We start from the raw sequence: 57,671 nt of genomic DNA on the forward strand, positions 1-57,671 counted from the left end.
TAACTCGTTCCTGGCGTTGAATACAATGAGCTTTGGTAAGACGGTATTGTTCTTTTAATGGATATTAAGCAGCTTAAATTTCTTGTGGCCCTCGACGAGGCCCGCCATTTCGGACAGGCGGCTTCGCTCTGTCATATCACTCAGCCTACGCTTTCCATGAGGCTGCGCAGCCTAGAACAGGAGCTGGGGTTGTCCCTAGTGGACCGAGGACAGCGCTTCGAGGGTTTTACTCCCGAGGGCAAACGTATCCTTGCGTGGGCCCGCACGCTTCTCGCAGCGCACGATGGATTACAGGCGGAGGCCTCCGCCTGCCGTGGGCAATTGGTAGGCACCTTGCGTCTAGGGGTCGTACCGTTGTGCGGGTTCGATCCGATGCGGTTAATCTCAATCTTTACTGCAAAATACCCGCATCTCCGTTTCCAGCTTTTCGCGTTGAGTAGCGAACAGATTCTTGAACGTCTCAGCAGCAACCAGCTAGAGCTGGGTCTGTCGTACCTCACCTCACTTGACCGGACCCATTTCACCAGTCTAGAGCTGGCTGAAACGCGTATGGGATTGCTCTATGACGACCGTTATTTCACTTTCGAAACGACTGAGCTCGGCTGGGAAGCGCTCGTCCGGTTACCGTTGGGGCTGCTATCGGGCGGCATGCATTTTCGCCAATCGATTGATCACGGCTTTCGTAGCCGCGGTCTTGCGGTCAGTCCACTACTGGAAACCGACGCTGTGCACATCCTCCTACAGTCTGTTCAGGCTGGCTTATTCTGCGCAGTGATACCGCTGAACAGCGGCTTGGAAGGTCATCATCAGCATCTTCGCCTGGTTACCATTGAAGATGCTCAGACTTTGGCCCCGCTAGGCCTTATTCTCCGGCGAACCGCACCTCGCTCGGCGCTTGGCGACGCTTGTTTCGCTGAAGCCCAGGCGCTGCTAGGCAGGAGTCAGATCCCATGACCCGTAACCCATGGTTTGGCTGCTGATCTTAATAGATATGCTCGATCAAGGGATCAAGCGTAACGATTAGACGCCGTTCAAGCAGCCGCATAGGCTAGGGGTTCGGTCGCCAGCAGCTAATCGGTATGGTTTATCGATTTGGAGCGAATACTTCGAAAGGCAGCCTGGGCCCCGCGATCGTGTTTCCTATCGATCACGTTCGATGGGCCGTTGGACTTTGCGTCGCTTTTGTTGGCCTCATTGGAATCCCCGGCGCGGCAGGGCGTACTTTGATAATCCGACAGACAAACCCTGGTTACGACGGAGTGCGCCATGAGCCTACAACCTGAAGGACCTCGTTATCGACCGTATGCTGGCGCAGCCGCTGGTTGGGGGGCGTTGCGCAGCGTCGGTCGCGCCTGGCTCGAAAGCAAACAACCGTTCAAGAATCTCCGTGCGTTGCTCAAGACAAACCAGCATGGCGGTTTCGACTGTCCTGGCTGCGCCTGGGGTGATTCGCCTGAAGACGGCCGCATAAAGTTCTGCGAGAACGGCGCCAAAGCGGTGAACTGGGAAGCCACCAAGCGTCGTGTCGATGCGGGTTTCTTTGCCCGCTATAGCGTCAGCCAGTTACGCGCGCAGAGCGATTACTGGCTCGAATACCAGGGCCGCCTGACCGAACCGATGCGCTACGACCGGGCCAGCGACCACTACGTGCCGGTGAGCTGGGACGCCGCGTTCAACCTGATCGGCGAACAGCTGAAGCGTCTCGACAGTCCGCAACAGGCGGAGTTTTATACGTCAGGCCGGGCCAGCAACGAGGCGGCGTTTCTCTACCAGCTGTTCGTTCGCGCCTACGGCAGCAATAATTTTCCCGATTGCTCGAATATGTGCCACGAAGCCAGCGGCGTCGCCCTTGGCCAGAGCGTGGGCGTCGGTAAAGGCACCGTAACCTTTGCCGATTTCGAACACGCCGACGCCATTTTCGTGCTCGGTCAGAACCCCGGCACCAACCATCCGCGAATGCTCGAACCGCTACGCGAAGCGGTTAAACGCGGCGCGCAGGTGGCCTGCTTCAACCCGCTCAAGGAACGTGGTCTGGAGCGCTTCCAGCATCCACAGCACGCGCTGGAAATGCTCAGCAACGGCTCCGCACCGCTCAATACCGCATTTTTCCGACCGGCCCTGGGCGGCGACATGGCCGCCTTGCGCGGGATCGCGAAATTTCTCCTGCAATGGGAGCGTGAGGCGCAGGACCAGGGAGAGCCAGCGGTCTTCGATCATGCGTTCATCAACGAACATACCGATGGCCTCGACGCCTATCTGGCGGTGCTGGACGCAACACCTTGGGCGCAGCTCGAAGCACAGTCGGGACTGAGCCTGGCTGACATCCAACAGGCTGCACAACTGTATCGGCAGGCCGAGCGGGTGATCATCTGCTGGGCCATGGGCATCACCCAGCATCATCACTCCGTGGCGACCATCCAGGAGATCGCCAACCTGCAGCTGCTACGTGGCAACCTCGGTCGCCGAGGCGCTGGGCTCTGTCCGGTGCGCGGGCACAGCAACGTGCAAGGCGACCGCACCATGGGCATCAACGAACGGCCGCCGGCCGCGCTGCTGGACGCACTGGAGAAACGCTTTGCTTTCAAGGTGCCCCGCGAGAACGGCCACAACACCGTCGAGGCGATCCAGGCCATGCTCGAAAGTCGCGCCAAGGTCTTCATTGGCCTGGGCGGCAATTTCGCCCAGGCCACGCCCGACAGCCGACGCACCCACCTGGCGTTGCAGAATTGCGATCTGACCGTCCAGATCAGCACCAAGCTCAACCGCAGCCACCTGACCATCGGGCGCGATGCGCTGATCCTGCCGTGCCTTGGCCGTACCGATATTGATTGGCAGGCCAACGGCCCACAGAGCGTCACCGTGGAAGATTCCTTCAGCATGATCCACGCCTCCTTCGGCCAGCTGCAGCCGCTGTCGGCGTTGATGCGCTCGGAGCCAGCGATCGTCGCCGGCATCGCCAAGGCGACAATCGGTAATCATCCGGTGGACTGGGAGGCGCTGATCACCGATTACGACCGCATCCGCGACCTGATCGCCGATACCATTCCCGGCTTTGCCGACTTCAGCCAGCGCCTCCAACATCCGGGCGGCTTCTATCTGGGCAACATGGCCGGCGCACGACGCTGGAATACTCCGACCGGCAAGGCGCGTTTCAAAGCCAATCCGATCCCGACGGATCTGCTACCGGAGCAGGTTCGCCTGAGCGGTCAGCAGCCCGATCTGATCCTGCAGACGCTGCGTTCGCATGACCAGTACAACACCACCATTTATGGTCTCGATGATCGTTACCGCGGCGTCAAAGGCCAGCGCCGCGTCATCTTCGCCAACGAGGCCGACATACTTCGCCTGGGCTACACATCAGGGCAAAAAGTCGACTTGCTGTCCCTCTGGAGCGACGGTGTTGAACGGCGTGTGAACGACTTCGCTCTGCTCGCCTTCGACATCCCGGCAGGGCAGGCAGCCGCTTACTACCCCGAAACCAACCCATTGGTACCTCTTGAGAGCATTGGTATCGGCAGTCACACCCCTACATCGAAGTTCATAGCCATCAAACTTATGCCTAGTACGGCTTCGAATCATAACCGGCGTATCGAAGCCATTGCTCAAGGATGATGCATGAACGCATTGACTGCTTCATCTCGGTTCGATTTCAGTACGGTCACGGTGCTTGTACTTGCGGCTGGTAAAGGAGAGAGATTCAGGGCCTCTGGGGGCACTTGCCACAAACTCGAAGCGCTTATAGCTGCTAAGCCAATGCTGTGGCATGTAATGAAGGCTGTGGATGAGTCCGGGTTACGAGCACTACTGGTACGTCCTCATGGTGGGACTGGCGGTATGGGCGAAAGCATAGCGCTAGGTGTCCGGTCGACACCTGATGCGGCTGGCTGGTTGATACTCCCAGCAGATCTGCCGCTAATTCAGGCCGGCACGTTACACCTCGTCGCGAATAGTCTGAGCCAGAACTTAATTGTTGCCCCTCACTGCGATGGGCGACGTGGTCATCCTGTGGCGTTTAGGCGTGAGCTTTACCACGATCTTGCAGCGCTCTCAGCTGATTATGGCGCCAGTTCTATCGTGCGTGCCAATCAGTCGCTTGGTCATGTCCTCGACTTGGCGGTCGAGGACATAGGCATTGCTGAAGACGTAGACACAATCACAGACCTTGTTCGCGTTGAGAAGATTCTTCGTCTCCGCGAGCATGCCGAACAAACACAATGAGGCGCTATGGAAAGTATTGACGTCATGGTGCTTCGCACCGCGCGGGACTGGCTGGCAGAAGGGCACAGAGTGCTGCTAGCCACGGTAGTTAGAACATGGGGATCATCTCCTCGTCCCGTTGGCTCCATGATGATCCTACGCGATGATGGTCGTGCAGTCGGAAGCGTATCCGGCGGTTGCATTGAGGATGACCTAATTCACTGCTACACGAAGGCATTCGGCGGACGAGGCATTCCGAATTCGATCCCTCAGGTAGTTCGATACGGTGTCAGTGCTGACGAGGCGCACAGATTTGGATTGCCGTGCGGAGGAACTCTCGAACTAGTTTTGGAGTTCATACCACCGCTCAGCTCGTTAGGCGACTCGTTAGACGAGTTGGTCAGCAGACTGGAAACTGGTCAGTTGGTGAAGCGAATTGTCCAGCTCACTGATGGCTCCGTTAGGCTTGTGAATACGGCGGAGCCTGAGTCTCTGAAATTCAATGATGCCCAGCTAATAAATACATTAGGCCCAGGTTATCGAATGCTTATTATCGGAGCTGGTGCCTTGGCGGAGTACCTCTCCACAATGGCTCTGTTCAATGGATTCAAAATAACTATTTGCGATCCACGAAGCGAGTACATCGATACTTGGTCAGTCGCGGGCGTGGAGATTAGCACCGCTATGCCTGACGATGCTGTTTATGCGTTTCGACCAGATATTAGGACTTGCATTGTGGCGCTGAGCCATGATCCGAAGCTAGATGACTTGGCACTGCTACAAGCACTTCAGAGCCCAGCATTTTACATTGGCGCAATCGGCTCTAGGCGCAACAACCGAAGCCGTCGTGACCGGCTCATAACCCATTTTGGCGAGACGGAGCATTCGCTGAAGCGGCTTCGAGGTCCCGTGGGTATCTACATTGGTAGCAAAACCCCTGCAGAAATTGCGGTCAGCGTCATGGCTGAAATAATAGCAGTCAAAAATGGCGTTGCGCTGCCCGTAGAAATGTCAATTCATCAGGCCAAGCTTGCCCAAGAGGCCGCCGCAACTGAGTAAAAATTAATGACATTTGTATATCGGCATCGACGGGTGCGGCGGGCGATAACTTTGTTTGAATCTGGGCCGCACGCTACGTGCTTTAAGATCATTGCTTCGCCCACTTTCACATACTTAGCATAGTTACCGCGTCCTGCTTCGCCACTTTCCACATGCGCGTAACTATGTTTAGGCCGTTAATTTTTGTACCCGCTCAGGCGGCTCAGCAGAAGACAAGCCCACATTGATACGGCGAGCAAAGCTGTGGCGATTGCACCCGGCGCGGTAGGCTAAATGCCAACAAAAAAGCAGTTGATAGCTGTGGCGTAAGAAACACCGATAAAGACTCAGCCGAGACAGCAGCGCGAGCGGGACCTTCATGTCCCGCCAAAGGCGCGCGGCCTACCACAAGCATATGTAAAGCTGTGCCGATACTAATTTACGCTTGGCTGTTCAGCCAGATTTAGCTCAGGCGTAACTGAGGTCGACACCTCAACTCTTCTTTGCCGGTTCTTCGGCCTTCTGCCCTTCCACGTTATAGGTAAAGCTCTGCTTTTCCACGCTTGGCTTATCCTCACTCGCTCCCATTGAATTGCGAAATCCTTTTATCGCCTCCCCCATGTCTGAGCCTAGCCCTTTCAAACGTTTACTGCCAAAAAGCATAACCACGATGAGCAATACGATGAGAAGCTGCCAGACGCTAATTCCACCAAGACCCATGCTGTGTTTCTCCGAAATGCGATGTCATAAACTTGGGCAGGCGACTCGGACGCTGACCCTAAGCTTCGCTGTTTTCGACTATGAGGTGTTACGCACTGCTAGCGGTAGTCGAACCCTTACGGTACAGGCTCGCTACAGTGAATGCCATCCGCAGCAGCCTTTTTTTTCACTTATTTCGGCCGGATGGCGAAGTCTCGTTGCCGCGGGCTTAACGGGCCGTCACACTGATCAATACAGGCGGGGTTGTTCAGTGGTCCGGTGTTTCTAAACGCAACTTTTTTGTTATGTCTATGCAGTATTAAACGCCAGCACGAACGTGGTTCTGTATATCGAGTTACTAAACTTGCTAAACCAAAAAATTAAATGAGCAAATTGTGGCTATGCGCAATTTAACTAGTGCGTATGGAGTAACTTGTTGAAATTTGAATTTTTAATTGCAATCTCTGTTGGTTTATTAACCCGGCCTCTGCTCGGGTCGTAGTGGTTGCTGGAAGAAAAATATTCAGTTTTTCATTTGTCGGAGGTATAATGAACGATTAAAGGTTAAGTGTTCAGCTAGGGTGCAGTATGTCCGGATTGAAGGCGGGTGCAGAAAAAAAACAGGTTAGCCGGCTCGGTAGGAGAAGGTTCTCAGAGCTCGGTGAAGTCGAAAATAAAGAGCTTATTCTAAACGAGGCCGAAAAGCTTTTTGCTATGCAAGGGTACTTGGGGACTAGCCTCAAACAAATAGCTCAGCAAGCTAACGTAACTCAAGCGCTTATCACATATTATTATGGAACGAAGCAGAATCTTTTTTTAGAAATTTATAGGAGGGGCCTGGCGGATATCGCTAGAAATCGTCAGCAATACCTCGATGATTTGAAAGCGGGGGGATCCGATTATGAGATTTCGGATATAATTAGAACTTACCTTAAGCCGCAATTCGAACACAGAGATGGGGGGGAGGCATGGAAGTACTTTGCGCGGTTGCAGTCCCGTTTAGTAAGTGAGCCTGACGAGGTTACTGTGCCGTTAAGGAAGGAGTTATATGATGAAGCCATTAAGGCTTATATAAAAGAGATGATGGCTTGCGAAGGTAAGGAGCATCGCGTCGCTATTAGCTGGGGGGCTGTGTTCATGATCTCAATGATTCTTTATATGCTAAGAGGTGTCGATCGTATCGGTGAGCTTACGGACGGAAGCGTCCACGCAGAATCAGAAGATGACATGATTGAAAAAATGACGTTGTTTATAGCCGGTGGAATCAACGCGCTCAAGTAAAGCGCGCCTGAGGTACCGATATGGTGGAGAATTCCCGTGATCGATGGTGTCAGGCAATTCTCTGAAGAAGCTACTTTTATAATCTGTAGCGGCGACTACATGCAATGCACTTTTTTGGCTCGCCGACCGGGTCGGCGATGAACGCTGTCACCCGGTTTTCGGTGTCGCTCGGCCGCCGTTGGACCTGTAAAAGCGCCGCGTTAGTGTTAAGCCATATTGAATTTGTAGGTGCGCTGCAAAAAAGCATCTAAACGGCGCATGGCGGAGCGATTGACTAGTTGCAGCGGCTTTTGGGCTTGCGGTTTTGTTAGGCCTGGATCAGCCGTTGACTGATTGTTGCGGGTGTGTAAGGCAGCGGCGCACAAACTCAAAGATCAGCTCGACTTTGAAAGACAGATGTTTCCGGGGGTTCTACCCCGTTAGCACGGACACTTTCAAGTAAGCTCACACCGAGCTGAAGGAGTGTTCATGAAGCGCAAGAAATACAGTCCCGAGTTCAAGCGGGAAGCCATCGAGCTGGTTCGTCGTTCAGGGGCCAGCTGCCGACAGGTGGCCCTAGAGATTGGTGTGGCTCCCAACCTGCTCACCCGCTGGGTTCGGGAGGCGCAACCAGGCACTGAGAAAGTCTTCCCTGGAACGGGAAGTCCGCTGGATGAGGAGCTTGCCCGTCTCAAGCGCGAGTTGGCCCGAGTAACCAAGGAACGTGATTTTTTAAGAGACGCGGCAGCGTACTTTGCCAAGGAGTCATCGAGCGGTACACGGTGATCCAGCGCTGCCGCAACGAGTACCCGGTACGATTGATGTGCCGTTGCCTGAAGGTTTCTGCCAGCGGCTATTACGCCTGGCAGGATCGTGAACCAAGTGCGCGAGCTCAGGAGAATGCGCGCTTGGTGAAGCGCATTCGGGAGATTCACGAGGACAGCCGGGGCGTGATTGGAGCGCCACGAATGCACGAGGATTTGCTCGACGAGGGCGAAGTCGTCAGCCTGAACCGAGTTGCTCGCCTGATGGCGGCTGAGCGAATTCAAGGCTGGCCACGCCGGAAACGACATGGCTTTGGAAGAGCCGTCAGTGGCCGCCCAGCAGGCGTGAAAAACCTCCTGGAGCGCGATTTCACTGCACAGGAACCGGAGCGCAAGTGGGTCACGGACATCACGGAAATAGCCACACTGGAAGGCAAACTCTTCCTGTGCGTAGTGCTCGACCTGTACAGCAAGCTGGTGATCGGTTGGTCGATGCATCACCGCCAGGATCGGCAGATGGTGATTCGAGCAGTGGAGATGGCGATTTGGCAGCGCCAGGGTGACTGGTCAGTAATCCTGCATTCGGATCGCGGTAGCCAATTCACCAGCACCGACTACCAGCGCTTTCTGAATCGCAACACGCTGGTCTGCAGCATGAGTGCCGTCGGGCATTGCGGCGACAACGCAGCCTGTGAAGGCTTCTTCGGTCAGCTCAAACGGGAGCGCGTTGTCCATCAGTCGTATCGAACTCGTGATGAAGCACGGGCGGATTTATTCGACTACATCGAGCGGTTTCATAACCCACGAATGCGTCGTAGAGTCGCCAGGCAAGATCTGAAGTTTTCAGCCCTTTTCAAACCGTCCGTGGAAATGGGGTAGAACCCCTTCATGTCCAAACGGTAGACTGAGACACAACACAGCAGCGTCGTTCTCAGAAGGGTACTCATGTCCAAACTCGCCGAATTCAAAGCTCTAGAAGCCCAGCTCGCAGCCCAGCTCAAGCAGCTTGATGCTCTTAGGAATGACGACAAACTCAAGCGCGAAATAGAGTTCGAGGAAAAACTCCGCAATTTGATGGGGAAATATGACGTAGGCCTGCGCGAAATTATTTCAATACTGGATCCGCAGTCCAGCCGCACCAGCACCACGCTGGTGTCTCAAGCACCTCGCCGGCAGCGTCAACTCAAGGTTTACAAGAACCCAGAAACTGGAGAAGTCGTAGAAACGAAAGGTGGCAACCATAAGATTTTGAAAGCCTGGAAAGAAAAGCACGGCGCCGACAAGGTGGAGGGTTGGCTTCAGTAAGCTATCCCGTCCAACACAAGAGGCAATGCCTGGCTTTTATCTATCCGCTTTCAGCGCCAAGCAAATCGCACTACAACCGACACTTGGAAATTCACCGGCCGTCGCATCCACTCGGCTAGTTGCAACGCACCACCCATAACTGATCCAGCCTGGTTGTGAAACTTTGGCTCATCATCTCCCGTCGCATGCCCCAGTCCGGCGCGGTGGTTACACGGCCTGGCCGGAGGGTGTTGCGGCCCCACTTGGCGTTGATTGCATCGAGCACCCCCATAACGCGCTCCGAGGCAGCAGGTTGAGTTTGGGAGAATAGATCACCGGTGTACTCGCCACGCTGGCACAGGTCCATTAGCAGGACCTCGGCCTTGCTGAACGAAAATCCCTCGCGATAGATGTGCTCCAAACCGGCGATCGCCGCTCGGACGATGTATCGGGTGTCGTCGGTGGGATACGGCAGCTCACACACCACGCCTTTCGCAAACTTAGGCTCGTCGGGATTGAACATGCCGGTCCGGATGCTGATTCGGACACGCTTGCACAGTGACTGCTGGCCCCTCAGCTTCTCGCTGGCCCTAGCAGCGTATGCCGCCACTGCCTCCTTGATTGGCTCCAGCTCGCGCAAGCGCTTGCCGAACATCCGCGAGCAGCAGATTTCCTGTTTGGATGGCGCGAAGTCCTCCAGATCGAGGCACGGCGTCCCGCGCAGTTCGCGTGCGGTTTTCTCGATGACCACGCTGAATTTTTTGCGCAGGGTCCAGGCATCCGCGCTGGCTAGATCCCAAGCAGTACGTATGCCCAACCTGTTCAGGTGCTCGGTCATCCGGCGACCGACACCCCATACATCGCCGACGTCAGTCACGCGCAGCACCTTGTCGCGCCGCACCGGGTCGAGAAGGTCCACTACCCCACCCGTCTGCTTCTGCCAGCGCTTCGCTGAATGGTTCGCCAACTTGGCGAGCGTCTTGGTCCCCCCAATGCCCACCCCGACCGGGATACCCGTGCTGCGCAGTACCTCAGCGCGGATCCGCCTGCCGAGCACTTCGACGTCTGGCACACCGGTAAGGTCGGCAAACGACTCGTCGATTGAGTACACCTCAACCGCAGGCACCAGGCTCTCGATGACCGTCATGACGCGCTCGCTCATATCGCCGTACAGTGCGTAGTTGCTGGAAAACACCACAACGCCCAAACGCTCCAGGTCGCGCCGGATCTGAAAATACGGCACGCCCATCTTGATACCGAGCTGCTTTGCCTCGGTTGAGCGCGCGATTACGCAGCCGTCATTGTTCGAAAGCACGACGATAGGCGTACGGCGCAAGTCTGGTCGGAAGACACGCTCGCAGCTGGCGTAGAACGAGTTGCAATCGATGAGGGCGATTGCCCGCTCAGTACTTGCCATGGATTCGGATGCTGTATGACACCACGCCCCATACGTAGAGTTCTTCGCTTTCGAGGAGGTACCGCGGCGGGAACTTCGGATTGGCCGAGCGCAGAATGACCTGGCTGCCGGCTCGGTCGAAAATCTTGACCAGAGGCTCGTTATTCAGCGCCGCGATGATCACCTCCCCTTTCTCGGCCTCTCGTCCCCGGTCGATGATCAGAATGTCTCGGTCGAAAATGCCGACCTGGATCATGCTCTCCCCGTCTGCACGCGCCAGGTAGGTATGCGGAGCTCGGATGTTCATCAGCTCGTCGAGCGAGATGCTCCCCTCCATGTGGTCCTGCGCTGGGCTCGGGAATCCCGCGGGCACGCAGAAACTGAAAAACGGCAGTGCAATTGTGGTGGGAGCAGCAGGTCCCAATATGTGGACGGGCATGGTACAGACCTCATAACTGTATGCGCATACAGTATTCTGAGGCTAGAGCCCGGTCAATTGAACCAGATGTGCGGGGGCACCCATGTGTGGACGTTTCGCTCAGTACCGAATCGCTTATGAATATCTGGACAAGATCGCGGTGCAGCTACCTTTGCCCTTGCGTGGCGGCGTGAATCCTGAGCCGATCGGACGCTACAACGTGTGTCCGCAATCAATGGTTCAGCTCCTGCACCAGGACGATGATGGGCTGCGCATGGAGCCAGTCAAGTGGGGTTATGCCCCGTCGTGGGCACAGGGGAAACGACCATCAGCGATAAATGCCAGGGTGGAAACGGCCGCAACTAGCAGGTTTTTTCGCGACATCTGGCAAACCGGTCGCGCAATAGTGCCCGCTGATGGTTGGTACGAGTGGAAGAAGGACGCGGCCAACCCGAAGATCAAGCAGCCCTACTACATCACGCTGCGTAGCGGCGAGCCGATGTTCTTCGCAGCGCTTGGGCGGTTTCAACGAGGCGGCTCGCTGGTACCGCGAGACGGCGACGGCTTTGTTGTCATTACGTCATTCAGCGGTGCCGGCATGCTCGACATTCACGATCGGCGTCCTTTGGTTTTATCGCCGCAGTACGCCGCGCGATGGATAGACCCGCATTTGCCGCCGCGCGAAGCAGAAAAGCTCGCGCTAGAGCATGGTTTGTGCGCGGAGGAGTTCGAGTGGCATCCGGTGGGCAAGGCCGTCGGGAACGTGCTGAATGAGGGGCCCGAACTTATCGATAGGATCGACCAGCCACTGGTATAAATTAGCCAGGACGCTTTTCGGCGAGATGAAAGGCGTTTCGCTCCGATGGCCGTTAGTGACGACCAAATCAAATGCCAGCTTTTTTCTAGCTCGCCACTGCATGGGCTAAAGCTACGGTGAGGCGCCATAGCTTAGAAAAGTGAGCTAGGGAATTCGCTAAATTCCGAACAGCGAACTTGAACCCACCGCTCTAGGGGCAGATAGCCCAGCTTCCGCTTACGGCCAAAAGCGGACATTTTTAACTTCTTAGTAGCGCCCAACTGAAAGGCCACTCCAATCTGAGCATTTTTTGTATGGCGTATCCGGTTAGGCTGCCCAATTCGCAGTTTGCTCGCCACAAAAACCTCAGAGTGAATGATAATACTGAGGTGTTTCTTGGCTATCAGCTTTGCAAGTGCGAGGCTACCTGTCAAAAGGAGGTGATATGAGTCTTGCTGGCATACGATCTAACCGTGGCGACGGCTATCAAACCTTGGTTGCGTTTGATTGGGCATTGACCGTCCTATCCGACGAAAACTATCAGTGGCTCGAAATTGATTCGATAACTTATCTAGTCGACGATATTGTCATTGGAAAAGCTGATGGCACTGTTATCGCATGCCAATGCAAAAAAATCAAATCGACTTCAAAGAGTGGTCTACTATTGATCTCGCGGGCGAGCTTGATAAAGCTGCAAGACTGATTAGTCAGAATGAAAATTCTAAAGTTTATTTTTATTCGAGAAACAACTTCGGAAAGCTAGGAAAACTAAAAGAACATAGCGAGACTCAGCAAGATGCGAACGGCTATGAAAGTAGCTTAAGCAACGAAAACCACAAGACAGACACCACCCTGTCAACATTGCTCAACTCCTGCGCTCCAAGTCTATCAACCTATGAGTTTCTTCGTTGTACAGAGTTTGAAACTAGCGGCACTCTAGAGCGTATGCAAGACCAGTTACGAGAGCGATTACGTAATATGGTCAGTAACCTGGATGCAGCATTTAATGCACTCTGGGTTCATCTAGATCACTTGGGCGCCCGAATGAGTAGTGAGGGATCGCTCTCAGTCGCTCAGCATCGGTTCACCAAATCCAATCTTGAAGCTATTCTTAACAAGGCAGGAGCGCTATTAGTTCCTCCCGTAAATATTGCGGAAGTTCGTGCATCATTTTCCAGTGTTTCAGCTATCGGAAGATCATGGCGACGCGATGTAGCAGGCCAGAGAATACCCAGCCCCGTGGTGGATGATCTGCTGGATGCAATCAACTCGGGGCAACGCGCTATCTTGCTTACCGGTTTACCTGGTTCGGGGAAAACCTGCGTGATGCTGGATGTACAGGAAACCTTGGAGCGAAACGCACAGCATTGCACGAGTATCGTGCCGCTCTTCATCCAGTCTCGCGAATTTGCTGACTTGGCTACCTTTCAAGATCGACATGCTTTTGGACTTTCTGATCAGTGGGTGAATCAAGCTGCACGTATTGCAGAAAGTGCGCATGTTGTTGTGATAATCGACTCCCTGGATGTGCTGTCTATCGCACGAGACCATCGTGTGCTTACCTATTTTCTATCTCAGATAGATCGTCTCCTATTTATTCCAAATGTGAGCGTAGTGACCTCTTGTCGAGACTTCGACAGGCATTACGATCGCAGAATTGCGGAAAGAAAATGGGATTGCGAATTAAAATGTTTACCCTTGAATTGGGATGCTCAGATAGCACCATTACTGGACGCATTGGGGATTATTTCCGTTGACATTGATGCTGTTACGCGAGAACTAATTCGAAACCCTCGGGAGCTTGCATTATTCGTCGATTTAGCACTGCGGGAAGGAGGCTTTAACGTCATCACCAGCCAGGCGTTGGCACAGCGTTATCTTGATGGGATTGTGCGAGCCGATGCCTCGCTTGGTGATACTGCGATACGAGCAATTGAAAGCATTGCCGCAGAAATGCTCGAATCACGCAGTTTAGTTGTACCATATCAGCGCTTTCCTGCATCGCCGGAAATTCTACGATCATTGTGTAGCTTAAATGTTTTGCAAGAAACTCAGGATGGCAAGCTAACCTTCGGGCATCAGACACTACTAGACGTTCTAGTCATCAGTGGAGCCCAGAGAGCCGGTGTTACGCTGAACCAATTCATTCAGAGTTTGCCCCCGGTACCCTTTGTTCGCCCCAGTATTCGTAGCTTTGTTGCGCAGTTGGCTCTTGGGGAACGGCGTGAATTCAGAAAACAGATACGAGCAGTATTAACAGGTAAAGCAGCCTTTCATATCCGGCGCTTGGTTGCTGAGTCTTTCGCAGAACAGCTGCCCGTCGACGAGGACTGGCCCTTAATACGCGAGTTACGAGGAAATCACCGCGATGTTTTTCAGGTGATATACACCTCCGCCAATGCTGTCGAGTGGCATCGATTTTGGCTTAAATATCTGGTGCCCATACTTAAGGCAGGGCGAGATATGGAAGGCTACGTGGGGCATGTGCATCAGATATCTCGCTGGAAGAATGAAGATCCAGCATCAGTTGTTTCATTCTGGCATGAAGCACTATCTCTAGATTGGGTCGATCATAATCAATTAGTTCAGCAGTTGCCACTGTACTTATCTGAAATTTCAGCAAAAAACGTAATCCTAGTTGTTCCGTTGCTTAAGTCGCTTCTGGATACGCCCTCAACCGACCACTACTTCTTAGGGCGCTTGGTCGCTTGCTGCGTAAATGCTGGGGTTATAGGAGATGATCTGCTTTGGCGTTATGTGGCTGGTGGCATTGAGGAAAAAGATCTTCTGGAGTACCGGTTCGATAAAAATTTGCGCTGCCAATCCCATGAGTTCGGCGATCGTCAGGATAATTTTGTCCAACAACGTATGCAGCAATCTACGAGATTGCTTGATCTGGCTCTGGCGTCGATTGAGCATTGGAGTGAAATACGCAGCTCACGTTATGGAGAAACCCGTGTAGGCTACCGATATGGATTTCTGAGCGAGACATCGTTCGAACAGACACATAGTCGGCGAGACATGCATCACGTAGATAACATTGATGCTCTACTCGATGCAGTAGAGGCCTCAATTCTCCATCATGCAAAAACGCATTCACGCTGGTGGCAAGATAATCGAGCGCGTCTTTGTTTCAATAAAGAAGGGGCATTGCTGTACTTTGGGATACAAGCTTGCACTGCGACACCTGTAGCTAATATTGATCTGATCGGTTGCATGTTGCGTGACCAGAACATCCTTGAGTTTCAACTGAACTACGAATTGGGCACGCTAATTCGATCAGCATTTATGCTTCTAGATGAAGCAATACAAGATGCTGTGGCCGCTACCATATTAAATATATTTGATGAGTACGCATCAGAATACTGGGTGCTAAAAAAACGTGCGGAACTAATTCTTGCAATCCCTTGCTACCTGCGCTCACCAGAGGCGCAAGCAGTGATTGACGAGTATGGGAAAACGGTTGGAGTAACTGATCGTCAGCCGGATGTTCGTTCGTGGGGTGGCGTAGTCATAGCGCCGTTTTCATTCGATGTATTTCTAGAGGCCAGCGATAGCTCGGTGATGCACCTACTAGCGCACTACAGCGGCTATTCAGATTGGCACGGGGTTGATTTTCTGGTCGGTGGTGAAAGTGAAGTTGGCATGCAACTTCAAGAGGCTGCCTCTCGGCATCCCACTCGATTCATGAGGCTTTTGCCAAACTACTGGTCTGACATTTCAGCAAAGTTTCGCGATGACATCATGGATGGTGTGGCCAATTACTTGGCCCATCGGCATGGAAACCTGCGAGCGGGCGAACATTGGATACCTATTGAGGAGCCAGAGGCTACAGCTCTAGCTAGTCAAATTCTCGATGAGCTTGAAAGACACTCTCAGCACTGGCGGCTCCGGCGTCCCGCAGCCAAAGCATTGGAAGCCTGTGCCAATGTTGTAAATAACCTGATTGACGCCGAACGACTTGTATTTTTAGCCATAGCTTTTCTGCGCCTTGAGGAAGACGACCCGTACAGGAGTGATAACGTTTGCTTGATCTCGCTGGGGATCAATATGGCTAAGGGCGATGTAGCCGAAGCCTTAACAATATTAGCTAGTGACGTTCAAAAAATTGGCGGTTCGTTCCCCGAGCTATTACTTCCCACATTACGTCGTTTTGCAGGAGATGAGCATCCTGCGATTCGCGCAGTAATTCTTCGACGACTGCCTTATTTGCAGAGCAAGAATTTTGAGCTGGGTTGGAGCCTATTTCATGCTGCTATGCAAGATGCAGACGGGCTCTGGAAGATCGCCGAACCTTGCCTCTATTATGCTTATCACAATAATTTTGCCGTAGTAGAGCCTTTACTTAAGCGCCTCCGCTGTGAAGGCAAAGGAAAAGATTTAGAAACATGGGGGCGTATTTCAGCTTTATGCGCCCTGTCTAAACACATCAACATTGCTGATGTTATACAGGACTTGAAGGCTCTTGATGCTACAGAGGCATGGCTGGGTGCTGCATCAGTCTGGGCACATACTGAAAATATTCAGCAGCAAGGTGAGGGGTGCTTTGCTGGGTTGAAAGCAGGGTTAAATGCCAGCGGCGCACATGCATTGGCTGTTGCCGAAAAGCTTGAGCGTATTTTCGGAGATCAAACACCCCCTATTTTTGCGCCTATAGAGCTTATTCGAAAATGTTTTTCAATATTCGAAAATGACAGTCATAGTGAGAGAAAACACCATAGACTTTACGGTTTTCATAAGTGGCTCAACACGATTGCGGAATATGACACAGAGCTTGCCCTCGAGGCACTCAGAATCTATCTGGCATACGTAAAAAAGAGCCAACCATATCTTTACGACCACGAAAACAGCCTCACCCAACTGATGACGAGGCTCTTTGCAGAAGCAGAAGAACTAGAAGAGTCCGACGAGGGTTTGATGCTGAGAAGTGTTGTGGAGATACAAGACACTTTACTTTCGCTAGGAGTAAATGGTGTAACCGATTGGCTGAAAGCTGCCGAGCGCCCCTGATTTGGCTTAGATCCAGTAGCTATCTCATAGGGAATTGATTGACAGCTCCTGGCCGGAAGCTGCCCGTGGGCCTCCACTTTCGTAGCCCAGCCACCCAACAGGTACGCAAGAATTCCGGCGTGAGCGCGGCAAAGCGCTCAAACTATAGGTAGCTACAAGACCACTCCTATTGCCTCACAGGCCATCAGCCGAGCTGCATCTGAACGGTCAAACCAACAGGAGGTACCTCAGCCGTCGGCTATTTCAGACCTACGCTCTCTGTCTCGCTTAACACTAAGGGCCAGCTCAACCGCACGCATTCGCGTGGGCACTGTATCTCTCACCTTTGAGAAATCAGCATCGCTTGCGGGCTTCACCTTAACAGCCTCTGCTCGTCCGGTTCGTTTATCGCCGTACCGGCTAATCGAATCGGTCGCCTGGTGACCCATGACATACGCCATCTCAACCGCAGACATGCCTGAAGCTTTCAAATTTGCTCCGAACTGGTGACGAAGCGTGTACATGCTCGGCACCTTCCTCCTACCGAATAGCTCAGTAGCGACTTGGTGAAGCGCAACGCGTATTGAATCCATACTGCGCGGCTGACATTTAAAAGCAGCGAGAGCATCTCTCAAGATGTTACAGACACCATCGTCAGCCTCGAGCGCTCGGCTAGCGCCGCGTAAACCGTTGTGGCTAAGCTTTGCACCGGATATATGGACGCGCCGGCCATCGATGGAAATGCCGTTAAGCTCGCATGGTCGCGCTCCGGTAAGAGATATCACCATTAAAGCTCCCGCTTCGACAGGCATATCTCGTTCAGCCAGACACCGTAGCCACGCCTCGAAATCAGCGGTAGAAAGCTTCTGCGGACGTCGCTGCTTTTTCTTTCGCGGCAGATTTAACACAGTGACCGGATTGAGCGTCCGATTGATTTCTTGGGCAGCCCAGAAATTTCCTCGACGCTTTTGATCAAACGCCAAAGCGTTACGTAGGCGCCGGTAATAATCCGGGCGGTAATCAGGGGCCGCCCGTAGCAAAGCACCAATAATATTGAGCTCATCAAGCTCAACGCCCTGCATTCGAGTCGCATAGAAATTACTGGCCAAACTAATGTAGGCGCTTTGAGTCTCTGCATTCATACTACTCTTCTTATTATTATTTGCGTGACACATGCCACACAATCAATTATTGCAAATACGAAAACAAAAAAACAACAGCCAGAACATTATTTTTTATATAACCCCAAAAGCCAAATATTGCAAAAATGCAAAAATGCAAAAATGCAAAAATGCAAAAATGCAAAAATGCAAAAATTCTATTCTTTCTATATTGCATTCCGGACTTTGGTTCGTTGGCCAAGGACGCACCATGCTACCTGATCCCACAAGACGATCCACCGGGAGCAGCACATTGGCCGACTGGATAGCGCTGAACATGAGCAGGTGCTTCCGCTCTTTCAGTCGATTTACATTTTAAAATGTCAGAATGAGAGGAGTAATTTTAAATTGCGCACACAGCCTGTGTCGGCAAGACGGACTGGCGCGATCGCTTACCGAGATACCACTGCCCATGACATACGTCTTGTACCACTTTAAATTATGAAATCATGGGCCGGACACCTCTACGAGATAGGTAGGTCGAACGGGTTTCGGGGCATCAACCAGGAGCTGTATAAAAACACAGTATAGCCTATTGCTTTTTTTAAACGGAGGAACTTAGAATTATGGACAGAATAACAACCTGAGGAAAAAACATGTCTATCCTAATTCTTAACTGCGAGTGCGACGAATTCGGCGGTCAATATCTAGTAGTCAGCATTCACGGTGTGGAGCACTGCGTATCACTTGATGATGACTATCCGGAGCAAATCCCAGATTCAGACGATATAGTCCACCGCATTAATGCAGATGACTTCAATGAGCTTTCAGATAAGGTACGCTCCTACGTGCGCAAGCACAGCATCGCCCCCATTCATTCTCTCGATGACGTTAGGCTGCTTGCGATGCGGCTCGGCGATATTAAAGCAAAGACCTACGAGATCTACGAAGAAGGTCTTGGCCTCACGCTCCGTGACTGTAACGTAGATAAAGGTGTACGCACCCTAGCTCGTAAATTTCAGAGCACATATCAGGCACATCGCTGGTTGACCGAGCAACTGGATATTTTGGGTTTCAATGCGTCACGGTAAGCTTGCAAGCGCTAATTTCCAGCTATTGCATTCCTAATCAAAAGCCGCATGCAACCGCAGGTGTGTTATAGATAAAGACGTTTAATCGACTAAATTGACTTCAATGCGACTCGGTTAGACGTTGGCTTATTGGTAGACCACCTGATTAACTTGAAGCTGCTCACTTCAAATCTTTACTGTCTCGGTAGCCTTTCATTTACCAACGCCCGGCAACCGACGCGCGCTTTATAGATTGAACCAACAAAGGCGCATGGATCATGGTTCATCTACAGCAGACGAACCGTAGTGCAACATTCGGAGATCGCAATACCGCTAGCGTATAAACCACACGCAAAGTATAGAGATAGCGATCACAGGGAACGTAGCGGAGGAAGCGCTTCATCTCATCCTTGAGATGGCGAAGAGCGTGCCTTATGGCGCATCGTGTTTCCATGGAAAAACAGCTCTCACTACACCGTTGTCGCCCTAGCCAATGATTCCTGCATCCGCAGCAATTCTGTTTGCGCCTCAGCCAAGAGCCGATCCCAGTCGTCAGGCGGGTGCCCGCTTTCCAGCATTTTTCGAAACACCCGATAGGCATCGTCGCTACTTTGATAGGCGCGTTTTGTGTCTTCGTCATTCACCCAAGCGAAGACGATCACCTTGCTCGGGGCGTGGTAGCGAAAAAATAGTCGGTACTGCTGAAAGAACTTAGCGCGAAACCAGTGCTTGTGATCGTCACCGAGCGTCCCGCCCTGGCGGTATTCCGGTCGAGTCGGATCTTGTGGGATGACATCAAACGCCAGCTTGATGACCGCAGCCAGTCGTTTACTGGCATTCTTCTTCACATACCCGACGGGGTCTTTTTGCTTAAAGGTCTCGACTTGCAGCGCCAGCGCTTCCATCTGTGCGATGAAAAGTGGATGAGCAAAAACCGTCCAGCCATGAATGACAAAAGGCTCGGGCTTTCCTGCGCTCATTCATCATCCGCCGACAGGACATTATCGAGATCGACATCGACGCCGGCTACCAATGATTGGAGCCGTTGGACGAGCCCAACATCCACAGATTGCAGCCGCTCGGGATGGCGTGTGATGTCAGCAGCCAGAAAGCCGAGGAACTGACCGAGCACTGGGTCGTCGCTGTCGGATGCTTCGACGCGCGTTAGCACCACTTCTCCGCTGGGGCGAATGGTGTAGTGAATCTTGTCGCGCTTGCCCAGCTTGAGAGCACGACGGACGGTTTCCGGCACCGTGGTCTGGTAGCGATCGGTAAGGGTGGATTCGACTTCGAAGGTGGCGGCCATGGCAGTCTCCTGCGGATCGGGTTTGACGCCCGCATGGTAATGCAATCGCATTGCCAGAGCAATACGAAGCATTGTTTTCCTACAGAACTCGTGTGCAACGGATTCGCTGGTCGCCTAGACATCACAGCCGCTGGAATCAACTTTTTCATAAACAACAGCGTCAGATCAAACCGCCCGGCCCTTGGAAAAGCCCGCCGTATCAGCTCAGGCAGCTTTGGGCCGAAGCCAGACCGCGGTCCATCTTGACCAGATGAACCAAAGTCGGCTTTCAACAAAGCAGGCACCACACGAATAAGCTAGATATCAGGCCGTCTCCGCAGGCTGGCTCACTAGAGCCAATGCCAAGGCCTTTGCTCCACCCAAGTCCAAATGCATCGTGGCGTAAGACTGCATGAGTAATGCTGGCGGAAGCACCCAATCCCATTTTTCTTGAGCCATGTTCTGTACGTCCGCCAGAACAGCGGATTCATCAATACCGTCCCACTCGGCGATCTCACGCAGCTTGCTTTCAAGCGACGTCCGATCTCCCTCAACCTCGATGACCAACCCGCTGTTCTCACTGGCTAGTCCGGTGTGCGTCAACAAGATGGCTAGGGCATCGTTTGTCCAATCGCCTCGCCAGCTGAAAAGGTAAGTCTTACCTCCGCTTTCGGTCATGCTCGAATGTGCCAGTCCAAGGTCCGAAAAAGCGCTACGTGCCTGAGCTAGTAGCTCTTGTGCCGTAGTATCAAGATAGGGGTAGACGTCCGCCTCCAACAAGACGCTCCTCATCTCTTGCCGAACCCGATCATGTACACGGGCTCCAAGCCCGTCAAAGGACGGGGGAGCACCACCGGGATCGGATCTCACGACAACGACCTTGGCCTCAGTGTCCACGCTCGTTACCCGCCAGCGGCGCCCAGCAAAGATGATTCGCTGATCGACGGTCAATGGCCTGGAGACGGGCAATGCGCCAAGTGGTTTGCCATCGCATACCAGGCGGAACTCTTCATTACTGACAAATGCACTGTAGAAGTCGTAGTGGTTGATCAGGCGTTCCCCCACTACGCCGGGTAGCAGGAGCCCCGATGTTTCCTGGGTTATCAAATCGCGCTCACCGAAGGCACGAAGCAAACTGAGGAAGCTGCCCTGCTCCACCCCAGTGAACGGACCACTGCGTATCAAGGTGCTCCAAAGCTCTGCAGCTGTAGCTCCACCCCGCTGGGCTATCACCGAGAGGCACTGCTGTACCAGCGTCGATAAATGAAGGCCATGAACACGAGGAGGCTCGAACCAGCCCTGCATCAACAACCGGATCATCGCGATGCTTTGCAGCAAACCCTGGCGAAGTCGATCTGACAGGGGCGAGCCATCGTCTAGCTGACGCTCCTTGCAGTAACTTCGGAGAATGGCTGCCTCTCCCGGACGGCGTCCGGATCGCCCCAAGCGTTGACGCAAGCTAGCTACCGATGGCGGAGCCCCGATCTGCACTACCGTCTTGATGCTGCCGATATCGACCCCAAGCTCCAGCGTGGTAGTGCAGACTGCGGTGGCAGGCCGGTCACCGGCTTTCAGCGCTTTCTCGGTTTCCTCTCGAATGTCCTTCGCCAAACTGCCGTGATGCGGCCAGAACTCGTTCGGTACACCATCCTGCTCGCAACGGCGCCGCAGATTGTCAGCGAACCACTCAACCTGAGTTCGACTGTTGGGGAAGATCAAGTTATTGCTGCCCCGTAGCACCTGAAAGAGATGCTCTGCGATGGCATGGTCCGGAGAAAAAACATCGTCACCTTCAGGCTGTACCGGGAGCGTCTTCTTGGACTCCACATACCCTCTGATCTGAACCTTAAGTATCTGGCCACTACCCTTGGATTCGATCACCGACACATGATGAGGGGCATTGGGACGTAAGAAGGCAGCAGCCAGCGTCATGTCGCCCAACGTGGCGGAAAGACCAACCCTGGGCAGGGGGCGATCAATGATTGTTTCAACACGATGCATGAGTGACTGCAGCTGCTTGCCTCGCTCACTACCGATAAAGGCATGGAGCTCATCCACCACCAGGTACCGCAGGTTGGCAAACAATCCCGCTAGGCTGGTTCCCTTGTTCACGAACAGAGCTTCGAGCGACTCCGGCGTGATCAGCAGAATGCCTTCCGGGGACTTGAGGAAGCGATGTTTGCGGCTCGCTGAGATATCCCCATGCCAAGCAATGACAGGAAGCTCAAGCTCATCGCAAAGCCTCGCCAAACGATCCCACTGGTCATTGATGAGAGCCTTCAGCGGGCTGATGTAAAGCACCGCCCCAGGCTTTTCCGTGTCCTGCAGGAGATTGGTAAGGATGGGCAGAAACGCGGCTTCGGTTTTGCCTGCAGCTGTAGCCGCCGCGATGATGACATCCTGGTCGGCCCCCAAGAGCGCAGGGATAGCACGCTCCTGGGCGTCCCGCAGGGAGGTCCAGCCCTCGGTCCATATCCAGCGCTGGATTCGCGGTTCAAGGAGTTCGAAGCCAACCGATTCAGAGCTGGAAGGTGGCAAGCTCATCGTCCGCATCCACTTGGATATCGGCCTCACCGCCTCGATCCGGTGCAATCTCCACGGCACCCAACAGGGTCCGCCAATCAGCGTCAGGATTCTGCTCCAACACCGCTAGCAGGCTGATGAATGCGGTAATGGTCGTCCGCGGGGTACGGAAGTAGGCCTCACCCATCCGCTGGTTGCAGTGGGCCATAAACAGCGGCAATGCTTCGTCGGGTAGCAAATAGCGCTCGCTCACGCCTGCCGCGTATACATGACGCAGTTTCTGCAGCAGCACGTAGAAATCCTCAGGTGTCAGACTAGTGAGGCGTATGACAGGGCCGGACAGATCTACCAGCCCGGACTTGGCGAAGTTATTTTCAGCCAGACGCGACTGCAGCGCCGGATAGCTGTAGAGGCCGCGGCGCGTATCCATGAGAAATTCGGGTGTACCGCCCAGCACAAAACCAAGCCCCTCAGCAGAGCCCTGCAGGGAGTCATTGAGGATACGAAGAATCTGCTCGTAGTTAGCGTTACGAGCTTGGGTGTTGGAAAGTTTGTACAGGTTCACCAGCTCATCGAGACATACCATCAACCCGCTAAAGCCGGCCAACCGAACAAATCGCGCAAGCAGCTTGAGCTGATCGTAGACCGAACCATCGTCGACGATGGTTCGCACCCCCAGTGCGGTGCGGGCATCTGTCTTGGTAGTGAACTCGCCACGCAACCAGCGGATAGCATCAGCCTTGAGCTGCTCGTTACCCTCTTCGAAGCCTCTGCAATAGGCCGCGATTACATCAGCAAAGTCATAGCCGTTGACCATCTCTGTCAGTTGGTCTAGATGCTCGCGAATCACAGCCTCGCTGTCTTTGCCGGACGCTTTGGCTTCCTTTTTGGCCTGTGCCACGAATTTCTCGACTATTCCTTGCAGAGCGCCGCCATCAGGCTTAGTTCGGGTGGACATATTCTTGGCCAATTCGGCATACAGCGAGCGAGCCTGCCCACCAGTAGCATGGAGACGACGATCCGGGTTCAGATCGGCATGCATGGTGACGAGCTTGCGCTCCATCGCGATAGAGCGAACCAGGTTGAGGAAGAATGTCTTGCCTGCACCATACTCACCGATCACTACGCGGAACGCGGAACCGCTTTCCGCGAGGCGCTCCACATCACGGATGAGTGCTTCCAGCTCCCCGACACGCCCCACTTGAATCAGGTGCTGGCCTGCACGGGGAACGACGCCGGCGCGCAGGGACTGGATGACCGCATCGCGGTCCTTGGCTCTGATGCTGCTCATAGCGGTAGTTTGTCCATAATGTCAGGGTTGACTTCGAAGGGGTCTTCCCCTTCGGTGACTGGCATATCGAAATGCTCAAATGCCATGTCGTTGATCTGCTCCAATGCTCCGTCGAGCATGAGTTCCATATCGCTTGCTACGGCCCCCAACTCGTCACGAGACCACTCGGTACGGGATACGAGTACACGCAGGAAGGCTGAGTGATCGGCGTCTAAGCCACAAACGGAGGAAGTATCCTCAACAGTCTCTTCCACAACTACGTCATCTGGCTCAGCAGTCTTGTCGTCAACGAAAACCTGAGCCAGCAGCGCAGATACCTGTTCCGTTTCACGCTGCAACTGAGCGATGCGCTCCTTGTCCAGAGCAAATCCGCCAACGGGCTTGGACGGAGTTGCTCCGGGTATGGAAGGCGTTGTCTGCGATGAGCCTACGGGGCTGCCACTAGCGGCCACATGAAGGTCGCTGTACAGCGATTGCGGATCCAGCTGCAGGGTCTTGTAGACGCGCTCCAGCAACTTCACCTCTGCGGGGCTAACCTCGCCGTCGACCTGCGCCAAGTGAGCGAGAAAAGCCGCCACAACCCTCTTCGCCGGCTCGGCCAGGGGCTCCAGTTTCTTCTTCAGGCTTTGCAGGGTTGGTGGCTGGTTAAGCTGCAGACGCAGGTGGGCCTTCAGGCGTTTCCGATGAGCACCGCTCAGGTGACTCCAGGAGTCGATATGCTGGGATAGCAGCATAATTTCCTGCGGCGACGTGTCACCATCGGCCGCCGCCACAGCACAAGCAAGGTCCAACGTAACAGAGGCGGCGCTATAAGCCGGCGAAGAACGCAGATCACCATCTTCAGCCTGGGTCGCAAAGAGCGCCACATTGTCCTCTGCCTTGGGTGTTCGGCTGCCTGTCAGCACATCCGGCTCGATACCGATGTGTAAAGACTCCAGAGCGCGGGCGAGCGTCAGAACCTTGTCTCGCGACAGGCTACTTGCACTCTGCAGTCGCCCTGCCAGCTCACCGAAGCTCATGACCACCATGCCGTCACCGATGCGTTGCTTTAGCTCGGCGAGCGCTGTTCGAGCTGCTGGCGGCCACAGGTTTACGGGCAGCTGTAACAGCCCTTCTAGTGCATCAGGAGTGCCGGGGTTGCGGCCGAGATAACGACTGTAGGGCTCCAACTGCACCGTGCATTCGTCAACCAACTGCTGCAGCTTCTTCCGAGCTGCGCTAGTCGCAGTGACATCAGGGATACCGGATAGGCCATCCAGCTCTTGGGGTGGTAGACCCGCAGAAGCGGTGTTGTATTGGAGTCTCAGACGGGTCTTGTTCTGAGGGAGCACCATACCGGCGCCATAACGTTCCTCGTAGCGCATGCAGAACAACTGGGCGAACGCTTCTTTACAGCGGGTTACGGGTGTCCGCTTCCCGATGTTGTGATCAGACAGCACCCAGGCCAACGCCCAGTCAGCCGGCATTGGTTGCTTGTCAGCCGCCAACTGACCCAGGCCAATACGCAGCTCTACAGGCATTTCGTAGCCGTAAGGTAACGGTGCCGGCGGCGCCTTTTGATAGCGCCTGGCGAGTATTTGGCCTTGGCGGAGGAAGTCTACGAAGCGACTGGCGTAGTTATTGAAGGAGTTATTCTTGCCATAGATCGAGAGCAGCCGCTCCACCTCGGCAATTATGATAGGTATGTCGGCCGCGGCAGCCTGATCCGTCTTGGCGTCGACAAAAACCCTACGCTCAAGACCGTAGAAGAATAGGAACACGTAGCCGATGTTGGCATGCGGAGCCTTTCGACCACTGGATAGCCATTGCAAATATGCGCGGCGGGCCTCAGGAGAGATGCTGTCGTAACTGGGCCAGTAAGAGGTGAGACGCTCAGATATATCGACGATGCCCCGTGCGACCTTCAGTTTCGGGTTGATCAGTGACGGTTCCGAAGGTCCATTGCGCCTGTTTTTATCTTCGCCGACGTAGATCAGACCAATTGGGATATTTTCGCCCGCCACTTCGATGGTTTCGCCAGCAGAAAGCCACCGCACGTTGGCACTATTCAGGTTCGCCGGCGCGCTCGGAATTCGGTGGGAAGGCCGCTCAGTGGCCTCCAAAGTTACGGTAAAAAAGCCAGAGTCGTCTCGCTTTGCCGAAACCTGCCGGGGCGACGCCGAGACTTGCGCAGGAGCAGAGGGCTCACTTAGTGGCGAGACCTCATCCAATGAAAACGTCAGGCCGGTGCTTATGCCGAGGTCCGAGGAACTTGAACGAGCTCCCCCTTGGGGTGGCCGCATAGTTGTTGCCGAAGACATGACTGACGGTTTGCTGAAGGCCTTTATTACTAGCCACCCGCCTATGCCGACAATGAGTGCTCCGCCCAAGAAAACCCAAACACCCTTGGGAACGGAAGCAAGCCCCCCAATCACTAGGGCACACAGAACCATCGCTCCAGATACACCAGACTTGCTGCTGCGCTTACGCTTCCCTGCCATCGCTTCGACTCCCTATACAAGCATGCTGGCCATTTAGCAGTATCGGCAATTCGGGTGCATCAGCCAATACCTCGCGCCAAGCTACGTGTTGAATCTCTTTATGATGTTATCCAGATGTGTTCCGTATGCACTGGTGAGATGGCGGCTCGATGCGAGCCGGGCGGCCACGGGGTTGAATTGATGAGCAGGCTCAGCGCCGTCCGCCCTACTACGTCGGTTGCCTCGCGCTGAGCAGTAACTGCGCTAACCGTGCCTGATTACGCGCATCGTCGATGGCCCTGTGATGCTCACCCTCCCAGGAAAGGCCTATGCTTTCCACTGCACACTTCAGCCCTAGCGCACGGCAAGCGAAAATCTTCCAAAAGCACTTCTTTAGATTGATATGACGCGCCGGATCCAGCAATACATCTACCCCTGCTCTGAAAGCGTCCTCCTTCAGCTGGTTTCGGTCGTAATCGCCCCAAGAGCACCAGCGCCAGCCTTCTGTATTTCGCGGCCTCAGCCAGTCACCAAGCTGATCTTGTACCTCCGCGAAACGCTTTGCAGTATCGACGTCAGATTGAGATATGCCGGTCAGCCCCGTGCAAAACTCAGTTAGCGTGGGGCGAAGTAGCGGCCGGACAAACTGTCCGAAATGATCGACAATCCTGTACTCCGACTGAACATCCAACAGCGCGATGCCGATTTCGATCGTCTCCATCTCGTCGCGCTGGACCTCCAATACGTGAGCGTTCCGGGCCGCCTCGTTTAGGCCAGCAGGGTAGTCATCGCAAGTCGCTTCCAGATCCACGCAAAGTAACCAGCGACTTTCTCCAAGTTGTTGACGAAGCGCATCAAGCTGCCCCCAACGCTTTACCTGCATGACACCCCGCTCTTCTTTTCCAGAGGATATAAACCTACGAGCATCAGCACGGACCGTCGGCTCAGTTTTATAGTAGTGACACGAGAAACGGATCACTGAATCGTTACTGGGGTTGCGTGTATGCCTTTTGCCCTCTGTGCCAACAGCCAATCCAGTGACAGGCGCCCGCCGTCTTCTTTGAAAGTCACAATAACGTACAAGCTGCCCGTGGCGGTAAACAGCGCCCAAAACCCGCCATGCTCATGAGCTTTCAGTACATCGGAGGTCCGAACCCGGTGACCGTCCTGGAACCTTCCATACACATCCGCCCGCACGTGACGATGAACCACGCCGATACAACAGCCTGCGATTAAATAAGCGTCCGTGAGATACGCCGTAACTTCCCTACCAAAAGACATATCCATTGCTCGCGACAACGCGTCAGATACATCACGTGTTTGGTCGATACTTCGTTTAGTTGAACTCATCACGTCAGCACCCAAATTCGGATCAAAACTCGTTGCCTCCCCCCACTAACGGCTAGCTGTCCAACCAATAATCGTCTCGACCAATACGCCCAAACTTATAGTCTTCATGCTGCGGGGCGTCGCCAAACAAATGATGTATGCGTCGCTCCTGTCGCAGGTACGCCAAGGTCATGAAGAAGCAGGTTTCACACATCCGTACGCGATAACGCTCACCGTCATGTCGCGCGCCGTATCCCCAGTGCGCTTGCAGCACACCGAACTGTTCGCCGTACCCAGGCACTCGCATGGAGGTACCACAGACGTCGCAAGACACATCGGGGTGTCGGTTGTCTGGTACGTCCATGCCCGCCAATATCTGACTACGCATCAAAAAATCCTCAACACAGTAGTGAGCTCGGCGCTTTTGCGAGCCCCCGGGCCAACAAGCACATATCGCGTATTGCGCGTTCTGAATATGCACCCATCGGCAAACTCAATCAGTTGCGTTGTTCGCAGCCAGTCACCCTCTTGGAAACGGTGGGCACTGTCGTACAGCACGCGGCCGGCATACACCATCGCGGGCTGTTGCCCGGACGCGAGTAACGTTTCTCGTATCGCGTCAGGCATGATGAGATCGATCCATATCCAGTCACGCACAACACAGAACGGCACCTCGTCAAACAACGCAGCCACTGAGCCGCGCGCGCACGCCTCTGCTAACGACATCTCGATACCAGGCATTACCTCACCCGGGGCGTATAACAAATGAGATACTTTCTTTAAATCGTCCATACCATCTCTCTATCTGAGCCATAGATGTCTAGAGGCAGAATCTGGGCAAAACGTCCCTACCTTGACGAACCTACCAAGTATGAAAAGCTTGTTTTCCAATGAGCGTCAGTTCTGACTATTAATATATGGCCTGAAGATCTTAAAGGCGAGCAGCGCAACCCCATCAACCTTCATCATTAAACTACGTACTTTATTCATCGATGCAGGTCTAGAGCATCGCCCCACTACGCTCAGCATTGGACAAAAAACAGCAAACTGAAAACTAAGGCAATGAAAATAATCCAATTCCGACCACTGCTCGTCAAGCACTTTTAGAAAACAAAAAGCCAACCACCGACCACTGGTATTTGTAATACATATATATTGACAAATATCGCCAACACTCACGCACCAGAAAAGCACGAAGATAGCTCTATCGGACGCATCTTGAACTCGGTCAATGACTATTAGGGATCGACACCTATCTCCACGGTCGATGGGAGACTTATTCAACCGGTCCGGAGTCGCCCTTTCGAATTTTGAAATTTCGCACCGGCGGTTATCACCACAAGCGAGGCGCGTCTGTGACGCGGAAGGGTACTGCGAATCATCACGACTACTTAAATGGCAAACGGAAGCAGATGATCTTAGTAATTTGTTGCAAGGGGCAGCTTTAAGAAAGTCGGTGTGCGCTGAGATCTGATTAGTATCACTTAGCCACCTATCTCATGCACGCATGAAGCGCGTCACGTGTCGCAAGACGAACGGCGGCGCCACGAAAATAATTGGAATTATGGCTCAGCAATAATTATGGCTTGTTCATAATTTCACATAACCGCAACGTTACGGAAAAAAACGCAATTAATTACGGTCTGTAGTTGACTTCGACAGCTGCCCCACGCCCCCCCCAGCGAGGGGATAGACTAAGCAGGTTAGCTAACTTAAGGTGACAGGCAGTGAATCTGAAAGTGATCCAGCCAACACGCCATTACGGCTGCGGCCCCTCTCCTTCACAGTGACCCTTGATCGGATGCTCATCGGACAAGCAGCTTCGGAAAGGCTTTATCCTCGTAACCAGTGACCATGCTGGAGCGAGGTATTCGGGGCCAATCAAGCACGTCGGTTGAATGCGCCAGCCTACGATACCCTGTCGTAACGGGATGTCTAATGACCATACAGGCCGTCATTTTTGATGCTTTCGGGACACTGATAAAGATTCAAGATGGGGCGCATCCGTATCGACAGTTGATGAAGATCGGAAAGGCGCATGGGCGGCGCCCCCGAACGGACGACGCGTCTGTCCTGATGAAATCTGCGATAACGTTGACGCAAGCCGCAGCGCATTTAGGGATCACTGCAAGCCCTGAACAATTGAGCAGTCTGGAAACTGTCCTGGCAGATGAGATTGCAGCCGTTGAGGCATATCCGGACGGACTCGAAGCAGTGAAACTGCTCCAAGAACAAGGCATTCGAATCGGTGTTTGCTCGAACCTGGCTTTCCCGTACCGGCAAGCTGTCCTGCGTTGTTACCCCACGCTGGACGCGTATGCATTTAGCTGTGACTTAGGCGTAATGAAGCCGGAACCCGCTATCTACAGTTGGGTTTGCGATCAGCTTGGGGCATCCCCAACCGCATCATGGATGGTCGGTGACTCCCAGCGTTGCGACCGAGATGGGCCAACCGCAGTAGGCATCCGAGGCTTTTTTGTCGACCGAACCAGCAACAACGGTGACTGCGCTGAGCTGGTTACCTTCGCCCATAAGGTACTGGCAAGCACGCCTTGAGCGAACGCTGTCAGCCCCCATCCTTTTTCGCGCCGCTTCGCAGCTCGCGATTGAAACCCAGAATCAGGCTCGCCCGCGATACAAGCTGACCGACGCTTTTTCAGTCCCTCCAAGCAAGGCCACTCCATGAACCTCGAACCGCAGTCGAGATAAGACCGAGAGTTGAGTTGATCATGATCGAGTGCCCATGAGAACACCTTTGAAACCCAAGACGCCTCGCTAGATCATTGGTAACTTCAAACCCAGGTAACGTTTGGCTTCAACGCAGCCTAAATCCAACCGACGTCGGATTGCTCTACTCGCCAATGCATGCAAAACCGCTCTCACAGATAGGTTAATGCCATGCTTGACAAGACTCGAAAGGTTCATATACTCGCGCTCACTGTGAGCAATCCAACAAATCAAAATTTCTTGCACAATGCGCTGAAGCCTTGATTTGGCCGGGATATTGAAGTTTGGGATTCAAATCCCCCCGGCTCCACCAAACAAGCCCCAGAATACGGGGCCTCTAGCGGAAAAGGTTGCTGAGAGTAGCTGAAAATATGTCCCGGTTAGTCGGGGTTTCAGCAACATTTCAGCAACCTTTATTGCTATCCCTCTCAGCCCGTCCGGGCAACCTCAATTCCCCTTCACTGCGTCATACGATTTCTCGCACGCAGTACCCGCTATTCCTCGGTCGTCGGCGACAGCAGCATAGAATTGAGCAGCCGCTCCAATCCTGCCGAACACGTCGGCTCGCACTCGGGCGGCGTCTTCGGCTGACGCGCTGAGCTGGGCAGTGATGGCATTGCCGGCGTCACGACTGCGTTGCTCAGCTGCTGCGAGGCGCTGCTGCAGGCGCTCAAGAGCACTGCCAGCGCGATGAGCATCGATACGCGCTGCAGCCAATTGTTCCTGTGCCTCTGCATCTGCTTTCTCCGTCGCGGCCTGGCGCCGCTGGTTTTCCTGAATCACGAACAGCGCAGCGCGGCGGTCGCGCTCGCTGACTTCGGTGCGGTAGGAGGCAAGATCAGCCTGCGCCTGCGCGGCGTCAGACTGCGCCGATAGCACCCGGATCTGCTGCCCGCCAGCCACAACAGCCAGAGCCAGCACCCACCAGGCCCAGCTGGGCACGAACTTCAGCCAGGCCGTCATCGCATCACCTCACGCACGGCCGCGGCGTAACGAGCCGGCCAGCGCTCCGGATGTGGTTTTCCTGGGCGCCAGGTCCTGGCGTACAGCTCCCAGCCGCCAGTCGCGTCATGTTCACCCGGCAATGGCTTCGGATCGGTCCAGAGCAAAAGCCGGCCGAAGGCAAACGCCAACACATCATCACGCTCGAGCGCTGCCCATACGGCCGCAGGCTCCGGCGCAACACCGCGCGCTGCACACACTCGGCGGGCGTGGTCACGGCTGGACGGGTGATTCAGCACGCCGCGCACGCCGCCGCCCTGCTCGAACTGGAGCAGCCCGCGCGCCGGGCCGGCCGGCCACTGACGGCGCCGCTGCTCCGGGTCTTCCTGCTGCGTGATAGCCAACAGCATGATCTCATCCTCTCGGCTCGACATCCGCGCAGGAAGCAGCGCGAGAGCGGGCGCTATGGCTCGCTCCCGGATTTCAGAGAGGGTCATGGGAACTCCAGGCAGAAAAAAGCCCCGACTGGCGGGGCTGTTAGGTTCGACGCGCCGCTCTCGTGTAAGAAAGGAGAAGGCTGCGATATGATGATGCGCATATCGGAGGCTGGAACCCCTATGACATCCGCACGGATTGATTCTATTCAAGTGCTGCGCGCAATCGCTGCACTGGCTGTCGTGATTTTCCACTCGCATTATGCAGTGGACATATTCGGCAAAGACGCTGCTTACGAAATTCCGTTTTTAGCCAAGTGGGGTTATTTAGGCGTTGACCTTTTCTTTGCAATAAGCGGCTTCATTATTGCCCACATTACGATAGGAAGAAATTTCTCCTTAAAGGAATTTGCCGTACGTAGATTTTTCAGGATTTATCCTATATATGCTTTTTTCTGCCTGATTTCTTTCTACCTATTCCTTACCAAAAACTGGCGCTTCGGCCCTCACGATTTCACGCTTGAAAATCTCGCACTGTCGATCGCGATAGCCCCTATAGATGGATCCCCCGCGTATGGGGTTGGATGGAGCCTGGAGCATGAAATCATTTTCTATGCGACAGCAGCGCTGTGTCTTTCGTTTGGAAATCTAAAGCTCCTGTGCTCTGTAATTTTCGGTGTTGCTGCCGTTGGCTTTGCCAAAGATCTGGCTGTGGCCAGGGGTGTTATTGAACCCTTCTGGGACTACCACCTGCTATCTCCGCTAAATATTTTCTTTCTGACCGGAATGCTTTTACGGTTGTTTTTATCAAAGATAAAAACGCTTGGATGGGCCGCGCCTGCAATGTTATCAGTCGTAACGTGCGCGATCTCTATCAGCCTTATGAAGAATGCCAACGTTGAGCTTCGTATGATTGGGCGCTACTTGGTTTTGGCTGCGGCCATTGCCGCTATGATTATCGCATTCCTGAATTTCAAAATAGATAATCCATCCCGCCTAGACCTAGTCATATACAAGTTCTTTACAGAAATAGGAAACGCATCTTACTCGCTTTACCTTGTTCACTGGATCGTATTGAAAGCGGTCGGGCTACGGTACTTCGTTGAGATGTTCGGCGTTCAGCCATGGGCTGCTGAACTGTGGCGATATTCTTGGATTTTAGCCTGCGTAATAATTTCCCTCCTAATGTATAGGTTCATAGAAAAACCCATCATAAGATTCGGCGAACACGTTTTGCAGCGCAGCAAAAAAGTAACTGAAGTAACGGCGCCCGCTGGATAGGCGCCGTTTGCACAGAATTTATGCCTGAACTTGCCCAAACCCTTTCCAGCCGGAAAGGGTGTAGACCGATCCAGCATAACCCCCAGCGGCAGGAGTGGAGTAAAAGCACTTGTCTCCCTGCTGCCAGGTGCCGCTGGCGGGCGCCGCCGATCCAGAGATAATGAACTGCTTTCTACCGAGCCAATCAGTCTGGAAGATGGGGGCTCCGCCGTACCCGTTGAGGCCGCTTGCAACGGTATTGTTTTCGCCACTCGTACCTAGCGCGTAATTGGTCGAAGACCCATTGACATACGCCGCCCCACCAGCGACCAGCCCGAAAGTATGATTGTCGCTAAGCTTACCGTCAGGCGCGGTGTCCTCGACCCGTACGCTGTACTGTTGAGTCTCTCCGCTTGCGACTCCGAACTTGCATCCCTTCACTGCCCATCGGCTGCAGTTTTGAATGAAGATTGCAGCGGCTCCGCCAACGCCGTTATATCCTGCCTGGTTGTTCGAATAAAGCTCGACGCCGTCAACTTCGCAACCAGTTACACCGCCTGCGGATGACCCGATAGAAACACCGCTCCCGCGGTTGCCCCATATCTTGCCGCCAGTGATAGTCAGGTTTTTTGCCTCCTGACCGGTGGCAACCCCAGTTTGGAAGCCAGAGATGTTCGGTTTTACTACGCGCACGCCGTCCGAAAACTCGCAAAGGATTCCGAGAGCATCTGCAATTGTCCCGTCTGCCTTCAGTACTGGATTTGTTATGACCACACTCTGCGGCAAAACATTAACGGAATCGGAGCCCTTACCGTAACAGCGGATGCCGTATTTCTTGACGTTCCCGCAGGTTATGTTATCGGCCGTGATCCCAAGTCCTATCTGGTTCTTGTAGCGCAGCGGTGCGAAATCGTTGGACTTGTCGCCCGTAAAAACTCCGAGAACACCGAAGGCAGAGTCGGCATATACGTTACTGACAGTTATATTGAACGCGCTGCTGAGCCATACTACAAAGGCGTTCGATCCCGCAGTAGCCCCAAACGAAAGCGTCTCAGCTCGAATATTCTCGATCGTGCAGTTATGCGGGTGCCCTGTTCCAGAAGAACTACCGCCCCACTCCAGAGCCACGACTCGACCGATTGTTGCACTGCTCGGCGCGGTAATATTCTTGATTTCGCAGCCAACACTTTCACCAAACAGAACAACGCCGTTTCCGTTCGACCTGTTAGTCGATACAACTAGATCGTGGATTTTTGCCCTTGATAGGCCTACGCCTGTAGCCTGGTCACCACCAGATACTGGCGCTTGCTTGTCACCGCCGCCCGAAGGGCTTGTCCCAACAACGGTAACCGTGCCGTTATACAGCTGCGACTTAGAGTTGAGGGAGAACGCCCGTAGTCCACCGGTCAACTGGAACTCTACAGTCGAGCCATTCAGGTCAAGCGCCACTCCTTTCGGTACTTCGACAGTGAACGGTAGGACGGTGGAAAGCTCGAACGGCAGGATAGCCAACCGGCCGCCTTGAACTTTCAAGGAGTTCAGTAGAGCGCTCAGCATCCAGCGATCCCCACCGGACGCCGTGTCAATCATGCCGGACTCATAGCCGCTGCGCGCCAAGGCCCACACTTTGACGAAGACACCGGTTCCAACGCCTGCGGTTAGCCAGGTGTTGACTTGTGCAGTGTCGTTGAAGTCCGAAGGAAACGTTCTCGACGGATCGATAACAGCCACGCCGTCATGCAAGGATTTGCTGAGACTTGCTCGCCGATTAGTTCGCCGCCACAGGCCTGCGTATCGTCGATATCGATGACCAACGGAGGCGTCCCCAGCATCGCCAACGCCTGGCGCACGGTGGCGCCGAACTCGCGGTCGCAGATCAGCACCTTGGCGGCCGAATGGCGAAGGATGAAGGCGATGGTCTGCGCCTCCAGACGAATGTTGATGCTGACCAGTACCGCACCGGTTCCGGGCACTCCGTAATGCGCCTCGAGCAGCTCCGGCACGTTGGGCGCGAGGACTGCCACGCGGTCGCCAAGCTGTACCCCGACGCGCTCCAGGGCGCTGGCCAAACGGCGGCTGCGCTGGTGCAACTGGCGGTAGCTGTAGCGGCGCGCACCGTGGATGACCGCGTCACGCTCCGGGTAGATGTGCGCGGCGCGTTTGAGGAAGGACAGCGGCGACAGCGGCACGTGATTAGCGTCATTGGGCGCCAGCTCCGCCTCTAGCATCGAAGGCGTCATGGCTTTCTCCTCACTGCCAGAGCGGCAATCTCGGGGCCAATGGGGCGCGCAGTACTGTGACCTTGAAACATGCAATCCTCCTGACCGTTATCGGTCTGTTGTTCTCTTCGCGGAGCGAAGCTCCGACTGTTCGAAACGCACGCTGCAAACGTTTACAAGCTGCTGCAGAGATGCCCTCCGTCGACCACGATTTCCGCCCCGTTCATCGCCCTGCCGGCATCCGAAGCGAGCAGCAACAAGGCACCATCGAGGTCAGCCGGTAGGCTGAAGCGCCGGTTCGGAATTCGTGCGCGAAGCTTTTCCCCGGCCTCGCCCCGGAGAAATTCCTCGTTCAGGTCGGTCATCACGTAGCCCGGGGCCAAGGCGTTGACACGGATGCCGTAACGCGCCAGTTCCAGCGCCATGGCGCGGGTTAGCTGAGCTAAGCCCGCTTTCGCTGCCAGGTAGGGTGTTACCGCACCGGCGACGCGGCTGGCGGAAATTGAGGTGACGTTGATTAGGCTGCCGCCGCGCTCCGCGGCGACCATCCGCCGCGCGGTTTCCTGGGCAACGATCCAGGCGCCCGAGAGATTGGTATCGAGGATGCGCTGCCAACTTTCGTCGTCGTAATCAAGAAAGGCGCGGCTGTCGCTGACGCCCGCATTGTTGACGAGGATATCCAGCGGCCCGACTTCGTCGAGACAACGACAAACATCCTGGCGCCGGGTCACGTCGAGGGCGAAAGCCTGTGCGCGACCACCCGCGGCTTCGATATCGGCGACCAACTCGCGCAGCTGCTCGGTGCGCCTCGACGCGACGGCAACCTCGGCGCCGGCCGCCGCCAGCGTCAGGGCAAAATGCCGGCCCAGGCCACTGGAGGCGCCGGTAACCAATGCACGGCGACCGTCAAGATCAAACAGTCTGGCAATAGGCGGTTGCATCAGTGTTCTCCTACGCGGCGGTCGAGGATCTTCTTCGCCAGGCTCATGCGGTGCACTTCGCTCGGACCGTCGTAGATGCGGAACGGGCGAATGTCACGAAAGATCCGCTCGACCACGGTGTCCCGAATCACCCCACGGGCACCGAGCACCTGCACACAGCGATCTACCACCCGCCACAGGGCTTCGGCGCTGATCACCTTGGCCATGCTCGAATCGACGTTTGCGCGCTGGCCTTGATCGAGCACCCAGGCGCAATGCCAGACCGCCAGACGAACAATGTGCAGATCCATCATGTTGTCCGCCAGCATGAAGCCGACGCCCTGGTGCTCGCCCAGCGGTTTGCCGAAGGAGTTGCGCGTACGTGCGTAGTCGCAGGCGATGTCGTGGGCACGCCGGGCGGCGCCCAGCCAGCGCATGCAGTGGGTCAGCCGTGCGGGCGCCAGGCGCACCTGGGCGTAACGGAAACCCTTGCCGATCTCGCCGAGTACATCGCTGGCCGGCACGCGCAGATTGTCGAAGCGCAACTGCCCGTGGCCGCCGGTGAAGCAGCTGTCCAGCGAGTCCAGCTGGCGCTCGTGAACGATGCCTTCGCGGTTCATGTCGGAAAGGAACATGGTCGCGCTGCCGTCCTCCATACGCGCCATGATGATCACGAAGCCGGCGCCGTCGGCCCCGGTAATCAACCATTTGGTGCCGTTGATGAGGTAATCGTCGCCATCGCGGGTCGCGGTGGTGCTGAGCATCGACGGATCGGACCCCGAGCCCGGCGCCGGTTCGGTCATGGCGAAGCAGGAGCGTGTGTGGCCCTGTACCAACGGACGCAGCCAGCGATCCTTCTGCGCTTCGGTGGCAACAACGTCCATCAGGTGGATGTTGCCCTCGTCAGGGGCGTGGATGTTCAGCGCCACTGGCCCGAGTGGCGAATAGCCTGCCTCCTCGAAGACTATGGCCTTAGCCGCATGGCTCAGTCCCTGGCCGCCCATTTCGCGACTGGCGTGAGGCGTCAGCAAACCGGCCGCACTGGCGCGCGCCAGCAACTCCAGACGCAGGGCTTCGCTGGGACCATGGGCACTCTGCCGCGGGTCGCTCTCCAGCGGGATTACCTGCTCGGCAATGAAGATGCGGGTCTTCTCTTGCAGGGCAAGCAGTTCATCGGGAATGGTGAAGTTCATGGCTGTACTCTGTTCTCGGCTCGGTGCGGTTCTATAGGCGCGGCGAACAAGGCGATCTGCGCATGGATACGCTCCATCACTGTTCGCGGCTCGCTGGTCTTGTGCAGGTCATAGGGGGTCAGATTGACCACACGGACGAAGCGCTGAAGGACGTGCTCGCCCTGCATGTCGATGTCGATGATGTTCAGGCACGCGTTATCCTGCTCCAGTGCAGCAGCGCAACCGCGACTGCCACCCAACGCCCAGCCGAGCAGCAGACGATTGACTGCGTCGTGGCTGACGATCAGCAGCTGCTGCCAGTCCGGCTCGTGAAGCAGTCCCCGGAAGCGCTGCAATATGCGTGTTTCGAAGGCATCCCAGCGCTCACCGCCGAGGAAGTCGCCACCCACATCGTCGAGGTTGGCGTAGGCCTGGCAAACGCGCTGCTGCAACTGCTCTAAGGCGATTTCGCGCAAGCGCCCGGCGCGCACTTCACGCAACGCGGCGCTTTCCTCAAGCGTCGTTCCCCGGCCATCGAGAAGCAGCTCGGCGGTCTGGCGCGCGCGTGGGTAATCGGAGCACAGCGCCCGGTCGAAGCTCAGCGGCGCGAGAAGCTCTGCCAGCGCTTGCACTTGCCTCGTGCCTTCGGCGGAGAGCGGCACGCTGCGTGGATCGAGAGGCTGACCGCTGGCATCGAAGTAATCGACATGGCCATGGCGCACCAGGTAGACACGGCGACGGTGTATGGGCAGGACGTCGGCGGTGAACGATACGCTCATGGCAACGCCTTCGGATTGCTGATCGCGAGTTGCGCGACGGTGGTCTGCCGCAGCGCATCGAGAAGCGCGCCCTGCGTTTCTGGAGCATCGTAACGACCCGTACGGATGGCCTCGCCCAGCGCTCGGCGAGCGGCATTCGCAGACGGCAAATGCTCTCCCAGCAACAGCTGCAGGCACTCTCTCTCCTGCGCCTCAGCCTGGGCGCAGGCCTGGCACTCACGCGCCGCGATGGCCATGGCGTTGGCCACCATCAGCGTCGTGTAGCGCAATTCGCTGGGCAGTGCCGGCAGCAACTCCTGAAGTAGCGTCTGACGGGCAACTTCCAGCAGTTCTCGAGCATCGGGCTGACGGCTCATCGTGCGCCTCCTGCGGTCAGGCGGAGGATGTCCAGCTCCAACTCGGGTAGCAGACGTCCGGTGAGTGCGAGCTCCAGCGACGGCTCTTCACCGGAAAGATGGCGTTGCGCCTGCTGCAGGGCGATCACCGCCCAGCGCAGAGTTGCCATCACCTGCCAGTAATCCAATTGCTCGCGGTCGATATGCAATGCGGAAACCTCGCGGTAACCGCGCAGGAAATCCTCAAGTTTGCCGATGCCGCCGGCTTCCAAATCCGGCCGGGCGAAACGCCAGCAGCGGGCGGTAAACCAGCCGATGTCCTCGCGTGGATCGCCCCAGCCGGTGAACTCCCAATCGAGGACTGCCTGCAGAGCACCTTCACTGGCCAGGTAGTTGCCGGTGCGGTAGTCGCGATGCAACAGGCAGACGACGCTATCGCGCGGCGCGTTGAGTTCGCACCAGCGCAGGCCCCACTCCAGCACGGGCTGGGCTCGCGCCTGGCTGTCGAGGAATTCGCGGTAAGTGGCGATGGCCGAGAGCGCTGGCGTGGCGCTCGGCGGCGGCAGGAAGTCCAGTTCGGCACATGGCGGGCGCAGGCGATGCAGCCGCGCCAGGTTGGAGCCAAGCTCGGCGGCCAGTTGCGGATTTCCGTTGGCCGCACCCTTACCGCTGAGCAGATAGCCCGCAGCGACGCCGGGCAGCATTTCCATCAAGAAGAAGGCGCGGCCGATCACATGTGTGTCACGGCACAACCATAGCGGCCGCGGCACCTTCACACCGGCGCGGTGGACCAAGGTCAGCACGGCGAACTCTTCGGCGCGACCCAGGCTGGCCGACAGCGCCGAGGCGGCGTCGCTGCGCAGCACCCAGCGTTGCACGCCGGCCCATGGCCCTCCTTCGACTTGCAGTTCGAACAGCCAGTTTTCCTGGATCGCCCCGCCGGAAAGCCGCTTGCGCTGCAAGATGACTACCTGCTGTGCTTCGGCCTGGCGGCGAATGAACGCCAGCAAGTTTTCGTCGTTCGCCGCATCGCTGTGTGCGCCAGCGACTGGAGATGCTGCCTTGAGACTACTCATGGGATCGATGCGCCCTGCCCTTTGAATTTTTATCGAGATTTGCATATGGCGACGTAGCTGGAGCAACTGTCGGGCCAAGTGCACATAAGGATTGCGTGATCATCTGCAAAACCGCGCCGTTCGAGGCCTGCGACGAATCGGCCAGCCTCGTCAGCGAATTGCACTGACCCTGGCTGTTTCACTTGCGCAACGAATCTGTTCAACTCTGAAAATTGATTTCATTCTTGAATGAGGTTGGCGTCATGCCCTTACCCCGCGCGCAAATCGTCGTACTCATTAGCCATCTGCAGCGACCGAGCCAGCAAAGCCGTCTGGCTCAGGTTGTGGGTGCGCTGATGGCGGATTATTCCGACGAAACGAGTATCCAGGTACTCGACACTTCGGTGAGCGAATCGCTGCAAGTTGCACGCGAGCTGGAACGACGCGGTGAGGTCGACGTTTTCGTCTGCGCCGGGGCCACCGCCGCCTACCTGCGCAAGCACCTGACCCGCCCGGTACTGTCGATGCGCGTCGGCGGTGCCGACCTACTGCGCGCGCTGGATCAGGCGCGGGCACATTCCTCACAGGTGGCGGTCGTCAGCTACAACCGCATCAACGCCGAACTGGAAGCTATGGCCGCGCTGTTCACCGTGCAGGTGCACCAAGCCTCCTACACAACCCTAGATGGGGCGCGGCTGGCAGTAGAACAGATGGCCGGGATGGGCTGCCGCAGCATCATCGGCTCCTCGACCGTACTCGAACTGGCGGAGCAAGCAGGCTTGCAGGGCGTTTTGTCGCTGAGCAACGACACCGTACGCAAGGCTTTGGAAGAAGCGCTCGGCATCCTCCACAGCCAGCGCATCGAAATCGCCAAGCGCCAACACCTGAACGGAGTGCTGCGACACATTCCGGCCGGTGTCGCGGCGGTGGACAATCAGGGCATTGTGCAATCGATCAATCCGGCGCTGGCGTTGCTTCTGGACCTACCGGCGGACGTAGCTCTTGGTCGACCATTGCAGGAGCTCTGTCCGGACCTGGACCTAGGGCAGGCGCTACGCGATGGTGCCGGCGAGGAGAACCGAATAATCCGGCTAGGCGCCCACACGGTCGTCAGCAACCTGCTGCCGATTCTTGAAAATGGCCAGCGCACGGGCATGGTAATGACCTGCCAGGACACCTCGGCGGTGCAGCGCGCCGACCAGCGTATTCGCTCCTCGCGGCGCCCCGGGACCTTCGTCGCCAAGTACAGTCTGGAACAGATCAGCGGCGGCAGCCTGGCCAATCGCGAACTGCTGCGCCTGGCCGAACGCTATGCACGGACTGACTCCACCATCCTCATTACCGGCGAGAGCGGCACCGGCAAGGAATTACTGGCCCAAGGAATCCATAACGCAAGCCGTCGCCCCCACGGCCCCTTCGTGGCGATCAACTGCGCGGCATTTCCCGAGTCGCTGCTAGAAAGCGAACTGTTCGGTTACGAGGAAGGGGCCTTCAGCGGCTCGCGCAAGGGTGGCAAGCCAGGTCTATTCGAGGCGGCGCACCGCGGTACGCTGTTCCTTGACGAAATTGGCGATATGCCGGTGTCGCTGCAGACTCGCCTGCTGCGCGTATTGCAGGAACGCGAAGTGCTGCGCCTGGGCGGCACCGAGCCGACCTCCATCGATGTGCGGGTCATCGCCGCCACCCACCAAGACCTGCGCGATCGCATCGAAGCCGGGCGTTTTCGTAACGATCTTTACTATCGACTGAACATCCTTCGGCTCCAGACCATACCGTTGCGCGAACGTCGTGAGGACATCGCACTGATTGCACGCGGCATAGCCCAGCGTTTGCCGGGTAGCGGCCAACCGCAAGGCGCCGGCACCCTGCCCGAAGCGTTTTTGCCCTACCTGATGGCGTACGCCTGGCCGGGTAACGTGCGCGAATTGGAAAACATCGTGGAGCGGGCCGTGCTCTCGGCCGACGAGTTGTTTTTGCATGGCGCGATTGATGAACATCGCCTGGTGCGCCTGATTCCCGAACTCTTCGAACAACGCGAAGCACCGCCAGCCTTTACGCAAACGCCCGCGAAGGACCTACGCTCGCTGGGCAAAGAAGCGGAACTGCACCACGTGCGACAAACACTGGAGGCGTGCCAGGGAGACATGGAGGAAGCAGCGCGCAGGCTCGGGATCAGCCGATCAACACTCTGGAGGCGACTACGCCATGAGCACAGCAGCAGATGACTTACCCTAATTACCGAACAAACAGCTAACACGTACGTTCGTATTAGTACTGTCCGGTTAGTTGCCTGCTAACGATCTCCGCACTTACAGGCCTGCTAGGCAGCGAATAGTTACGCTGCAATTCCACAGGTGTTAATAAGGTTCCGACACAGCACTGAAATCCGCTTCAATAGAAACAGCCCGCTAACCTTGGCACGATAATTAGTCGCTGAGTATTTAAAGGTCAATTACTTGCTCAATTCGACCTTTGCCCCAACACCGATGGAAGTCCCGCGCCATTCCCGCTGAACAGAGACAGGACCTTCTACGTAGCATTCGATTGGTGACTACTTGCCTCTAGCCAGACCGGAAAGTTGTGAACGGAAGCTACGCAGTCGGCTCCTGGGCCATCATGAAACGCTCGCGCGGATCGGCGATCTGGATGCCCAGCTCGCGGAAGTGCTCGAAGATGCGCCGGTTGACCTCGCGTTGAACGCCCCAGCGCCCCTTGTCGATACAGCGCATCTGCCCGGCCAGCGTCACCATCGAGCCATCCACCGAATCGACGCCCCATACGGCCAGATCGTCGATGATCAGGTCGGCGAACGCTGGGTCCGCACGCAGCTCGGCGCCGATTCTCTTCAGCTCGGCGATCGCCTGGTCGATGTCGGTGTCGTAACCGACACTGATCCGTACCGCCGCATTGCCAATGCCGCGGTTGGTGTTGTTGACCGTGGACACCGAGCTGAACGGGACGATATGCAACGAACCGTCGCCCGCGCGCAACCGCACGGTGCGGATCGACAGATTTTCTACCGTGCCGGAGACGCCCGCGACGGTCACCCAGTCGCCCACCTGCATGGCGTTTTCCATCAACAGGAAGATGCCGGTGATGAAGTCTTGGACCAGCTTCTGCGAGCCGAAGCCCAGGGCGACGCCGATGATGCTCGCGCCCGCCAGCAGAGGCGTCGTATTGATGCCGACCTCGCTGAGCGCGGTCAGGCCGACGACCAGCAAAATCACGATCATCAACCCCGTACGCAGCATCGGCAGCAGCGTGCGCAGCCGCGCGGCCCGCATCAGCTCCCCGCTTTCGCTCCAGCGGGTGATACGCCGCTCGAGCACGGCATTGGCCAGTTGCCAGACCACCAGTGCCAGAATCACCGCAATCGCGATGGTCATCACGGCGCCGGCCAGACTGCGGCCGATGGTTCCCGCTGCGAACCAGCTGATCGCATCGAAGCCCCAGGCCTGAAAGAGCGCGACCAGAACGCAGACTGCGATCAACGCCGACATGAGCCAGCGCACCAGCGGATACAGCTGCTCGACCAACCGGCTGCGCACGCCATCTGATGTTTGCGCAGCATCGGTATCACCATCCTGGTCACCGACGAATGCCCGCTCCAGGGCACCGAGCGCCAGTACCGCGGCCAGGCGGCCGAGCACCACGATGCCACCGGTCAACCCGATGAACTCGATCAGCTTCGGAAACCCGTTCTCAACGCCGAGAGCCCAGACGACCCACAGGCCCATCACAAACGCGGCGGCGGCGATGGCCCAGACCTGCGCGGCCCACTGGCGGAGCATCACGAGCGGCCCGCTGCTGCCCGCCTTGGGCGCGATGGCGTCGCGCACCGGCCGCCGAAGCTTGAAGATGAGCATGACGATCATCAAATGGGCGAGTAGCGAGATGAATTTCAGGATGGCAGCACGCCCCGCCGCACCACTGCCGAGGTGCTGCAAGGCATCCGCCAGCGCGATACCGAAAGCCGCCAGGGCCACGAAGTACAGCGCCCAGCTGTTCAGCAGCCGCGACGTCTCGCCGCTTACCCTGAAAACCCGCAGGCCATAGCCGCTCGGCGATATCAACAGGCGCACCACCGCCATGGTCAGGCGGGTGAAGAGGTAGGCGAGAACGAACCCACCGGTGATATCGCGGGTCCGCTCGTCGAGGCTGGGGTACAGGTGCGTGACCAGAGCGGCCACACTGAAAAACAAGACCAGCGGCAACAGGTCCAGAAGAAAGATGCCAAGCGCGAACGGCAAGTGCCGCAGTGCACCGCGATGGTCGCCAAAGCTGCTGTTGTGCCGGCCCCTGGGCTCTGCCGTAGCGGGTTTCGACTCTTCGCTTTCACCGGCTATCGCCGGCCCCGCCTCAGCGGTCCCCGCCACTTTCTGCTCGGAACCGCCTAGAGGAATAGCCTCTACCCTTTCGACTCCGTCTCGAATGGTTTGCATCAGTGCGACGCCAGACTGCTCGGGCTGGGTAGCGGCCGCTGCGGCGGTACGCTCGGCGTCCATCTGCTCGGGCTGCTGCCAAGCACGTAAAGAAGGCTCAGCCGCCCCGGCAGCGCTCGCACGCACCTCAATCTCCCGCGCGTGCTCCTGCAAGGCCATGCTGGGTCTACGCAGTAAACGTCGCATGCCCCACTCGACAAGCAAACCGAGGGAAAACACCACGGCCAGGGCGATCAGCGCATCGACGAACAATGCCCGTCCCGCCTGGGATCTGAAAATCGAATCGAACCACGCGGGCAGTTCCAGCAGAGCATCCCTGACCTGACCCACCTGCTGGCCAAGGCCATCGGCCCAACGAGCGACCTGCCCCAACATCTGCGCTATCAGACCACCCTCCTCCAAAGGCGTTATCACCGGCTCCGGCTCCGGCTCTGGCTCAGCCGCAACCGGCGCCTCGGCCGGCGCCGCGTCACCATCGGCATCGGCATCGGTACCACCTACTGCCGCAACCACGGTTTGGTCGTTCGCAATGACCCTGAGCGTCGCCAGAACATCGGCGCGCCGCCGCTCATCCTGAAGCACCTCGGCAGCACGCCGTGCATCCTGAGAAGAGACCTCGTCGGACAGAGGCGACGGATCACTCTGCGCCTGCACCGGCGCAGCCAACTGCAGCAGAACGGCAATGAGCGGAACACAAAGAAATCTTGAACGTGAGCTATGCATGAGTCGAATGAGACCTTGGGGCAGGCTGAAGCGAGACTGGCGTTCCAGACAGGAACAGATCGGTAAGCCCAGTGGCCGTTTCGCATTGGGCATCTAGGGAGGCACTGAGTTTCAAGCAATGCGTACACCCCTCCGTTCAGCGTAGTCACGGTGCGTAAGCAGCTGAACAGCAACAGCCCAGTACTTGTCAGGATGAAATACCTTGCAATGAGTGATTGCTTGAGCGGCACACGGCGCCTGCTAGATTAGCGCCGCGACGCCGGGCCCCTCTGACAGCTACCCAGCTGCCATGTCGGAGTTGCAGTTTGTACAACTCGACTTAGGAGGGGCTCATGAGCACCCTAGAACCGTTCTTCATGGCCGAGTTCCTCGGCACTGCCACTTGGTTGTGGCTCGTTTTCATCACTATCGTGATCGGCTTGCTGGTCTTCGACCTCGGGGTGCTTCACCGTGAGCACCGGGAAATCGGGGTCAAGGAAAGCCTGCTGCTATCCGCCGGCTACATCACGGCCGGCCTGCTATTTGGCCTCTGGGTCTGGCAGGTCAAGGGCGGCGACGCCGGCATGGATTTCTATACCGGCTTTCTGATTGAGAAGTCGTTGTCCATGGATAACGTATTTCTCATGGCGATGATCTTCAGCTTTCTGGCCATCCCGCGTAAGTACCAGCACGAGGTGCTGTTCTGGGGCATCCTCGGCGTGATCGTGCTGCGCGCAATCATGATCGGCCTCGGCGCCGCGCTGATACACGAGTTCAGTTGGATTCTCTACGTGTTTGGCGTCTTCCTGCTGCTGACCGGGGTGAAGATGCTGTTCAGCAAGGTGGATGATCACCCCGACTTGGCCGAGAACTCGCTGGTCAAATTCGTGCGCCGGCACATGCGCGTCACCGACCGTCTGCACGAGGGGCGCTTCTTCGTGCGTCAGCCGGATGCCAGTGGCCGCGCAGTGGTCTGGGCCACGCCGCTGTTTCTGGCGCTGGTGCTGATCGAGTGTGCCGACCTGGTGTTCGCGGTGGACAGCGTACCGGCGATCTTCGCCATCACTCAGGACCCGTTTATCGTCTACACCTCGAACATCTTCGCGATCCTTGGCCTGCGTGCGCTGTACTTCGCCCTGGCGGCGATGATCCATCGCTTCGCCTACCTCAAGTACGCCCTGGCTCTGGTGCTGGTGTTCATCGGCTGTAAGATTTTCCTGGTCGGCATCATTGGCAAGACTCCGCCGGCGATCTCCCTGAGCGTTACGGTCGGCCTGCTGGTCGGTGGCGTGCTGCTGTCGCTGTGGAAAACCCGCAACGACCCGCCCCTCGTCGATGCCGAAACGAACCGCCATTCATAACTCTATCGCCCCGGCTTGCCGGGGCTTTCATCACCGTTGGAGATGACCCATGAAACCAGCATCCATTGCTGCCCTGACGCTAGTGGCCTTGATCGGCTCAACCCTGGCCGGCTGCGAGGTCGCCGAGGAATCGGCGCAGAAGCTCACCGAGAAGGCCGAGCAGGCCGTGCAGGAACTGGCGCGCGAGGCTGTCAGCGATACCGTCAATGCGTTCAACGAGCAGATCGATCAGGTACAGAAATCGGCCAATGAGTTGCTCGGCCAGCCCGAAGAAGAGACATCGAACGACAAGCCCGAGCGCGAAACCGAGACGCCGCCGGCTTGGTCCGGCGAAGGCGTCGAGACATGAGCCCGTTCAATGGCTCTGGCTGCTCATCCGCCAGGCAGTGACACATCAACCGTTCAGCGGATGACAACAGGAAGGCGATGAGTGGGCGCTGTGGTGAAGCCGTTAGCTGTCAGAATGACATCACCGCTGCAATGGCGCAGCCACTGTCCCGAATCGAGCGCGAGCCTGTTGATCATGTCTGCTGAAAAACTCTATACGATCGTCCTGGAACACAGCCTGAAGGTCCTTCTCGAGGCCGCCACGATGGAGCAGGTCGAAGCGTTCTGGGATGCCAACGACACCCGTTACGTCGGCCTGCGCATGGAGGACGAAGATGGCCACCACGCGCGCGTGATCGTAACGGACGAGATGCCGGAGGAAGAGGAAGCCGATCTGTGCATTGGTTGATCTGACCCTCCGTCATTCATCATCAATGAGTCGGGCGGCCATGACTCGCTTGCTGTCTAGCTGAGAGAACAGCGATGCAGCCAGCATCGACATCGCACCGATGCACAGAAAAGTCAGATGAAATGCCCGCAGCACGGCCTCCCCATCGGCTCCGGGCACGGTGAAGCCGCCCAGCAGCGCACCCGCCGAAGCGACCCCCAGGCTCATCGACAACTGCACCACCACCGATAGCAGGCTGTTGCCGCTGCTGGCGTTCTGGTTGCTCAATCCGACCAGGGTCACGGTGTTCATGGCGGTGAACTGCATGGAGTTAACCATGCCGATCAGGCTCAGGTGCAGCAGCAGAAGCGCCGTTGGAGTGTGTGCATCGATCGTCGCGAGGCTGGCGATCAGGCTGCCCAGCAGCAGCGTGTTGCCGATCAGAATGCGGCGATAGCCGAGGCGATCTATCAACGGCTTGGCCAAGGGCTTGACGAGCATGGCGCCGAGCGCCAGTGGGATCATGAGCATGCCCGCCTGCGCCGGCGAATAGCCCAACGCCACCTGCAGCAACAACGGCAACATGAAAGGCAAGGCCCCACTCCCCAAACGCGCGAACAGGTTGCCGAAAATGCCCACGGCAAAGCTTCGGACGCGAAACAGTGCCGGGCTGAACAGCGGCTTATCGACATGCCCGGCGCGCAACCAGTACGCGGTCAGGCAGGCCGTGCCGATCACCATGAGCAGCAGGACGCGCGCGTGCGGCATGTGCATGTCGCCGAGCCCTTCGAGCGCGATGGTGATCAGCACCATTGCGCTACCGAACAGCAGGAAGCCGAAGGTATCGAAGCGTATTCGCTCGTCGCTCTTCAGATCGGGCATGAAGCGAAACGCGGCCATGCAACCGATCAGGCCGACCGGCAGGTTGATCAGGAAGATCCAGTGCCATGACGCGTATTCCACCAGCCAGCCGCCGAGCGTCGGGCCGAGCAATGGCCCGACCATGCCCGGTAGGGCGATGAACGTCATGACGCGCACGAACTCGCTGCGTGGATAGGCACGCAACACGACCAGCCGCCCGACCGGCAACATCAACGCGCCGCCAACGGCCTGCACTACACGCGACATCACCAACTGGTTGAAGCTCACGCTCATCGCGCAAAGCAACGAGCCAAGCGTGAACAACAGGATCGCCGAGAAGAATATCCGCCGGCTGCCGAAGCGATCCGCCAACCAGCCCGACGCCGGTATCAACAGCGCCACAGTGAGCATGTAGGCGATGACCACGCCTTGCATGCGCAGCGGGTCTTCGGCGAGGTCGCGCGCCATGGCTGGCAAGGCGGTGTTGAGGATGGTGCCGTCGAGGGTCTGCATGAAAAACGCGATGGCGACCAGCCAGGGCAGTACACGGGCGGTTCGGGCGTCCAGCACAACGGTTTGCATAGGCTCCCCTGACTCGAAAAGCACATGGTAGGCCGCGCCTCGGAGAGCACGTAGAAATTTTTCGAGCGCGAGCTCAGCGGCCAGCGCGAAGCATTGAATGTCGGCCCGCATTGGGTGTGACAACTCAACGCAGCGGGATGCTGTTAGCCCACGTCACCTGCGCGCTTGAGCCTTCCGACCAGCGTGACGGTAACGAAACCGGCCTATACGTAACAAATAATTTCGTTCAAAATTGACGCGAATCATTATCGTTAACCGCCGCAAATGCGAACCTTGGGCTGTCCATCTTTACGCCCTTCCGGAGGCTACATGCGTATTCCCGTTACCCTCGCCATCGCATCGCTGATGCTGACGCCACTCGCCCAAGCCAAGGAATATCCCATCGGTGAACCGCAGCAATGCGGCGGCATGGAAGTCGGCGCGGTGTACCTGCAGCCGGTGGAAATGGAGCCGGCCGGCATGATGCGCGCCACAACCGAATCCGACGTCCATTTGGAAGCCGACATCGCCGCCACCGAAGACAATCGCAACGGCTGGCAGGAAGGCAGTTTCGTGTCCTACTTGAACATCAAATATTCGCTGAGCAAGAAAGGCTCGGACGAGAAGATCGAAGGCGACTTCCACCCGATGGTGGCCAACGACGGCCCGCATTACGGTGACAACGTCAAGCTGATGGGGCCCGGCAAGTACCAGCTGACCTTCACTATCTTGCCGCCGGGCGGCGGTCACGCCATGTTCGGCCGCCACGTCGACAAGGAAACCGGCGTCGCGCCCTGGTTCGAACGTTGCGAGCTGCACTACGAGTTCACCTACGCCGGCATCGGCAAGAAAGGCGGCTATTGAGCCATGCGACGCGTTCTGCTCTCCGCCCTCGCCCTGCTCGCCGCCGGTTTCGCTGGTGGCGCCCAGGCCGGCCTGCCCACCTACGAGCTGACCATCCGCGACGGCCATTTCGAGCCGGCGACCCTTGAGGTGCCGGCTCGGCAACGCTTCAAGATCATCATCAACAATGCCGGCAGCGGCCCGACCGAGTTCGAGAGCACGCCGCTGCGGGTGGAAAAGGTCCTCTCGGCCGGCGTCACCTCGTTCGTCGTGATTCACCCGCTGAAACCGGGCCGCTACCCCTTCTTCGACGAGTTCCACATGGATCTTCCCGAAGGGGAAATCATCGCCAAGTAGTCCCTGTGGTCTGCACGGCTGCGGTCTCGATAGCGAAACCGAGCCCGCCTTCAGGCCACCCAACAGGAGAAGCGCCATGGGCCAATCCATGTTCATCGTCTGGCGCGAAAGCGTCGAGGCCCTGCTGGTCATCGGCATTCTGCACGCCTGGCTGAGCCAGCAACCGGATAATCGCCATGCGTTGCGCATGCTATGGGGTGGCGTGGCCGCCGGGCTTGGCCTGGCGACGCTGCTGGCCTGGGGCATTCTCAGCGCTGGCGACTGGCTGGCCGGCCCGGCGGGCGAATGGTTCCAGTGCGCCATGCTGGTGGTGGCCAGCCTGCTGATCCTGCAGATGGTCGGCTGGATGCATCACCACGGGCGCGACCTCAAGCGCAGCTTGATCGACAACGCCAACGCACACCTGAGCCAGGGCAGCGGCATCGGCCTGCTGGTGCTGGCGATGCTTGCCGTGGCCCGCGAGGGGAGCGAGACGGTGGTGTTTCTCTACGGCATCGGCCATCAGCAGCAAGGCACGGACCTGATGGGCTTCGCCATCGGCGGCGTGCTCGGCTTCGTCCTGGCGCTGCTCAGCTACGCCGCGCTGCAAGCCGGCAGCCGGCTGTTTTCCTGGAAGCGTTTCTTCAAGGTCAGCGAAGCCCTGTTGCTGCTGCTCGGCGCGGCCCTGCTGATGGCCGGGCTCGACCGCTTCAGCGGCCAGCTGATGGGCATGGACATTCCGGAAGTGTTCTACAGCCTCTTCGGCGATCCGCTCTGGGACACCTCCGCCCTGCTCGATGACGGCGGCACCCTGGGCAGCACCGTCGCGGGGCTCACCGGCTACCGCGCCATGCCATCGCTGGCCGCCGTGGTGCTGATGGGGCTGTACTGGCTGGCCGTCTGGGCCTGGTTGCGAGCGAAACCGGAGGCTCGTCTGGAGGCTCGCGTCGCATGATCACCAACGCTCCCTGGCTGGCGCGCATTGGCGATCTGCTGCGCCAGCATGCCAAGGCCATCCGACTGATCCAGTGGCTGGTGGTCGGCTTTTATCTGATCCTGCTGCTGGTGCCTGCCGTTCTTTCGCTGCCGCCTTCCGAGGCGCGCATGCTCGATAACGTTACGGTGTTCGCCCAGTTCCTGTTCTGGGGGCTGTGGTGGCCCTTCGTGCTGCTGTCGATGGTGCTTTTCGGCCGCCTCTGGTGCGGCGTGCTTTGCCCGGAAGGCTCGCTCAGCGAGTGGATCAGCTGGCGCGGGCTGAACAAGCGCACCCCGCAATGGATTCGCTGGAGCGGCTGGCCGACCATCGCCTTCGTGCTGACGACCGTCTACGGTCAGCTGATCAGCGTTTATGACTATGGCCGAGCCGCGGCGCTGATTCTCGGCGGCTCAACGGTCGCGGCGATGCTGGTCGGTTTTCTTTATGGCCGCGGCAAGCGCGTCTGGTGCAAGCATCTATGCCCGGTGAGCGGCGTGTTCAACCTGCTGGCGCGTCTCGCACCGGTCCACTACAAGGTCGACGAAGAGCGTTGGCAGGCCAATCAGGGACCGCGACTGGCCACGCCCAACTGCGCCCCGCTGATCGACATCCGTCGCATGCGGGGCAACAACGAATGCCATGCCTGCGGTCGTTGCAGCGGCCAGCGTGGCGCTGTCGCCCTCGCCGCTCGATCGCCCAACGAGGAAATCCTTATCGTCGGCAACCAGGCGCAGCACGGCCACTGGGACAGCACGCTGCTGCTGTTCGGCATGATCGGACTGGCGATGGGTGCCTTCCAGTGGACGGTCAGCCCTTGGTTCATCACGCTCAAGCAGACCGCCGCCGAATGGCTGGTCGATCGCGACATCTTCTGGCCGCTCGAAGCCAACGCGCCCTGGTGGTTGCTGACGCACTATCCGCAGGCCAATGATGCCTTCAGCTGGCTGGATGGCGCGGCGATCCTGGCCTATATCGGCGCCAGCTCGCTGGTGATCGGCGGTGCACTCTGGTTGCTGCTGCGCGGCGCGGTACGCCTGATGAACCGGGGCGACAACCTGTTCCACCACCTGGCGCTGACATTGACGCCGCTCGGCGGCGCCGGGCTGTTTCTTGGCCTGTCGGCGACCACCATCAAACTGCTGCGCTACGAAGGCTTCATCCTCGCCTGGGCGCAGCCAACTCGCGCACTGCTTCTGGCCGGTGCCATTGCCTGGAGTCTGTACCTGGCCTGGAACGTCATCAGCCGCCACGGCGCCAACGGCCTGCGCCGCCTGACCGCCTTTGCCTGCGTGAGCCTGGGCACCGCGGTCGTCGGCTATGGCTGGTATCTGCAGTTCTGGGGCTGGAGCTGAGCTCGGCGCGGGCCTGTGCGCCCTGGCATAGAGGGGTGGGCTGAAACGGAACGCCGCCCAACCCACCCTACTTTGCCGCTAGGTGCTCACCTGTAGGGTGGGCTTCAACCCACCGATGCCGCAACGGTCAGATCTCCTTCTCACCCTCGCAGAACAAAAGACGAAAAGCTGTCAGTGCACGGTGGTGGGGCATTCGGAAGACGCGCATCGCATGTTCGGATGTCATGACTCAACGTCACGCAGAAATTTCTCGAGCACCTTGCGGGTTTGCATCAGCTTCTCGGTCTTCTGATCGACGAGATCGATTTGGTCACGTAGCGTTGTGCGCAGCTCATCGCATGGTTCGAAGACCAGACCCTCTCCTCGCAGGCAAGGCGCGAACTGCCTGATCGTCGCAAGCGTCATCCCTGCAGAGCCCAGCAGCTTGATCCGCTCAACCGTTTGCTCGTCAACCGGACCGTATTCGCGGAATCCGCCTTCCGTGCGGTGGGGCTTGAGAAGGCCCTGCGCTTCGTAATAGCGAAGCATTCGAATACTCACGTTGCTACGCCTGGATAGTTCTCCGATCTTCATGGGCCCTTGACTCTAACAGTGCTGTCAGGTTCTAGACTGCGTGCTCCGAATCAAAACCGCAGGAGCAACGCGATGTCTGTCCAAGCCGCTATTTACCCGACACTGATCAACAGTGCGCCAGCAACTGCTGATGACATGATGCCTCTGGCTTTCTCGGGGTTTGCGCATTTTACCGCGATGCAGGTCCGAAACCGGAAGATCAAGGGGCTGGACCTTCATATGACCCGCCTGAAGCAAGCTACGCTCAGGTTGTTTGGCATGGAGCTGCCCGATGAGCACGTGCTTCGGAGTATCCGCCTTGCGATTGCAAATGGCCCGGCGGACCAGTCGCTCACCGTCACGATTTACTCTCCAGAAGGGGAGTTCACCGCCAAGAGCATGGAGGCGGAGCCCGCCATTCTTGTGCGCACAGGCCTGCCGTTCAACGGCCCGTCAGGCCCGGTGCGCCTTGGCATCGTGGAGCATGAAAGGTTTCTCCCATCTATCAAACACGTCGGCGAGGGAGCGAAGACCTATTACTTGCACCGGGCTGTCGAGCAGGGCTTCGATGACGCCGCGTTTACCGATCGGCACGGCAGGTTAAGTGAGGCGACGATTTGGAATCTTGTCTTTTGGGATGGCCGGTCCGTCGTTTGGCCCAAAGCGCAAATATTGACAGGGACCATGATGGGAATAATTCAGCGCCAGTTAGCCCGCCTTGATGTTCCGCAGCGTCACGAAGAAATCAGCCCCGCCGATGTGGCGAATTTTTCCGGGGCTGCAATCATGAACTCTTGGACGCCCGGGGTAGCGGTTACGGCTATTGGATCCAGCACCCTCGAAGAATCGAAGCCGCTCATGGATTTGCTTCACAACGCTTACCAGGCTGAATCGGCATTCGGTGTTCCCTGACCCAGCCCGCACGGCAACGAAAGGTGTTCATATGATCATTCCCAGTGCCTCCGAAAAGCGCGAATCGTTTTGGAAGCTGCATGAGTCCGGGTGCTTCGTACTGCCCAATCCCTGGGATGCCGGCAGCGCGCAGTTGCTTACAGGCATGGGATTCAAGGCATTGGCGACGACGAGTTCTGGCCATGCCTGGTCCTGCGCGAAACCGGACGGATATATGAAGCGCGATGCCGTTCTGGAACACATACGGAGTATGGTGCAGGCCACTCATCTGCCAATCAATGCGGACTTCGAGTGCGGGTTCGGCGAAGCACCCAGCGACGTTTTCGAAAGCACACAGCTCGTAGTGGCAACCGGTGTGGCCGGTTTCTCGATCGAGGACTCGACGGGCGATACGCGGGCGCCCGTTCGGGATGTTCAAGAGGCGGTGGAGCGCGTCCGCGCGGCACGCAAAGCAATCGATGCAAGCGGCACCAACACGCTTTTGGTCGCTCGTGCGGAAAACTTCTTCGTCGGGCGCCTCGATCTTCCGGACACGATCAAACGTCTGCAAGCCTATGCCGAAGCAGGTGCCGACTGCCTGTATGCGCCAGGGATCAGAACCCGCGATGAGATCGCGACTGTCGTCTCGGCCGTGGCGCCAAAGCCCGTCAACATACTGATTGGTTGGAATAGTGAACTAACGGTGAGCGAGCTATCGGACCTGGGCGTCAGACGAATCAGCGTTGGCGGAGCTTTGGCACGCGCGGCATGGAATGGCTTTCATAACGCAGCTCAGGCTCTGGCAAATGGCCGGTTCGATGCTTTTCCAGACTCACCAACGGCCGCGGCACTCAATCAGGTTTTCCTTGGCGCTGCTCCGACGGATACACGCTGACATCCGATTGCTCATCGTCGGCGATCAGCCGCAGCAGGGTCGTTGGGACAGTACGCTGCTGTTCAGCATGATCGGGCTGGCGATGGGCGCTTCCAGTGGACGGTCAGCCCCTGGTTCATTTCGTTCAAGCAGACCGCCGCCGAATGGCTGGTCGATCGCAACATCTTCTGGCCGCTCGAACATGTGGTCAGCCGTCACGGCGCCAACGGCCTGCGCCGACTGACCGTCTTTGCCTGTGTGGGCCTGGGCACTGCTGTCGGCTATGGTTGGTACCTGCAGTTCTGGGGCTGGAGCTGAGAGACGAGCCGGCCTGTAGCCATTATTTGGTGGGCTGAAACGGAACGCCGCCCGGCCCACCCTACACTGCGGAAGCCCGCCTGCTGTAGGGTGGGCTTCAGCCCACCGATGCCTTGCGCTCCGCCAATAAGCTTGTACGAGGTGGCGGTGCGCGAAGCGCACCCTACGCGTCATACACCGATAAGGCGCTCGCTCAACCGCGCAATACGAATGAGGGGAACAGCTTTCCCATGCGCTCCCACAGACGCAGCTGATCATGGGGTGCGCGGCTGTCCGGCAGACTCCCGTCGAGCATCCGTGCGGTGCGCACGCATTGCACGGCGAAACGATCGACGCCCAGCGCCCTCAAGCGTTGGGCCATGTCCAGCAGGCGCTCGGCATCGAACAGGTGCCAATGCACCGTGGTACGGCATTCATGGGCGACCTCACTTTCCAACAGGTGCTCAAGACTTTTCCAGTTGGCTGCACCACTGCCTTCGACACCCGTGATCAACGGGCCGTGTTCGGGCAGCGCCTTGATATCGAATCCCACCCAATCCACCAGCGGCAAAACCTGACGGAACAGCTTCGGCTTGATACCGGCACTGTGCAGGCCGACCTTGAATCCCAGCGCGCGGACCTGATCGATGGCATCCGGCAGCGCCAATTGCAGGGTAGGCTCGCCGCCGCTGAAGACCACCGCTTCGAGCAATCCGACACGTTGTTCGAGAAACCCCAGCACATCATCCCAGCGGTGTTCATCGGCGCCGCAGGTCGGGATCAGCTGCGGGTTGTGGCAATAACGGCAGCGCCAGCCGCAGCCCTGGCAGAACAGCACGCAGGCCAGGTGATCGGGAAAATCCAGAGTGGTCAGGGGGACCATCCCTCCGACCCGCAGGCTTGCCGTCACTCCGCGGCTACCCGGGCGGCCGCCTCGGTGAAGTGCTGACGCTCATGGTGCTCGGACTGCTTGCCCGGATTGAATGCGGCAACCGGACGGTGATAACCCATGACGCGGGTCCAGACTTCGCAGCGCTGGCGTTGGGCTTCGGGCAGTTGGGTGGCTTTCATGTATCTCTCCTTTTTCTAACGGATGGGTGAACGTTGTTGTAGGAGCGAGGGGGACGCCCAGTCCCCTGCTCGCGAACCGCAGATGCGTTGATCGCGAGCAAGCTCGCTCCTACAGGAATCAGGCCGGGCAGCCGCAGCTGGTCTGTTTGGCCAGCTGCGCCTCATCGCATTTCGGGCAGAACTCATGCTCGCCGCTCAGGTAGCCGTGCACCGGACAGATCGAGAACGTCGGAGTGATCGTGAGATAAGGCAGACGGAAACGCCCGAGCGCCTTGCGCACCAGGTTCTTGCAGGCCTGGGCCGACGAAATCTGTTCGGCCATGTACAGGTGCAACACGGTGCCGCCGGTGTACTTGGTTTGCAGCTCGTCCTGCAGTTGCAGCGCCTCGAACGGATCGTCGGTAAAGCCCACCGGCAGCTGCGAGGAATTGGTGTAGTACGGTGCCTCGGCCGTACCCGCCTGCAGGATGTCCGGGAAGCGCTTGCGGTCTTCCTTGGCGAAGCGGTAGGTTGTGCCTTCGGCCGGCGTCGCCTCCAGGTTATAGAGGTGGCCGGTTTCTTCCTGGAAGCGCACCAGCACCGCCCGCACATGGTCCAGCAGCTCGATGGCCAAGGTGCGGCCGGCTAGCGTGTGCAGACCTTCAGCGTCCTCGGTGAAATTGCGCACCATCTCGTGCAGGCCGTTCACGCCGATGGTGGAGAAATGGTTACGCAGGGTGCCGAGGTAACGCTTGGTGTAGGGATAGAGTCCGGCATCCATGTGATGCTGGATGACCTTGCGCTTGACCTCGAGACTTTCCTTGGCCATCTCCAGCAGCGCATCGAGGTGCTCGTACAACCCGCGGCGGTCACCCTGATGCAGGTAGCCCAGGCGCGCGCAGCTGATGGTCACCACCCCCAGCGAGCCGGTCTGCTCGGCGGACCCGAATAGCCCGCCGCCACGCTTGAGCAGCTCGCGCACGTCCAGCTGCAAGCGACAGCACATGGAACGCACCTGGTTGGGCTGCATGTCCGAATTAAGGAAGTTCTGGAAATACGGCAGGCCGTAGCGTGCCGTCATCTCGAACAGGCGATCGGCGTTTTCGCTGTTCCAGGGGAAATCGTGGGTGATGTTGTAGGTCGGGATCGGGAAGGTGAACACCCGGCCCAGGCCATCGCCAGCCTGCATCACTTCTATATAGGCGCGGTTGATCAGCTCCATCTCAGCCTGCAAATCACCATAGGCGAACGGCATTTCCTCGCCGCCGATGTAAGGGATCTGCTCGCGCAGGTCTTCGGGGCACACCCAGTCGAAGGTCAGATTGGTGAAAGGCGTCTGCGTACCCCAGCGCGAAGGTACGTTGAGGTTGTAGATGAACTCCTGAATGGCCTGGCGGATTTCGCCATAGCTCAGGTTGTCCTTGCGCACGAAAGGCGCCAGATAGGTATCGAAGGAGCTGAACGCCTGGGCGCCGGCCCACTCGTTCTGCAGCGTGCCGAGGAAATTGACCATCTGCCCCAGCGCGCTGGACAGGTGCTTCGGCGGGCCGGCCTCGACCCGCCCGGGAATGCCGTTGAAGCCCTCGTTGAGCAACGAGCGCAGCGACCAGCCGGCGCAGTAGCCGGCGAGCATGTCGAGGTCATGGATATGCAGGTCGCCCTCGCGATGCGCGGTGCCGATCTCGGCGCTGTAGACCTCGTCCAGCCAGTAGTTGGCAGTGACCTTGCCGGACACGTTGAGAATCAGCCCGCCCAGCGAATAGCCCTGGTTGGCGTTGGCCCGCACCCGCCAGTCCTCGCGAGAGAGGTATTCGTTCATTGAAGACGCGACATCGACGATGGCCTTGCGGTCGCGCCGCAGACGCCCATGCCGCTCGCGATAGACGATATAAGCGCGCACCGTTGCGTAATGCCCCGCTTCCATCAGCACATGCTCGACGGCATCCTGCGCCTGTTCCACTTCGACCACGCGTTGCGACAACCGCGTCAGCACCTGCGCAGCCAGCGTCTGGGCAACGGCCGAATCGAACTCACCGGTTGCGAGGCCCGCCGCCATGATGGCTGCGCCGATCTTGTCCAGTTCGAACGCCACCAGCCGCCCGTCACGCTTGCGTAGC

Annotated in this window: 48 protein-coding genes and 2 pseudogenes (1 of these 50 running past the window's edge); 23 read left to right on the forward strand and 27 right to left on the reverse strand. The window is 57.3% G+C overall.

Going from position 1 to position 57,671, the window contains the following annotated elements:
• Window positions 1–57 precede the first annotated feature (57 nt).
• From NA645_RS12800 to NA645_RS12815, 4 genes are all read left to right on the forward strand, one after another.
• The gene (locus tag NA645_RS12800; protein WP_064613876.1) at window positions 58–954 is read left to right on the forward strand and encodes a LysR family transcriptional regulator; all 897 of its coding nucleotides are present in this window, start codon (window positions 58–60) and stop codon (window positions 952–954) included.
• A gap of 312 nt (window positions 955–1,266) precedes the next feature.
• Window positions 1,267–3,612, forward strand: a complete 2,346-nt coding sequence (locus tag NA645_RS12805; protein WP_064613877.1) for an FdhF/YdeP family oxidoreductase — start codon at window positions 1,267–1,269, stop codon at window positions 3,610–3,612.
• 3 nt (window positions 3,613–3,615) lie between these two features.
• Window positions 3,616–4,218 carry a nucleotidyltransferase family protein gene (locus tag NA645_RS12810; RefSeq protein ID WP_064613878.1) on the forward strand — a complete coding sequence of 201 codons (603 nt, stop codon included), beginning with the start codon at window positions 3,616–3,618 and terminating at the stop codon, window positions 4,216–4,218.
• 6 nt (window positions 4,219–4,224) lie between these two features.
• On the forward strand, window positions 4,225–5,256 hold the full coding sequence (locus tag NA645_RS12815) for an XdhC family protein (RefSeq protein ID WP_256049162.1): 1,032 nt from the start codon (window positions 4,225–4,227) through the stop codon (window positions 5,254–5,256).
• 471 nt (window positions 5,257–5,727) lie between these two features.
• Here the strand turns inward: NA645_RS12815 and tatA are convergent, their stop codons facing one another.
• Window positions 5,728–5,955, reverse strand: a complete 228-nt coding sequence (gene tatA, locus NA645_RS12820; protein WP_064613864.1) for a twin-arginine translocase TatA/TatE family subunit — start codon at window positions 5,953–5,955, stop codon at window positions 5,728–5,730.
• A gap of 567 nt (window positions 5,956–6,522) precedes the next feature.
• On the opposite strand from tatA, the gene NA645_RS12825 reads away from it, so the two are divergent.
• The 3 genes from NA645_RS12825 to NA645_RS12835 all read left to right on the forward strand — a co-directional run bounded on the left by NA645_RS12825 (window position 6,523) and on the right by NA645_RS12835 (window position 9,263).
• On the forward strand, window positions 6,523–7,215 hold the full coding sequence (locus NA645_RS12825; RefSeq protein WP_064613865.1) for a TetR/AcrR family transcriptional regulator: 693 nt from the start codon (window positions 6,523–6,525) through the stop codon (window positions 7,213–7,215).
• A gap of 468 nt (window positions 7,216–7,683) precedes the next feature.
• A protein-coding gene (locus NA645_RS12830) for an IS3 family transposase (protein ID WP_256049163.1) occupies window positions 7,684–8,837 on the forward strand; the annotation gives its coding sequence in 2 pieces (ribosomal slippage) (window positions 7,684–7,930 and window positions 7,930–8,837; 1,155 coding nt in all).
• 66 nt (window positions 8,838–8,903) lie between these two features.
• A complete protein-coding gene (locus NA645_RS12835) occupies window positions 8,904–9,263 on the forward strand; it encodes a histone-like nucleoid-structuring protein, MvaT/MvaU family (RefSeq protein ID WP_096269038.1) in 360 nt (119 codons plus the stop codon).
• Window positions 9,264–9,378: 115 nt separating this feature from the next.
• Here the strand turns inward: NA645_RS12835 and umuC are convergent, their stop codons facing one another.
• Both umuC and NA645_RS12845 read right to left on the reverse strand, forming a co-directional pair.
• A complete protein-coding gene (umuC, locus tag NA645_RS12840) occupies window positions 9,379–10,659 on the reverse strand; it encodes a translesion error-prone DNA polymerase V subunit UmuC (protein WP_256049164.1) in 1,281 nt (426 codons plus the stop codon).
• The gene (locus tag NA645_RS12845) at window positions 10,646–11,077 is read right to left on the reverse strand and encodes a LexA family protein (RefSeq protein ID WP_096269040.1); all 432 of its coding nucleotides are present in this window, start codon (window positions 11,075–11,077) and stop codon (window positions 10,646–10,648) included. Before NA645_RS12845 ends, umuC begins: the two co-directional genes overlap by 14 nt.
• 82 nt (window positions 11,078–11,159) lie before the next feature.
• Here NA645_RS12845 and NA645_RS12850 point away from each other — a divergent pair, with 82 nt between their 5' ends.
• Both NA645_RS12850 and NA645_RS12855 read left to right on the forward strand, forming a co-directional pair.
• A complete protein-coding gene (locus NA645_RS12850) occupies window positions 11,160–11,873 on the forward strand; it encodes an SOS response-associated peptidase family protein (RefSeq protein WP_181086775.1) in 714 nt (237 codons plus the stop codon).
• 603 nt (window positions 11,874–12,476) lie between these two features.
• Entirely contained in the window at window positions 12,477–16,862 is a 4,386-nt protein-coding gene (locus tag NA645_RS12855; protein ID WP_256049165.1) for an AAA family ATPase, read from the forward strand.
• Between the two features lie 227 nt (window positions 16,863–17,089).
• On the opposite strand, the gene NA645_RS12860 is transcribed toward NA645_RS12855, so the two are convergent.
• A complete protein-coding gene (locus tag NA645_RS12860) occupies window positions 17,090–17,983 on the reverse strand; it encodes a site-specific integrase (protein ID WP_096269046.1) in 894 nt (297 codons plus the stop codon).
• Between the two features lie 614 nt (window positions 17,984–18,597).
• On the opposite strand from NA645_RS12860, the gene NA645_RS12865 reads away from it, so the two are divergent.
• The gene (locus NA645_RS12865) at window positions 18,598–19,032 is read left to right on the forward strand and encodes a hypothetical protein (protein ID WP_256049166.1); all 435 of its coding nucleotides are present in this window, start codon (window positions 18,598–18,600) and stop codon (window positions 19,030–19,032) included.
• Window positions 19,033–19,481: 449 nt separating this feature from the next.
• Here the strand turns inward: NA645_RS12865 and NA645_RS12870 are convergent, their stop codons facing one another.
• The 8 genes from NA645_RS12870 to NA645_RS12905 form a co-directional block, all read right to left on the reverse strand.
• Window positions 19,482–19,991: a type II toxin-antitoxin system YhaV family toxin gene (locus NA645_RS12870; RefSeq protein WP_058076943.1), complete on the reverse strand. Its 510-nt coding sequence runs from the start codon at window positions 19,989–19,991 to the stop codon at window positions 19,482–19,484.
• Window positions 19,988–20,317 (reverse strand): type II toxin-antitoxin system PrlF family antitoxin, encoded by a 330-nt coding sequence (locus NA645_RS12875; RefSeq protein ID WP_058076952.1) that lies wholly within the window; start codon window positions 20,315–20,317, stop codon window positions 19,988–19,990. The genes NA645_RS12870 and NA645_RS12875 overlap by 4 nt, the downstream gene beginning before the upstream one ends.
• Window positions 20,318–20,620: 303 nt before the next feature.
• Entirely contained in the window at window positions 20,621–22,840 is a 2,220-nt protein-coding gene (locus NA645_RS12880) for a DEAD/DEAH box helicase (protein ID WP_256049167.1), read from the reverse strand.
• Window positions 22,815–24,110, reverse strand: coding sequence for an ATP-binding protein (locus tag NA645_RS12885; RefSeq protein ID WP_256049168.1), 1,296 nt, complete (start codon window positions 24,108–24,110; stop codon window positions 22,815–22,817). Before NA645_RS12885 ends, NA645_RS12880 begins: the two co-directional genes overlap by 26 nt.
• The gene (locus tag NA645_RS12890) at window positions 24,107–26,590 is read right to left on the reverse strand and encodes a TerB N-terminal domain-containing protein (RefSeq protein WP_256049169.1); all 2,484 of its coding nucleotides are present in this window, start codon (window positions 26,588–26,590) and stop codon (window positions 24,107–24,109) included. The genes NA645_RS12885 and NA645_RS12890 overlap by 4 nt, the downstream gene beginning before the upstream one ends.
• A 208-nt stretch (window positions 26,591–26,798) precedes the next feature.
• Window positions 26,799–27,452 carry a 3'-5' exonuclease gene (locus NA645_RS12895; protein WP_256049170.1) on the reverse strand — a complete coding sequence of 218 codons (654 nt, stop codon included), beginning with the start codon at window positions 27,450–27,452 and terminating at the stop codon, window positions 26,799–26,801.
• A gap of 519 nt (window positions 27,453–27,971) precedes the next feature.
• Entirely contained in the window at window positions 27,972–28,286 is a 315-nt protein-coding gene (locus NA645_RS12900) for a hypothetical protein (RefSeq protein ID WP_256049171.1), read from the reverse strand.
• On the reverse strand, window positions 28,286–28,690 hold the full coding sequence (locus NA645_RS12905) for a DUF6957 family protein (protein WP_256049172.1): 405 nt from the start codon (window positions 28,688–28,690) through the stop codon (window positions 28,286–28,288). The genes NA645_RS12900 and NA645_RS12905 overlap by 1 nt, the downstream gene beginning before the upstream one ends.
• Window positions 28,691–29,836: 1,146 nt before the next feature.
• Between NA645_RS12905 and NA645_RS12910 the strand changes: the two genes are divergently transcribed.
• Window positions 29,837–30,454 carry an HAD family hydrolase gene (locus NA645_RS12910; protein ID WP_256049173.1) on the forward strand — a complete coding sequence of 206 codons (618 nt, stop codon included), beginning with the start codon at window positions 29,837–29,839 and terminating at the stop codon, window positions 30,452–30,454.
• A gap of 618 nt (window positions 30,455–31,072) precedes the next feature.
• On the opposite strand, the gene NA645_RS12915 is transcribed toward NA645_RS12910, so the two are convergent.
• Window positions 31,073–31,588 (reverse strand): DUF2514 family protein, encoded by a 516-nt coding sequence (locus NA645_RS12915; RefSeq protein WP_256049174.1) that lies wholly within the window; start codon window positions 31,586–31,588, stop codon window positions 31,073–31,075.
• On the reverse strand, window positions 31,585–32,064 hold the full coding sequence (locus NA645_RS12920; RefSeq protein ID WP_256049175.1) for a hypothetical protein: 480 nt from the start codon (window positions 32,062–32,064) through the stop codon (window positions 31,585–31,587). The genes NA645_RS12915 and NA645_RS12920 overlap by 4 nt, the downstream gene beginning before the upstream one ends.
• An 87-nt stretch (window positions 32,065–32,151) precedes the next feature.
• Between NA645_RS12920 and NA645_RS12925 the strand changes: the two genes are divergently transcribed.
• On the forward strand, window positions 32,152–33,282 hold the full coding sequence (locus tag NA645_RS12925) for an acyltransferase family protein (RefSeq protein WP_256049176.1): 1,131 nt from the start codon (window positions 32,152–32,154) through the stop codon (window positions 33,280–33,282).
• Window positions 33,283–33,300: 18 nt separating this feature from the next.
• Here NA645_RS12925 and NA645_RS12930 read toward each other — a convergent pair whose 3' ends face one another.
• The 7 genes and pseudogenes from NA645_RS12930 to NA645_RS12960 form a co-directional block, all read right to left on the reverse strand.
• A complete protein-coding gene (locus NA645_RS12930; protein WP_256049177.1) occupies window positions 33,301–34,992 on the reverse strand; it encodes a hypothetical protein in 1,692 nt (563 codons plus the stop codon).
• A 53-nt stretch (window positions 34,993–35,045) separates the two neighbouring features.
• Window positions 35,046–35,501: pseudogene (locus NA645_RS12935) on the reverse strand (AMP-binding protein); the annotation flags it as partial.
• Between the two features lie 152 nt (window positions 35,502–35,653).
• The gene (locus tag NA645_RS12940) at window positions 35,654–36,421 is read right to left on the reverse strand and encodes an SDR family NAD(P)-dependent oxidoreductase (RefSeq protein WP_256049179.1); all 768 of its coding nucleotides are present in this window, start codon (window positions 36,419–36,421) and stop codon (window positions 35,654–35,656) included.
• The gene (locus NA645_RS12945; protein ID WP_256049180.1) at window positions 36,421–37,593 is read right to left on the reverse strand and encodes an acyl-CoA dehydrogenase family protein; all 1,173 of its coding nucleotides are present in this window, start codon (window positions 37,591–37,593) and stop codon (window positions 36,421–36,423) included. Before NA645_RS12945 ends, NA645_RS12940 begins: the two co-directional genes overlap by 1 nt.
• Entirely contained in the window at window positions 37,590–38,351 is a 762-nt protein-coding gene (locus tag NA645_RS12950) for a histidine phosphatase family protein (RefSeq protein WP_256049181.1), read from the reverse strand. The genes NA645_RS12945 and NA645_RS12950 overlap by 4 nt, the downstream gene beginning before the upstream one ends.
• Window positions 38,348–38,707, reverse strand: coding sequence for a DUF6285 domain-containing protein (locus tag NA645_RS12955; RefSeq protein ID WP_152480962.1), 360 nt, complete (start codon window positions 38,705–38,707; stop codon window positions 38,348–38,350). Before NA645_RS12955 ends, NA645_RS12950 begins: the two co-directional genes overlap by 4 nt.
• The gene (locus tag NA645_RS12960; RefSeq protein WP_152480963.1) at window positions 38,704–39,762 is read right to left on the reverse strand and encodes a phosphotransferase family protein; all 1,059 of its coding nucleotides are present in this window, start codon (window positions 39,760–39,762) and stop codon (window positions 38,704–38,706) included. The genes NA645_RS12955 and NA645_RS12960 overlap by 4 nt, the downstream gene beginning before the upstream one ends.
• Window positions 39,763–40,004: 242 nt before the next feature.
• Here NA645_RS12960 and prpR point away from each other — a divergent pair, with 242 nt between their 5' ends.
• Window positions 40,005–41,966: a propionate catabolism operon regulatory protein PrpR gene (gene prpR / locus NA645_RS12965; protein ID WP_256049182.1), complete on the forward strand. Its 1,962-nt coding sequence runs from the start codon at window positions 40,005–40,007 to the stop codon at window positions 41,964–41,966.
• Window positions 41,967–42,332: 366 nt separating this feature from the next.
• Here the strand turns inward: prpR and NA645_RS20125 are convergent, their stop codons facing one another.
• The gene (locus NA645_RS20125; protein ID WP_272892058.1) at window positions 42,333–44,906 is read right to left on the reverse strand and encodes a mechanosensitive ion channel family protein; all 2,574 of its coding nucleotides are present in this window, start codon (window positions 44,904–44,906) and stop codon (window positions 42,333–42,335) included.
• Between the two features lie 332 nt (window positions 44,907–45,238).
• On the opposite strand from NA645_RS20125, the gene NA645_RS12975 reads away from it, so the two are divergent.
• The 3 genes from NA645_RS12975 to NA645_RS12985 all read left to right on the forward strand — a co-directional run bounded on the left by NA645_RS12975 (window position 45,239) and on the right by NA645_RS12985 (window position 46,982).
• Window positions 45,239–46,246 (forward strand): TerC family protein, encoded by a 1,008-nt coding sequence (locus NA645_RS12975; RefSeq protein WP_256049183.1) that lies wholly within the window; start codon window positions 45,239–45,241, stop codon window positions 46,244–46,246.
• A 49-nt stretch (window positions 46,247–46,295) separates the two neighbouring features.
• Window positions 46,296–46,595 (forward strand): hypothetical protein, encoded by a 300-nt coding sequence (locus NA645_RS12980; protein WP_256049184.1) that lies wholly within the window; start codon window positions 46,296–46,298, stop codon window positions 46,593–46,595.
• Between the two features lie 174 nt (window positions 46,596–46,769).
• Window positions 46,770–46,982 (forward strand): hypothetical protein, encoded by a 213-nt coding sequence (locus NA645_RS12985; protein ID WP_256049295.1) that lies wholly within the window; start codon window positions 46,770–46,772, stop codon window positions 46,980–46,982.
• Between the two features lie 12 nt (window positions 46,983–46,994).
• On the opposite strand, the gene mdtD is transcribed toward NA645_RS12985, so the two are convergent.
• Window positions 46,995–48,404 carry a multidrug transporter subunit MdtD gene (gene mdtD, locus NA645_RS12990; protein WP_256049185.1) on the reverse strand — a complete coding sequence of 470 codons (1,410 nt, stop codon included), beginning with the start codon at window positions 48,402–48,404 and terminating at the stop codon, window positions 46,995–46,997.
• Between the two features lie 309 nt (window positions 48,405–48,713).
• Between mdtD and NA645_RS12995 the strand changes: the two genes are divergently transcribed.
• From NA645_RS12995 to NA645_RS13010, 4 genes are all read left to right on the forward strand, one after another.
• Complete coding sequence (locus NA645_RS12995) at window positions 48,714–49,247, forward strand: iron transporter (protein WP_256049186.1); 534 nt, start codon at window positions 48,714–48,716, stop codon at window positions 49,245–49,247.
• A 3-nt stretch (window positions 49,248–49,250) separates the two neighbouring features.
• Entirely contained in the window at window positions 49,251–49,583 is a 333-nt protein-coding gene (locus NA645_RS13000) for a cupredoxin domain-containing protein (RefSeq protein ID WP_256049187.1), read from the forward strand.
• A 76-nt stretch (window positions 49,584–49,659) separates the two neighbouring features.
• Window positions 49,660–50,517 (forward strand): FTR1 family iron permease, encoded by an 858-nt coding sequence (locus tag NA645_RS13005; RefSeq protein WP_256049188.1) that lies wholly within the window; start codon window positions 49,660–49,662, stop codon window positions 50,515–50,517.
• Window positions 50,514–51,890 carry a 4Fe-4S binding protein gene (locus NA645_RS13010; RefSeq protein WP_256049189.1) on the forward strand — a complete coding sequence of 459 codons (1,377 nt, stop codon included), beginning with the start codon at window positions 50,514–50,516 and terminating at the stop codon, window positions 51,888–51,890. Before NA645_RS13005 ends, NA645_RS13010 begins: the two co-directional genes overlap by 4 nt.
• Before the next feature lie 222 nt (window positions 51,891–52,112).
• Here NA645_RS13010 and NA645_RS13015 read toward each other — a convergent pair whose 3' ends face one another.
• On the reverse strand, window positions 52,113–52,463 hold the full coding sequence (locus tag NA645_RS13015; RefSeq protein WP_256049190.1) for a MerR family transcriptional regulator: 351 nt from the start codon (window positions 52,461–52,463) through the stop codon (window positions 52,113–52,115).
• 72 nt (window positions 52,464–52,535) lie between these two features.
• Here NA645_RS13015 and NA645_RS13020 point away from each other — a divergent pair, with 72 nt between their 5' ends.
• From NA645_RS13020 to NA645_RS13030, 3 genes and pseudogenes are all read left to right on the forward strand, one after another.
• Window positions 52,536–53,354: an aminotransferase class IV family protein gene (locus NA645_RS13020; RefSeq protein WP_256049191.1), complete on the forward strand. Its 819-nt coding sequence runs from the start codon at window positions 52,536–52,538 to the stop codon at window positions 53,352–53,354.
• Between the two features lie 31 nt (window positions 53,355–53,385).
• Window positions 53,386–54,228, forward strand: coding sequence for an isocitrate lyase/PEP mutase family protein (locus NA645_RS13025; protein WP_256049192.1), 843 nt, complete (start codon window positions 53,386–53,388; stop codon window positions 54,226–54,228).
• Between the two features lie 7 nt (window positions 54,229–54,235).
• A pseudogene (locus NA645_RS13030) lies at window positions 54,236–54,525 on the forward strand (hypothetical protein); the annotation flags it as partial.
• A 193-nt stretch (window positions 54,526–54,718) separates the two neighbouring features.
• Here the strand turns inward: NA645_RS13030 and NA645_RS13035 are convergent.
• The 3 genes from NA645_RS13035 to NA645_RS13045 form a co-directional block, all read right to left on the reverse strand.
• Window positions 54,719–55,414 (reverse strand): anaerobic ribonucleoside-triphosphate reductase activating protein, encoded by a 696-nt coding sequence (locus NA645_RS13035; RefSeq protein WP_256049193.1) that lies wholly within the window; start codon window positions 55,412–55,414, stop codon window positions 54,719–54,721.
• On the reverse strand, window positions 55,411–55,575 hold the full coding sequence (nrdD, locus tag NA645_RS13040; RefSeq protein ID WP_256049194.1) for an anaerobic ribonucleoside-triphosphate reductase: 165 nt from the start codon (window positions 55,573–55,575) through the stop codon (window positions 55,411–55,413). The genes NA645_RS13035 and nrdD overlap by 4 nt, the downstream gene beginning before the upstream one ends.
• Window positions 55,576–55,693: 118 nt before the next feature.
• Window positions 55,694–57,671: the 3' portion of a ribonucleoside triphosphate reductase gene (locus NA645_RS13045; RefSeq protein WP_256049296.1), read on the reverse strand. Its footprint extends 35 nt past the window's final position; only the last 1,978 of its 2,013 coding nucleotides appear in the window; the start codon falls outside the window, past its right edge; its stop codon occupies window positions 55,694–55,696.

Source organism: Stutzerimonas stutzeri, from assembly GCF_024448955.1.
GTDB classification, from domain to species: domain Bacteria; phylum Pseudomonadota; class Gammaproteobacteria; order Pseudomonadales; family Pseudomonadaceae; genus Stutzerimonas; species Stutzerimonas stutzeri_AQ.

Excerpts from the sequence above, each read along its gene's own strand:
- NA645_RS12870 (WP_058076943.1), bottom strand. The coding sequence starts at position 19,991 with ATGAGCGCAGGAAAGCCCGAGCCTTTTGTCATTCATGGCTGGACGGTT.
- NA645_RS20125 (WP_272892058.1), bottom strand. The coding sequence starts at position 44,906 with ATGCATAGCTCACGTTCAAGATTTCTTTGTGTTCCGCTCATTGCCGTT.
- NA645_RS12960 (WP_152480963.1), bottom strand. The coding sequence starts at position 39,762 with ATGAGTAGTCTCAAGGCAGCATCTCCAGTCGCTGGCGCACACAGCGAT.
- NA645_RS13020 (WP_256049191.1), top strand. The coding sequence starts at position 52,536 with ATGTCTGTCCAAGCCGCTATTTACCCGACACTGATCAACAGTGCGCCA.
- NA645_RS12875 (WP_058076952.1), bottom strand. The coding sequence starts at position 20,317 with ATGGCCGCCACCTTCGAAGTCGAATCCACCCTTACCGATCGCTACCAG.
- NA645_RS12835 (WP_096269038.1), top strand. The coding sequence starts at position 8,904 with ATGTCCAAACTCGCCGAATTCAAAGCTCTAGAAGCCCAGCTCGCAGCC.
- NA645_RS12805 (WP_064613877.1), top strand. The coding sequence starts at position 1,267 with ATGAGCCTACAACCTGAAGGACCTCGTTATCGACCGTATGCTGGCGCA.
- NA645_RS12860 (WP_096269046.1), bottom strand. The coding sequence starts at position 17,983 with ATGAATGCAGAGACTCAAAGCGCCTACATTAGTTTGGCCAGTAATTTC.
- NA645_RS12995 (WP_256049186.1), top strand. The coding sequence starts at position 48,714 with ATGCGTATTCCCGTTACCCTCGCCATCGCATCGCTGATGCTGACGCCA.
- nrdD (WP_256049194.1), bottom strand. The coding sequence starts at position 55,575 with ATGAAAGCCACCCAACTGCCCGAAGCCCAACGCCAGCGCTGCGAAGTC.
- NA645_RS12915 (WP_256049174.1), bottom strand. The coding sequence starts at position 31,588 with ATGACGGCCTGGCTGAAGTTCGTGCCCAGCTGGGCCTGGTGGGTGCTG.
- NA645_RS12845 (WP_096269040.1), bottom strand. The coding sequence starts at position 11,077 with ATGCCCGTCCACATATTGGGACCTGCTGCTCCCACCACAATTGCACTG.
- NA645_RS12850 (WP_181086775.1), top strand. The coding sequence starts at position 11,160 with ATGTGTGGACGTTTCGCTCAGTACCGAATCGCTTATGAATATCTGGAC.
- NA645_RS12975 (WP_256049183.1), top strand. The coding sequence starts at position 45,239 with ATGAGCACCCTAGAACCGTTCTTCATGGCCGAGTTCCTCGGCACTGCC.
- NA645_RS12905 (WP_256049172.1), bottom strand. The coding sequence starts at position 28,690 with ATGGACGATTTAAAGAAAGTATCTCATTTGTTATACGCCCCGGGTGAG.
- prpR (WP_256049182.1), top strand. The coding sequence starts at position 40,005 with ATGCCCTTACCCCGCGCGCAAATCGTCGTACTCATTAGCCATCTGCAG.
- NA645_RS12945 (WP_256049180.1), bottom strand. The coding sequence starts at position 37,593 with ATGAACTTCACCATTCCCGATGAACTGCTTGCCCTGCAAGAGAAGACC.
- NA645_RS12825 (WP_064613865.1), top strand. The coding sequence starts at position 6,523 with ATGTCCGGATTGAAGGCGGGTGCAGAAAAAAAACAGGTTAGCCGGCTC.
- NA645_RS12880 (WP_256049167.1), bottom strand. The coding sequence starts at position 22,840 with ATGAGCTTGCCACCTTCCAGCTCTGAATCGGTTGGCTTCGAACTCCTT.
- mdtD (WP_256049185.1), bottom strand. The coding sequence starts at position 48,404 with ATGCAAACCGTTGTGCTGGACGCCCGAACCGCCCGTGTACTGCCCTGG.
- NA645_RS12950 (WP_256049181.1), bottom strand. The coding sequence starts at position 38,351 with ATGAGCGTATCGTTCACCGCCGACGTCCTGCCCATACACCGTCGCCGT.
- NA645_RS12865 (WP_256049166.1), top strand. The coding sequence starts at position 18,598 with ATGTCTATCCTAATTCTTAACTGCGAGTGCGACGAATTCGGCGGTCAA.
- NA645_RS12800 (WP_064613876.1), top strand. The coding sequence starts at position 58 with ATGGATATTAAGCAGCTTAAATTTCTTGTGGCCCTCGACGAGGCCCGC.
- umuC (WP_256049164.1), bottom strand. The coding sequence starts at position 10,659 with ATGGCAAGTACTGAGCGGGCAATCGCCCTCATCGATTGCAACTCGTTC.
- NA645_RS12980 (WP_256049184.1), top strand. The coding sequence starts at position 46,296 with ATGAAACCAGCATCCATTGCTGCCCTGACGCTAGTGGCCTTGATCGGC.
- NA645_RS12810 (WP_064613878.1), top strand. The coding sequence starts at position 3,616 with ATGAACGCATTGACTGCTTCATCTCGGTTCGATTTCAGTACGGTCACG.
- tatA (WP_064613864.1), bottom strand. The coding sequence starts at position 5,955 with ATGGGTCTTGGTGGAATTAGCGTCTGGCAGCTTCTCATCGTATTGCTC.
- NA645_RS12925 (WP_256049176.1), top strand. The coding sequence starts at position 32,152 with ATGATGATGCGCATATCGGAGGCTGGAACCCCTATGACATCCGCACGG.
- NA645_RS12900 (WP_256049171.1), bottom strand. The coding sequence starts at position 28,286 with ATGCGTAGTCAGATATTGGCGGGCATGGACGTACCAGACAACCGACAC.
- NA645_RS12910 (WP_256049173.1), top strand. The coding sequence starts at position 29,837 with ATGACCATACAGGCCGTCATTTTTGATGCTTTCGGGACACTGATAAAG.
- NA645_RS13015 (WP_256049190.1), bottom strand. The coding sequence starts at position 52,463 with ATGAAGATCGGAGAACTATCCAGGCGTAGCAACGTGAGTATTCGAATG.
- NA645_RS13025 (WP_256049192.1), top strand. The coding sequence starts at position 53,386 with ATGATCATTCCCAGTGCCTCCGAAAAGCGCGAATCGTTTTGGAAGCTG.
- NA645_RS12890 (WP_256049169.1), bottom strand. The coding sequence starts at position 26,590 with ATGGCAGGGAAGCGTAAGCGCAGCAGCAAGTCTGGTGTATCTGGAGCG.
- NA645_RS12855 (WP_256049165.1), top strand. The coding sequence starts at position 12,477 with ATGCAAAAAAATCAAATCGACTTCAAAGAGTGGTCTACTATTGATCTC.
- NA645_RS13010 (WP_256049189.1), top strand. The coding sequence starts at position 50,514 with ATGATCACCAACGCTCCCTGGCTGGCGCGCATTGGCGATCTGCTGCGC.
- NA645_RS13000 (WP_256049187.1), top strand. The coding sequence starts at position 49,251 with ATGCGACGCGTTCTGCTCTCCGCCCTCGCCCTGCTCGCCGCCGGTTTC.
- NA645_RS12885 (WP_256049168.1), bottom strand. The coding sequence starts at position 24,110 with ATGAGCAGCATCAGAGCCAAGGACCGCGATGCGGTCATCCAGTCCCTG.
- NA645_RS12815 (WP_256049162.1), top strand. The coding sequence starts at position 4,225 with ATGGAAAGTATTGACGTCATGGTGCTTCGCACCGCGCGGGACTGGCTG.
- NA645_RS12920 (WP_256049175.1), bottom strand. The coding sequence starts at position 32,064 with ATGACCCTCTCTGAAATCCGGGAGCGAGCCATAGCGCCCGCTCTCGCG.
- NA645_RS12955 (WP_152480962.1), bottom strand. The coding sequence starts at position 38,707 with ATGAGCCGTCAGCCCGATGCTCGAGAACTGCTGGAAGTTGCCCGTCAG.
- NA645_RS12895 (WP_256049170.1), bottom strand. The coding sequence starts at position 27,452 with ATGCAGGTAAAGCGTTGGGGGCAGCTTGATGCGCTTCGTCAACAACTT.
- NA645_RS13005 (WP_256049188.1), top strand. The coding sequence starts at position 49,660 with ATGGGCCAATCCATGTTCATCGTCTGGCGCGAAAGCGTCGAGGCCCTG.
- NA645_RS12985 (WP_256049295.1), top strand. The coding sequence starts at position 46,770 with ATGTCTGCTGAAAAACTCTATACGATCGTCCTGGAACACAGCCTGAAG.
- NA645_RS12940 (WP_256049179.1), bottom strand. The coding sequence starts at position 36,421 with ATGCAACCGCCTATTGCCAGACTGTTTGATCTTGACGGTCGCCGTGCA.